The organism is Aeromonas sp. FDAARGOS 1419 (assembly GCF_019047045.1).
In the GTDB taxonomy this organism is placed as follows: Bacteria; Pseudomonadota; Gammaproteobacteria; order Enterobacterales; family Aeromonadaceae; genus Aeromonas; species Aeromonas veronii.
Genome location: NZ_CP077209.1, coordinates 2,821,042 through 2,876,989, shown reverse-complemented (window position 1 = coordinate 2,876,989; position 55,948 = coordinate 2,821,042). Strand labels below are relative to the sequence as shown.

59 protein-coding genes (1 of these 59 cut by a window edge) are annotated in these 55,948 nt (G+C 56.6%); 42 read left to right on the top strand and 17 right to left on the bottom strand.

The features are described from left to right. Positions 1-530: the start of an NO-inducible flavohemoprotein gene (gene hmpA / locus I6L49_RS12945; RefSeq protein ID WP_216949689.1), read on the bottom strand. It extends 664 nt beyond the left edge of the window; only the first 530 of its 1,194 coding nucleotides appear in the window; the start codon lies at positions 528-530; its stop codon lies off the left edge, out of view. Between the two features lie 111 nt (positions 531-641). Here hmpA and I6L49_RS12940 point away from each other — a divergent pair, with 111 nt between their 5' ends. Beyond that, on the top strand, positions 642-1,112 hold the full coding sequence (locus I6L49_RS12940; protein ID WP_005340388.1) for an Rrf2 family transcriptional regulator: 471 nt from the start codon (positions 642-644) through the stop codon (positions 1,110-1,112). Positions 1,113-1,152: 40 nt separating this feature from the next. Here the strand turns inward: I6L49_RS12940 and I6L49_RS12935 are convergent, their stop codons facing one another. Continuing rightward, positions 1,153-2,433: an HlyC/CorC family transporter gene (locus I6L49_RS12935; protein WP_216949688.1), complete on the bottom strand. Its 1,281-nt coding sequence runs from the start codon at positions 2,431-2,433 to the stop codon at positions 1,153-1,155. Positions 2,434-2,475: 42 nt separating this feature from the next. Beyond that, a complete protein-coding gene (ccsA, locus tag I6L49_RS12930; RefSeq protein WP_216949687.1) occupies positions 2,476-3,264 on the bottom strand; it encodes an inner membrane protein YpjD in 789 nt (262 codons plus the stop codon). A gap of 202 nt (positions 3,265-3,466) precedes the next feature. Here ccsA and ffh point away from each other — a divergent pair, with 202 nt between their 5' ends. The 5 genes from ffh to rplS all read left to right on the top strand — a co-directional run bounded on the left by ffh (position 3,467) and on the right by rplS (position 6,979). Then, positions 3,467-4,843, top strand: a complete 1,377-nt coding sequence (gene ffh, locus I6L49_RS12925; RefSeq protein ID WP_005357987.1) for a signal recognition particle protein — start codon at positions 3,467-3,469, stop codon at positions 4,841-4,843. A gap of 177 nt (positions 4,844-5,020) precedes the next feature. Further along, the gene (gene rpsP / locus I6L49_RS12920; protein WP_005340392.1) at positions 5,021-5,269 is read left to right on the top strand and encodes a 30S ribosomal protein S16; all 249 of its coding nucleotides are present in this window, start codon (positions 5,021-5,023) and stop codon (positions 5,267-5,269) included. A gap of 24 nt (positions 5,270-5,293) precedes the next feature. Beyond that, positions 5,294-5,815 (top strand): ribosome maturation factor RimM, encoded by a 522-nt coding sequence (gene rimM, locus I6L49_RS12915; RefSeq protein WP_005340394.1) that lies wholly within the window; start codon positions 5,294-5,296, stop codon positions 5,813-5,815. Between the two features lie 34 nt (positions 5,816-5,849). Next, positions 5,850-6,599 (top strand): tRNA (guanosine(37)-N1)-methyltransferase TrmD, encoded by a 750-nt coding sequence (gene trmD / locus I6L49_RS12910; protein WP_005340400.1) that lies wholly within the window; start codon positions 5,850-5,852, stop codon positions 6,597-6,599. Between the two features lie 32 nt (positions 6,600-6,631). Continuing rightward, a complete protein-coding gene (rplS, locus tag I6L49_RS12905) occupies positions 6,632-6,979 on the top strand; it encodes a 50S ribosomal protein L19 (RefSeq protein WP_005313505.1) in 348 nt (115 codons plus the stop codon). A gap of 108 nt (positions 6,980-7,087) precedes the next feature. Here rplS and I6L49_RS12900 read toward each other — a convergent pair whose 3' ends face one another. Both I6L49_RS12900 and mutH read right to left on the bottom strand, forming a co-directional pair. Further along, the gene (locus I6L49_RS12900; protein WP_005348910.1) at positions 7,088-7,411 is read right to left on the bottom strand and encodes an isoamylase early set domain-containing protein; all 324 of its coding nucleotides are present in this window, start codon (positions 7,409-7,411) and stop codon (positions 7,088-7,090) included. 80 nt (positions 7,412-7,491) lie between these two features. Next, on the bottom strand, positions 7,492-8,166 hold the full coding sequence (mutH, locus tag I6L49_RS12895; RefSeq protein WP_216949686.1) for a DNA mismatch repair endonuclease MutH: 675 nt from the start codon (positions 8,164-8,166) through the stop codon (positions 7,492-7,494). A gap of 733 nt (positions 8,167-8,899) precedes the next feature. Here mutH and rppH point away from each other — a divergent pair. The 8 genes from rppH (at position 8,900) to I6L49_RS12855 (ending at position 16,498) form a co-directional block, all read left to right on the top strand. Beyond that, entirely contained in the window at positions 8,900-9,427 is a 528-nt protein-coding gene (rppH, locus tag I6L49_RS12890; RefSeq protein WP_005340421.1) for an RNA pyrophosphohydrolase, read from the top strand. A 14-nt stretch (positions 9,428-9,441) separates the two neighbouring features. Beyond that, a complete protein-coding gene (ptsP, locus tag I6L49_RS12885) occupies positions 9,442-11,721 on the top strand; it encodes a phosphoenolpyruvate--protein phosphotransferase (RefSeq protein WP_179903131.1) in 2,280 nt (759 codons plus the stop codon). A gap of 67 nt (positions 11,722-11,788) precedes the next feature. After that, positions 11,789-12,613, top strand: coding sequence for a prolipoprotein diacylglyceryl transferase (lgt, locus tag I6L49_RS12880; RefSeq protein ID WP_031227775.1), 825 nt, complete (start codon positions 11,789-11,791; stop codon positions 12,611-12,613). Next, the gene (gene thyA / locus I6L49_RS12875) at positions 12,613-13,407 is read left to right on the top strand and encodes a thymidylate synthase (protein ID WP_005340427.1); all 795 of its coding nucleotides are present in this window, start codon (positions 12,613-12,615) and stop codon (positions 13,405-13,407) included. Before lgt ends, thyA begins: the two co-directional genes overlap by 1 nt. Positions 13,408-13,630: 223 nt before the next feature. Continuing rightward, positions 13,631-14,821: a Na+/H+ antiporter NhaA gene (gene nhaA / locus I6L49_RS12870; RefSeq protein ID WP_005358003.1), complete on the top strand. Its 1,191-nt coding sequence runs from the start codon at positions 13,631-13,633 to the stop codon at positions 14,819-14,821. Next, positions 14,818-15,225, top strand: a complete 408-nt coding sequence (locus I6L49_RS12865; RefSeq protein ID WP_021230961.1) for a hypothetical protein — start codon at positions 14,818-14,820, stop codon at positions 15,223-15,225. The genes nhaA and I6L49_RS12865 overlap by 4 nt, the downstream gene beginning before the upstream one ends. Continuing rightward, positions 15,212-16,144, top strand: a complete 933-nt coding sequence (gene nhaR / locus I6L49_RS12860) for a transcriptional activator NhaR (RefSeq protein ID WP_005340434.1) — start codon at positions 15,212-15,214, stop codon at positions 16,142-16,144. Before I6L49_RS12865 ends, nhaR begins: the two co-directional genes overlap by 14 nt. A gap of 51 nt (positions 16,145-16,195) precedes the next feature. Beyond that, positions 16,196-16,498, top strand: coding sequence for a metalloregulator ArsR/SmtB family transcription factor (locus I6L49_RS12855; protein ID WP_216949685.1), 303 nt, complete (start codon positions 16,196-16,198; stop codon positions 16,496-16,498). A gap of 49 nt (positions 16,499-16,547) precedes the next feature. Here the strand turns inward: I6L49_RS12855 and rpsT are convergent, their stop codons facing one another. Then, on the bottom strand, positions 16,548-16,811 hold the full coding sequence (rpsT, locus tag I6L49_RS12850) for a 30S ribosomal protein S20 (RefSeq protein WP_005308808.1): 264 nt from the start codon (positions 16,809-16,811) through the stop codon (positions 16,548-16,550). Positions 16,812-17,002: 191 nt separating this feature from the next. Between rpsT and murJ the strand changes: the two genes are divergently transcribed. The 12 genes from murJ to tapY2 all read left to right on the top strand — a co-directional run bounded on the left by murJ (position 17,003) and on the right by tapY2 (position 30,919). Continuing rightward, a complete protein-coding gene (gene murJ / locus I6L49_RS12845) occupies positions 17,003-18,565 on the top strand; it encodes a murein biosynthesis integral membrane protein MurJ (protein WP_216949684.1) in 1,563 nt (520 codons plus the stop codon). Positions 18,566-18,720: 155 nt separating this feature from the next. Further along, on the top strand, positions 18,721-19,695 hold the full coding sequence (ribF, locus tag I6L49_RS12840) for a bifunctional riboflavin kinase/FAD synthetase (protein ID WP_019445579.1): 975 nt from the start codon (positions 18,721-18,723) through the stop codon (positions 19,693-19,695). Further along, positions 19,695-22,556, top strand: a complete 2,862-nt coding sequence (gene ileS / locus I6L49_RS12835) for an isoleucine--tRNA ligase (protein WP_216949683.1) — start codon at positions 19,695-19,697, stop codon at positions 22,554-22,556. Before ribF ends, ileS begins: the two co-directional genes overlap by 1 nt. Beyond that, the gene (gene lspA / locus I6L49_RS12830) at positions 22,556-23,053 is read left to right on the top strand and encodes a signal peptidase II (RefSeq protein WP_005340447.1); all 498 of its coding nucleotides are present in this window, start codon (positions 22,556-22,558) and stop codon (positions 23,051-23,053) included. Before ileS ends, lspA begins: the two co-directional genes overlap by 1 nt. Beyond that, on the top strand, positions 23,050-23,502 hold the full coding sequence (gene fkpB, locus I6L49_RS12825) for an FKBP-type peptidyl-prolyl cis-trans isomerase (protein WP_216949682.1): 453 nt from the start codon (positions 23,050-23,052) through the stop codon (positions 23,500-23,502). Before lspA ends, fkpB begins: the two co-directional genes overlap by 4 nt. Continuing rightward, complete coding sequence (ispH, locus tag I6L49_RS12820; protein ID WP_216949681.1) at positions 23,502-24,437, top strand: 4-hydroxy-3-methylbut-2-enyl diphosphate reductase; 936 nt, start codon at positions 23,502-23,504, stop codon at positions 24,435-24,437. The genes fkpB and ispH overlap by 1 nt, the downstream gene beginning before the upstream one ends. Positions 24,438-24,547: 110 nt before the next feature. Next, positions 24,548-24,952, top strand: a complete 405-nt coding sequence (locus tag I6L49_RS12815) for a type IV pilin protein (RefSeq protein WP_216949680.1) — start codon at positions 24,548-24,550, stop codon at positions 24,950-24,952. A 2-nt stretch (positions 24,953-24,954) separates the two neighbouring features. Then, positions 24,955-25,524, top strand: coding sequence for a type IV pilus modification protein PilV (gene pilV, locus I6L49_RS12810; protein WP_216949679.1), 570 nt, complete (start codon positions 24,955-24,957; stop codon positions 25,522-25,524). Then, on the top strand, positions 25,521-26,516 hold the full coding sequence (locus I6L49_RS12805) for a PilW family protein (RefSeq protein WP_216949678.1): 996 nt from the start codon (positions 25,521-25,523) through the stop codon (positions 26,514-26,516). The genes pilV and I6L49_RS12805 overlap by 4 nt, the downstream gene beginning before the upstream one ends. Beyond that, the gene (gene tppD, locus I6L49_RS12800) at positions 26,513-26,950 is read left to right on the top strand and encodes a type IVa pilus pseudopilin TppD (protein WP_139408484.1); all 438 of its coding nucleotides are present in this window, start codon (positions 26,513-26,515) and stop codon (positions 26,948-26,950) included. The genes I6L49_RS12805 and tppD overlap by 4 nt, the downstream gene beginning before the upstream one ends. Before the next feature lie 10 nt (positions 26,951-26,960). Then, positions 26,961-30,641: a pilus assembly protein gene (locus tag I6L49_RS12795; protein WP_216949677.1), complete on the top strand. Its 3,681-nt coding sequence runs from the start codon at positions 26,961-26,963 to the stop codon at positions 30,639-30,641. Then, positions 30,638-30,919: a type IVa secretion system protein TapY2 gene (gene tapY2 / locus I6L49_RS12790; protein ID WP_043826141.1), complete on the top strand. Its 282-nt coding sequence runs from the start codon at positions 30,638-30,640 to the stop codon at positions 30,917-30,919. Before I6L49_RS12795 ends, tapY2 begins: the two co-directional genes overlap by 4 nt. Positions 30,920-31,086: 167 nt before the next feature. Here tapY2 and I6L49_RS12785 read toward each other — a convergent pair. The 3 genes from I6L49_RS12785 to I6L49_RS12775 all read right to left on the bottom strand — a co-directional run bounded on the left by I6L49_RS12785 (position 31,087) and on the right by I6L49_RS12775 (position 32,970). Next, positions 31,087-31,889, bottom strand: a protein-coding gene (locus tag I6L49_RS12785) for an IS5 family transposase (RefSeq protein WP_216949514.1) whose coding sequence is annotated in 2 segments (ribosomal slippage) — positions 31,087-31,562 and positions 31,562-31,889 — 804 coding nt in all. Because the reading frame shifts where the segments join, the coding sequence is not laid out codon by codon here. 5 nt (positions 31,890-31,894) lie between these two features. Continuing rightward, the gene (locus tag I6L49_RS12780) at positions 31,895-32,341 is read right to left on the bottom strand and encodes a prepilin-type N-terminal cleavage/methylation domain-containing protein (protein WP_254127474.1); all 447 of its coding nucleotides are present in this window, start codon (positions 32,339-32,341) and stop codon (positions 31,895-31,897) included. A 98-nt stretch (positions 32,342-32,439) separates the two neighbouring features. Then, the gene (locus I6L49_RS12775; RefSeq protein WP_139462216.1) at positions 32,440-32,970 is read right to left on the bottom strand and encodes a GspH/FimT family pseudopilin; all 531 of its coding nucleotides are present in this window, start codon (positions 32,968-32,970) and stop codon (positions 32,440-32,442) included. Positions 32,971-33,116: 146 nt separating this feature from the next. Between I6L49_RS12775 and I6L49_RS12770 the strand changes: the two genes are divergently transcribed. From I6L49_RS12770 to I6L49_RS21140, 5 genes are all read left to right on the top strand, one after another. Continuing rightward, positions 33,117-34,739 (top strand): NAD+ synthase, encoded by a 1,623-nt coding sequence (locus tag I6L49_RS12770; RefSeq protein WP_216949676.1) that lies wholly within the window; start codon positions 33,117-33,119, stop codon positions 34,737-34,739. A gap of 9 nt (positions 34,740-34,748) precedes the next feature. Further along, positions 34,749-35,087, top strand: coding sequence for a nitrogen regulatory protein P-II (glnB, locus tag I6L49_RS12765; protein WP_005308848.1), 339 nt, complete (start codon positions 34,749-34,751; stop codon positions 35,085-35,087). Positions 35,088-35,146: 59 nt separating this feature from the next. Further along, positions 35,147-35,740, top strand: a complete 594-nt coding sequence (locus I6L49_RS12760) for a hypothetical protein (RefSeq protein WP_272502552.1) — start codon at positions 35,147-35,149, stop codon at positions 35,738-35,740. 18 nt (positions 35,741-35,758) lie between these two features. Then, the gene (gene luxS / locus I6L49_RS12755; protein ID WP_005340462.1) at positions 35,759-36,268 is read left to right on the top strand and encodes an S-ribosylhomocysteine lyase; all 510 of its coding nucleotides are present in this window, start codon (positions 35,759-35,761) and stop codon (positions 36,266-36,268) included. Between the two features lie 177 nt (positions 36,269-36,445). Next, positions 36,446-36,625 (top strand): DUF5363 family protein, encoded by a 180-nt coding sequence (locus I6L49_RS21140; RefSeq protein ID WP_216951649.1) that lies wholly within the window; start codon positions 36,446-36,448, stop codon positions 36,623-36,625. Here I6L49_RS21140 and I6L49_RS12745 read toward each other — a convergent pair. Then, complete coding sequence (locus I6L49_RS12745; protein ID WP_069529592.1) at positions 36,594-37,220, bottom strand: type II secretion system protein; 627 nt, start codon at positions 37,218-37,220, stop codon at positions 36,594-36,596. The two genes, I6L49_RS21140 and I6L49_RS12745, sit on opposite strands and share 32 nt — an antisense overlap. A 41-nt stretch (positions 37,221-37,261) precedes the next feature. Here I6L49_RS12745 and I6L49_RS12740 point away from each other — a divergent pair, with 41 nt between their 5' ends. The 7 genes from I6L49_RS12740 to deoD all read left to right on the top strand — a co-directional run bounded on the left by I6L49_RS12740 (position 37,262) and on the right by deoD (position 44,484). Then, positions 37,262-38,035, top strand: a complete 774-nt coding sequence (locus I6L49_RS12740) for a TatD family hydrolase (RefSeq protein ID WP_216949675.1) — start codon at positions 37,262-37,264, stop codon at positions 38,033-38,035. A gap of 222 nt (positions 38,036-38,257) precedes the next feature. Next, a complete protein-coding gene (locus tag I6L49_RS12735) occupies positions 38,258-39,532 on the top strand; it encodes a NupC/NupG family nucleoside CNT transporter (RefSeq protein WP_005340466.1) in 1,275 nt (424 codons plus the stop codon). 125 nt (positions 39,533-39,657) lie between these two features. Further along, on the top strand, positions 39,658-39,828 hold the full coding sequence (locus I6L49_RS12730) for a XapX domain-containing protein (RefSeq protein ID WP_005340467.1): 171 nt from the start codon (positions 39,658-39,660) through the stop codon (positions 39,826-39,828). Positions 39,829-40,252: 424 nt separating this feature from the next. Then, positions 40,253-41,026 (top strand): deoxyribose-phosphate aldolase, encoded by a 774-nt coding sequence (deoC, locus tag I6L49_RS12725; RefSeq protein ID WP_216949674.1) that lies wholly within the window; start codon positions 40,253-40,255, stop codon positions 41,024-41,026. A gap of 109 nt (positions 41,027-41,135) precedes the next feature. Next, on the top strand, positions 41,136-42,467 hold the full coding sequence (deoA, locus tag I6L49_RS12720; RefSeq protein ID WP_005340469.1) for a thymidine phosphorylase: 1,332 nt from the start codon (positions 41,136-41,138) through the stop codon (positions 42,465-42,467). Positions 42,468-42,481: 14 nt separating this feature from the next. Next, positions 42,482-43,690, top strand: coding sequence for a phosphopentomutase (locus I6L49_RS12715; RefSeq protein WP_216949673.1), 1,209 nt, complete (start codon positions 42,482-42,484; stop codon positions 43,688-43,690). A 77-nt stretch (positions 43,691-43,767) separates the two neighbouring features. Further along, a complete protein-coding gene (gene deoD / locus I6L49_RS12710; protein WP_005340471.1) occupies positions 43,768-44,484 on the top strand; it encodes a purine-nucleoside phosphorylase in 717 nt (238 codons plus the stop codon). A gap of 67 nt (positions 44,485-44,551) precedes the next feature. On the opposite strand, the gene I6L49_RS12705 is transcribed toward deoD, so the two are convergent. After that, positions 44,552-45,172, bottom strand: coding sequence for a YtjB family periplasmic protein (locus I6L49_RS12705; protein ID WP_005348965.1), 621 nt, complete (start codon positions 45,170-45,172; stop codon positions 44,552-44,554). A gap of 120 nt (positions 45,173-45,292) precedes the next feature. Here I6L49_RS12705 and serB point away from each other — a divergent pair, with 120 nt between their 5' ends. Next, complete coding sequence (gene serB, locus I6L49_RS12700; RefSeq protein WP_159143013.1) at positions 45,293-46,303, top strand: phosphoserine phosphatase SerB; 1,011 nt, start codon at positions 45,293-45,295, stop codon at positions 46,301-46,303. A 28-nt stretch (positions 46,304-46,331) separates the two neighbouring features. Continuing rightward, positions 46,332-47,237: an alpha/beta fold hydrolase gene (locus I6L49_RS12695; protein WP_159143014.1), complete on the top strand. Its 906-nt coding sequence runs from the start codon at positions 46,332-46,334 to the stop codon at positions 47,235-47,237. A 54-nt stretch (positions 47,238-47,291) separates the two neighbouring features. On the opposite strand, the gene I6L49_RS12690 is transcribed toward I6L49_RS12695, so the two are convergent. Next, a complete protein-coding gene (locus tag I6L49_RS12690; protein ID WP_216949672.1) occupies positions 47,292-49,670 on the bottom strand; it encodes a PilZ domain-containing protein in 2,379 nt (792 codons plus the stop codon). 100 nt (positions 49,671-49,770) lie between these two features. Here I6L49_RS12690 and radA point away from each other — a divergent pair, with 100 nt between their 5' ends. Further along, positions 49,771-51,138 carry a DNA repair protein RadA gene (radA, locus tag I6L49_RS12685; RefSeq protein ID WP_005340481.1) on the top strand — a complete coding sequence of 456 codons (1,368 nt, stop codon included), beginning with the start codon at positions 49,771-49,773 and terminating at the stop codon, positions 51,136-51,138. A gap of 81 nt (positions 51,139-51,219) precedes the next feature. Here the strand turns inward: radA and I6L49_RS12680 are convergent, their stop codons facing one another. Continuing rightward, entirely contained in the window at positions 51,220-51,600 is a 381-nt protein-coding gene (locus tag I6L49_RS12680; RefSeq protein ID WP_216949671.1) for a PilZ domain-containing protein, read from the bottom strand. 100 nt (positions 51,601-51,700) lie between these two features. Next, positions 51,701-52,183: an Rsd/AlgQ family anti-sigma factor gene (locus I6L49_RS12675; RefSeq protein ID WP_005348975.1), complete on the bottom strand. Its 483-nt coding sequence runs from the start codon at positions 52,181-52,183 to the stop codon at positions 51,701-51,703. Positions 52,184-52,520: 337 nt separating this feature from the next. On the opposite strand from I6L49_RS12675, the gene hupA reads away from it, so the two are divergent. Further along, positions 52,521-52,793, top strand: coding sequence for a nucleoid-associated protein HU-alpha (hupA, locus tag I6L49_RS12670; protein ID WP_005340484.1), 273 nt, complete (start codon positions 52,521-52,523; stop codon positions 52,791-52,793). A gap of 144 nt (positions 52,794-52,937) precedes the next feature. Here the strand turns inward: hupA and I6L49_RS12665 are convergent, their stop codons facing one another. From I6L49_RS12665 to I6L49_RS12655, 3 genes are all read right to left on the bottom strand, one after another. Then, complete coding sequence (locus I6L49_RS12665) at positions 52,938-53,381, bottom strand: PACE efflux transporter (RefSeq protein WP_064337327.1); 444 nt, start codon at positions 53,379-53,381, stop codon at positions 52,938-52,940. Between the two features lie 163 nt (positions 53,382-53,544). Beyond that, entirely contained in the window at positions 53,545-54,402 is an 858-nt protein-coding gene (locus I6L49_RS12660; protein WP_216949670.1) for a hypothetical protein, read from the bottom strand. 111 nt (positions 54,403-54,513) lie between these two features. Continuing rightward, on the bottom strand, positions 54,514-55,737 hold the full coding sequence (locus I6L49_RS12655; protein WP_005358049.1) for an Nramp family divalent metal transporter: 1,224 nt from the start codon (positions 55,735-55,737) through the stop codon (positions 54,514-54,516). Positions 55,738-55,948: the final 211 nt, after the last annotated feature.

Below are 55,948 nucleotides of genomic sequence, written 5' to 3'. Positions count from 1 at the left end.
TCCGGCGCCAGCAGGAAGGAGGTGATGAGGTCGCTCTCGGCCCGCTTCTCCTTGATGATGAAGGTGCGGGTACCTTGCCAGCCGCCATCCTGATTGGCCTTCTCCTGATAGATCTCTCGCTCGCGGCCGATGAAGATGTCTGCCAGCACGCCATACGCCTTGCCCCATGCCTCCAGCACCTCGTCGGTGACCGCACTTCCGCCCAATTCTTTGAGCGTGGCCAAGAGATGACTACCTACAATGTGATATTGTTCCGGCTGGATCAGGAATCCGGTATGTTTGTGCGCAATCCGCTCGACCGCACCGGCGAGTGCCCCCAGATTGTCAATATTCTTGGCATACGCGGCGACTGCATTGAACAGGGCCAGCGGCTGGCCGCCACTGCGTTGATGGGCCAGGTTGAAGATATCTTTCAGCTCCGGGTTATGGCTGAACATCCGCTGGTAGAAGTGCTGGGTGAGGGCAGGGCCTGCCGATTCGAGCAGCGGAATAGTGCTTTTGATGACGGCAACGGTGGTTTGATCTAGCATAGGGGCCTCGTTCTAATTGAACATATAAAATGTCATTTAATAAGTGGCATCCTAGATGTTTATTTGATTTGAATCAATACTCCACTTTTCGCATCGCGCTAATCAGGTTTTATGAGACTAACCAGTTATACAGATTTTGGATTGAGAGCCCTGCTCTATCTTGCCACCCTGCCGGAAGGGGAGTTGTCGAGCGTTGCCAAGGTATCGGCCCTGTATGGTGTTTCCCGCAACCACATGGTGAAGGTGGTCAATCAGCTGGTGAAGCTGGGCTATCTGCAATCCCAGCGTGGCAAGAATGGCGGTATTCGCATGGCTTGCGATCCCGCCACCATCAATATCGGGCAGGTGATCAGGGCGCTGGAAGGCAATCTGGACGGCATTGACTGCGGCTCGCCCGCTTGCCACATCGTCTCGGTCTGTCTGCTCAAGAGTGCGCTGAAAGAGGCGATGGATGCGTTTCTGGCGGTGATGGACAGCTATACGCTGCAAGACCTGCTGGCCAACCGTGACGAGCTACAGAGGGTGTTTGGCGAGTTGATCCCGACGCTGGTGCTGGAGCCGGATGATGAAGATGAACAGTGACGATGAGCAATAGAAAAGGGCTGCCACTGGCAGCCCTTTTTCAATCTTGCGGATCCGACTCCGCCCGGTACGATGCCGGCATGATCCGCGCCATCTTCACCATGTTGTTCTCCACATCGAGGATCTCGATAGGATAACCAGCCAGCCGGATCCCGATGTTGGGCTGGGGTATCTCCTCCAGATATTCGAGGATCAGACCGTTGAGGGTACGCGGGCCGTCGATGGGCAGGTGCCAGTTCATCTCCTTGTTCAGCTCACGAATATTGGCTGAGCCTTCGACCAGATAAGAACCATCTGACTGGGGATGGATCTCGTCGCTCGGTGCAGGCGTCATGGAGGTGGTAAAGTCGCCCACGATCTCTTCCAGAATGTCGTCCAGAGTGATTAGCCCCTGAATGTCGCCGTATTCGTCGACGATCAGGCCAATTCGCTCCTTGTTGCGCTGGAATTTGGCCAGCTGCACGTTGAGCGGCGTTCCTTCCGGAATGAAATAGATCTCGTCCACTTCCCGCAACAGGCTCGATTTGTTGAACTGATCCCTGGCTACCAGCCGCAGGGCATCGCGCGCGTGCAAAAATCCGACAACGTCGTCGATATTGTCGCGATAGAGCAGGATCTTGGTGTGAGCGCAGTGGGCCAGCTGACGCTGGATGCTCTTCCAGTCATCGTTGATGTCGATGGCGTAGATATCGCTGCGCGGCACCATGATGTCCTCGACCAGCATCTTGTCGAGATCCAGAATGCTCAGCAGCATCTCCTGATGACGCTGGGGGATCAGGTTACCCGCCTCATTGACGATGGTGCGCAGCTCCTCGGTGTTGAGGGAGTCATCCTTGTTGGGATTGATCTTCAGCATCTTGAGCAGGCCGCTGGTGATGCCGTTGATCAGCCAGACCAGCGGCGAGAGCGGCACCATCAGCCCCTTGAGGATCCAGGAGGCGGGATAGGCGATCTTCTCCGGAAACATGGCGGCCAGGGTCTTTGGCGTCACTTCACCGAATACCAGCACCACCAGAGTCAGGCCGAAGGTGGCGATGGCGACCCCGAGATCACCAAACAGCCGGATACAGACGATGGTGGCGATGGCAGAGGCGAGGATATTGACCAGATTGTTGCCGATCAGGATCAGCCCCAGCAGGCGATCGGGGCGGGCGAGCAGTTGCTCGACGCGACGTGCGGCTTTGTGTTTGGTCTGTGCCAGATGCCGCAGTTTGTAGCGGTTGATGGACATCAGGCCGGTTTCGGAACTGGAGAAAAAGGCGGAAAGAAGGATCAAGATAACGAGAACAATCAGTAATGTACTCGTTGAGATGCTGTCCAAAAAGGGCTCCTGTTGGATGGTATGGCTAAAAGAGTATAGGTTTCAGCTCAACAGCACTTCTTTGACGAAGCGGCTGCCAAAGTAGGCAAGAGTCAGGATGAAGCTGCCAATCAGACTGAGCGTGATGACTTTGCGGCCGCGCCAACCATAGGTGTGATGACCCCACAGCAGCAACACGTAAACACACCATGCCAGGATGGAGAGCACGGCCTTGTGAGACTTGCCCTGGGCGAACATATCTTCGAGGAAGAAGAGGCCGGAGGCGATGGAGAGTGTCAGTAGCAACACTCCTGCAGAGATCAACTGAAACAGCCGTTTTTCCACTGTCATCAGTGGCGGCATGGCTGGCAGGTTGCTGATTTTTCTCGATTTAAGCTGCTTGTCCAGACAGGCGAGCTGCAGCGCAAACAGACAGGCGATCATCAATACCGAGTAGGCCATCAGGGCGAGGCCGATGTGCAGCAACAGCTGGGGATGGGCCTCCAGATGGGTGATATAGCGACCCGGGATCAAGGCGCTGGCAGCCAGCAACAGGGCCGAGAAGCTGTAGACCACCGGCAGCAGGATCCAGCCGTTGAGGCGGCGGGTCACGCAGGTCATGAAGCAACTGATGATGAGGCTGACCAGTGAGGCAACGTTGAGCATGCTCAGGTTCTGGCCGTAACTCTGCAATACCTCTGAACCGAGGGCGCTGGCGTGGGCGATCAGAGCCAATCCGATACAGGCAAACAGGGAGCGCTGTCCCACCGGCTTGGCGCTCAGTAACAGATGCAGGGAGGCGATGATGGCCAGCAGATAAAACGCCAGGGCCAGAACAGAGATTACGATCATAACCAGGTCGTTGTTGCACAAGCTTTTGAGGGTAAGAGGGGCAGTATACCTTGCACGAGAAGTGCTCGCCAGTTGTGCAACGGCCGATCTGCCCATATATAGGGAGAAGCTCCCTGCTGCTGCGGTGCGGTGAATAATCGTCCTCGCGCCCGCTCTGGGTTATAATGCCCCCAATTTATTACGCCAAGAACCGGAATCCGTCATGTTTGAGAATTTGACTGAACGACTCTCGCGCACCTTGCGCAATGTCAGTGGCCGTGGTCGCCTGACCGAAGACAATATCAAGGAAACCCTGCGCGAAGTCCGCATGGCGCTGCTCGAGGCGGATGTCGCCCTGCCGGTCGTGCGTGATTTCGTCGCGCGTGTCAAAGAGCGCGCAGTCGGGCAGGAAGTGGCCAAATCCCTGAGCCCGGGCCAGGCATTCATCAAGATTGTGCACGGTGAACTGGTCACCGTAATGGGTGAGGCCAACGAACAGCTCAACCTGGCTGCCCAGCCGCCCGCCATCATCCTGATGGCCGGTCTGCAGGGGGCCGGTAAGACCACCACAGTTGGCAAACTGGCCAAGCTGCTCAAAGAGCGCAGCAAGAAGAAGGTGCTGGTAGTCAGTGCCGACGTCTATCGTCCGGCGGCGATCAAACAGCTGGAAACCCTGGCCAATGACATCGGTGTCGACTTCTTCCCGAGCGATGCCAGCCAGAAGCCGGTCGATATCGCCACCGCCGCCATCGATCAGGCGCGCAAGAAATTCTATGACGTGGTGATCGTCGATACTGCCGGTCGTCTGCACGTTGATAGCGAGATGATGGCCGAGATCCAGGATCTGCATGCCACCATCAAGCCGGTCGAGACCCTGTTCGTGGTCGATGCCATGACCGGTCAGGATGCCGCCAACACCGCCAAGGCGTTCAACGAAGCGCTGCCGCTTACCGGTGTCATCCTCACCAAGGCGGATGGCGACGCCCGTGGTGGTGCTGCACTGTCGGTGCGTCACATCACCGGCAAGCCGGTCAAGTTTATCGGTATGGGTGAAAAGACCGATGCGCTGGAGCCGTTCCACCCGGATCGTCTCGCCTCCCGCATCCTCGGTATGGGCGATGTGCTCTCTCTTATCGAAGAGGTCGAGCGCAACGTCGATAAAGAGAAAGCGGCCAAGCTGGCCAGCAAGGTCAAGAGTGGTAAAGGCTTCGATCTCGAGGACTTCCGCGAGCAGTTGGCCCAGATGCGCAACATGGGCGGCATGATGGGGATGCTCGACAAGCTGCCCGGCATGTCCGGGCTGCCGGATAACGTGAAAGATCAGATGGATGACAAGCTCACCGTGCGGATGGAGGCCATCATCAGCTCCATGACGCCGAAAGAGCGCGCTCATCCTGATCTCATCAAGGGTTCCCGCAAACGCCGTATCGCCGCAGGCTCCGGCATGCAGGTGCAGGACGTGAACAAGCTGCTCAAGCAGTTCACCGAGATGCAGCGCATGATGAAGAAAATGTCCGGCAAGGGCGGCATGCGCAAGATGATGAGCCAGATGAAGAACATGATGCCCCCCGGTTTCGGTGGCGGTCGCGGCCCGTTCTGATCCGGCCTGCGTGTTGATGGGGGTCTGCAGTTGCAGGCCCCTTTTCATTGCCGCTCTGCGCAAAAAATGGCTGGCTTGGTTGCAATTATTACGAATCCAAGTAGAATTACGCGGCTTATTTTAAGCTAGGGTCCGCGTGTTTGCGGGCCTTGTTCATTAGATGTTAATGAGGACGATATGGTAACCATTCGTTTACAACGTGGTGGCGCGAAAAAGCGTCCGTTCTACCAGGTAGTAGTTTCTGACAGCCGTTGCGCCCGTGACGGTCGCTTCATCGAGCGCGTTGGTTTCTTCAACCCGGTTGCTGCTGGTCAAGCTGAAAAGCTGAACCTGGACCTGGCTCGTATCGAGCATTGGGTTGCTACTGGTGCCGCTGTTTCTGACCGCGTTGCCAAGCTGATCAAAGACGCTAAAAAAGCTGCTTAATCAGCCCAACGGTAAGGAGTTAAGGTGGAAAAACCTGTAGTTCTGGGCACCCTGGGTACCGTTTATGGCATCAAGGGCTGGCTTAAAGTGAACTCCTTCACCGATGTTGCCGAAGCGATTTTCGATTACAACCCCTGGCTGATTAATCAGAACGGGGCGTGGCGTGAAATTCGGGTTTCATCCTGGAAACGTCACAACAAGGGTCTGATTTGCAAACTCGATGGTATCGATGTGCGCGAAGATGCCCTGGCATTGACCAATGTCGAGATTGGCGTACCCGCCGATCTGTTGCCTGCGTTGCCTGAAGGTGAGTTCTATTGGCGTGACCTGATTGGTTGCTCCGTGGTGACCACCAAGGGATACGACCTGGGCAAGGTGACCGAATTGATGGAAACCGGCTCCAACGATGTGTTGGTGGTTGAGGCCAATGTAAAAGATGCCTTTGGTGCAAAGGAGCGGTTGATTCCGTTCCTGGAAGAGCAGGTGATCAAGAATATTGATCTGACTGCTCGAACAATCGAAGTTGATTGGGATCCTGGTTTCTAGTTTCCCGCGCTAACACGGGTGCCGGAGGTTTCTTATGTGGATTGGGGTCATTAGCCTCTTCCCTGAAATGTTCCGAGCCATTACCGAGCACGGGGTAACGGGTCGGGCCGTCAAGAGTGGCCTGCTGCAGATTGAGTGCTGGAACCCCCGGGAGTTTACCCACGATAAACACCGTACGGTCGATGATCGTCCTTATGGTGGTGGGCCCGGCATGTTAATGATGGTTCAGCCGCTGCGTGACGCGATTCATGCAGCCAAGCAAGCGGCGGGAGACGGGGCGAAAGTCATCTATCTCTCTCCTCAGGGACGCAAGCTGACTCAAGCGGGCGTAACCGAGTTGGCGACGAATCAGAAACTGATTCTGGTAGCCGGTCGATACGAAGGTATCGATGAACGCGTGATACAAACCGAAGTCGACGAAGAGTGGTCTATCGGGGATTACGTGTTAAGTGGTGGCGAGTTGCCTGCCATGACCCTGATCGATGCGGTTTCGCGTCTGGTCCCCGGGGTTTTGGGCGATCAGGCCAGTGCCGAGCAAGACTCCTTTACGGATGGCTTGCTGGATCATCCCCACTATACTCGGCCGGAGGTGTTGGATGGATTGGCGGTGCCCGAGGCGCTGACAAGCGGCAATCACGAAGTGATTCGACGCTGGCGTCTCAAGCAGTCGCTCGGACGAACCTGGCAAAGAAGGCCGGAACTTATTAACAACCTAGCTCTGACTGACGAGCAAGAATCACTTCTTGCCGAGTATGTCCGCGAAGTGCGTGACAGCGTTAAGTAGAGTTTTCAGTTTATCCTAGGTAAGGAAAGACAATGAGCAAGATTATTCAGCAGCTTGAACAAGAGCAACTGCGTACCGACATCCCGGCTTTTGCCCAGGGCGACACTGTACGTGTTCAAGTTCGTGTTAAAGAAGGTGGTAAAGAGCGTCTGCAGGCTTTCGAAGGCATCGTTATTGCCAAGCGTAACCGCGGTCTGCACTCTGCTTTCACCGTTCGCAAGATCTCCAACGGCGAAGGTGTTGAGCGTGTATTCCAGACTCACTCTCCGCTGATCCACAGTGTAGAACTGAAGCGTCGTGGTGATGTTCGCCGCGCCAAACTGTACTACCTGCGCAACCTGTCCGGCAAAGCTGCTCGTATCAAAGAGAAGCTCAACTAATTCGATTCGAATTGGTGTCGGTATGTCGGCGAAACGCTCGACAGGTAGTGAAAAGGCTCGCCAATGGCGAGCCTTTTTTGTATCCGTCTATTGGCTATCTGGGGGCCGTTACTGGATGACCCGAACTACCGAGTTGTCGCGTCCGAAGGGGCCTGGCACATAGTCGTCGGCTGCCCAGTCATTCTCGTAGAGGGTTTCCCCTGCCGGTGTGATGAGCTGGTAGCAATATTCGAAGTACCCCGGGCCGTCGGTCGGCAGATTGAGGGTGGCTTTGAACTCGCCGCTCTTCATTCGTTTCAGCTCGACCGGTTGCCACTGGGTGAACTCGCCGATCAGCATCACCTGTTCCGCCCCTGCAGCCGCCTCTTTCTCTACGGCAAAGGTCACCTTGACCTCGGGCTTGGACTTCAAAAACTGTTTGATCAGTGGCATGACGCCTCCTTGTCTGTGAGTTAAAAATGGCTCCTGTCTATTTTTATATCACCATATGACAAAGATGTTGATAAGGCAGATCAAGTCGGCAAGGCAAAATAGCGTTGCAGTAGACTGTGGGTGAAGTCGATCTTGAGATAGAAGCCGCGCGGCAGGGTCATGATGGGTTGACCATCGCGGCCGATGGCGCGAGTCAGCGCCTTGTTGTTGGCCGCCTTGGGCCGCAGTTGCATCACCTGGCCGTGGCGTGCGCTGATCTGCTCCACTTCTCCCAGCACTATCATGTCCATCAGCTCCTCCCAGTCCTGACGCAGTAGCCGATCTTCCTCTTCATTCGGGCTCCACATCAGCGGCATGCCGACTCGCCGTTCGCCAACCGGGATCTCGCGACTGCCTTCCACCGGGATCCAGAGCACCCGGGATAGCTTGTTGCGCACGTTGGACTCCTCCCAGCGCTGGCCGTTGACACCGATCAGCGGGGCGACGCAGACGAAGGTGGTCTCCAGCGGTTTGCCTTGAGGATCCACGGGGATCGTCTTGAGTTCGATCCCCAGCTCCGGGAAGTCCTGTTCCGGCTTGCTCCCTGCGCTGGCCCCGAGTTGCAGCTCGATCAACTGACCGACCCACCCCTTGTCACGGCGCAGGTCTTTGGGCACCGCGACGCCAGCCTCGGCGGCCAGCTGCGCCAGCGTGAAGCCAGCCATGGCATAGGCGCGGCTCAATAACTCCTGCTCGGATTGGGGATTGCTTGGCATGTTTGGCTCCATCTTGCTCGCCATATTCTAACAGGGGAGGATCCCGAGAAGGATCGCTGTTTTTATAACCGATCCTGAGTGGATAAGATCAAATGCAGAGAATTTGGGGGCTATCAGCTCATCATTATGATTTTAAAGGGTTTTATCTGTTTTATCGAGCAGTAATCCAGGTCTGGTTTGACCTCGAAATAGTTGTCCAAGGGTTTGTGCATGATGTTACACACAGTTATCCACAGAAATCTTGGATAAGTGGATGAAAGTGGTTGGAGTCGCTGATATGTTACAAAAAATTGTGAATGCCACCCCATTTTTACAGGGTAAACGGGGTAGATATTGTGCCACTCCTGTGGATAATTTCGCCGCGGTGGATCTTTGAGCAGTTGAACTTGTTCACAATCCGGATCATGGATCTGACTCTTGGGGTAACATGGATCTAGATCCAGTTATTTTATCCCAAGCTTATAAAAAATAATGATTTTTTATATTTTATGTCGCGTGATGAGACGGAGAGGCACTTTTCGCGTACAGTTAAAAAGTACTGTATATACCCGTTTGCTAACAGCTTTATGCACAGACTGGGTGGGCAACTTGGGGGCGCGGATCCTTGGATTTGTTTATAAGTATGTTTGAAATCGAAAGTTATTCATGAAACAGGGGATTCACTCCTTGTTTGCTGCCACGGAGTGAATGTGGAACAATCTCCTTATAGATTCAGCCTTTATAAGGTGATCACGTGATTGATGGCGACGGATTTCGTCCCAATGTCGGTATCGTGATCTGTAACCGTGAAGGACAAGTGTTGTGGGCTAAACGCTATGGGCAGCACTCCTGGCAGTTTCCGCAGGGGGGGGTTGATGATGGTGAAACGCCAGAGCAGGCCATGTATCGAGAGCTGTATGAGGAGATTGGCCTCAAGCCCGAAGATGTGACCATCATGGCCACCAGTCGTAACTGGCTAAAGTACCGTTTACCCAAACGTCTTGTCCGCTGGGACAGTTCACCGGTCTGTATTGGCCAAAAACAAAAATGGTTCCTGTTACAGCTGAATTCGGGCAAGGAGTCGCGGATCCAGTTTGGCTGTCATGGCCATCCCGAATTTGACGACTGGCGTTGGGTCAGCTTCTGGTATCCGGTGCGTCAGGTCGTTTCGTTCAAGCGGGAGGTTTACCGCCGGGTCATGAAAGAGTTTGCCCCGCTGGCGATGCCAGTGCCGGCAGTGCAGGTCAACAAGAAGGATGGGCGGCGCAACCGCGCCCGTTAAGGAGCACAGATTAGTTGTTAACGGAACTGAGACGTATCGTCGAGAGCATGGCCGAGGCCAATACCCTCGAGCAGGCCTTGCAAGCATTGGTGAGCCAGACCCGGCACGCCATGGCAGTGGACTGCTGCTCCGTCTATGTCTCGGAACCCGAGGTGCGCCGCTATCGCCTGGCGGCTACCGACGGCTTGGCCCCGTCCGCAGTCGGCAAGGTGACCCTGCCCTACGAGCAGGGCATCGTCGGTCTGGTGGGTCAGCGAGAAGAACTGATCAACCTGGCTGATGCCCCCACGCATCCCAGTTTCAAATTCCTGCCCGATGTTGCCGAAGAGGCGTTCCGCTCCTTCCTCGGCGCTCCCATCATGCATCAGCGTCAGGTGGTCGGCATTCTGGTGGTGCAGCAGAAGGAGAGCCGCCGCTTCGATGAGGGGGAAGAGTCCTTCATGGTCACCCTGGCGGCCCAGCTGGCGGCGCGGATCGCTCAGGCGCAAGCCAAGGGGTGGTTGCAGAAGACCGACTGGAGCAAGCCGCTGCGCGGTATTGCCGGTGCCAGCGGCATCGCCATGGCCAAGGCCTGGGTGTGGCGGCCCCGCAAGGCGCTCTCGTCCATTACCCCGCGCAAGGATGAAGACCATGCCAGCCAGCTGGCGCGGCTGGAGCTGGCGGTTGAGGAGGTGCGCCACGATCTGGAGAGTCTGGCGCTGCGTTTTCGCGAGAGCTACAGCCAGGATTCGGTGGCGATTTTCGATATCTACCTCCATCTGCTGAACGATCCAGGCTATATCAAGCCTATTCGCAACAAGGTGAGCAAGGAGCATTGGACTGCGGTATCTGCGGTCAAGCTGATCAGCGATCGCTTGATCGAGCAGTTCAAGGGGATGAAGGATCCCTACCTGCAGGAGCGTTCCACCGACGTGAAGGATATTGCCCAGCGGCTGATCAGCCGACTGGTGCAGAATGAACCTGAACATATCTCCATCGGTGAGCCGGTGGTGCTGGTTGCCGACGAGGTGACCGCCACCATTCTGGCGGAAGTGCCCCGCGAGTATCTGACCGGGGTGGTCTCGCTCAAGGGGGGAACCAACTCCCACGCGGCCATTCTGGCCCGCGCCATGGGGGTCGCCGCCATCATGGGGGTCGATCTGCCCCTTGGTGACATCGGTGGTCGCATGCTGGTCGTCGATGGCTACAGCGGCGATCTCTTCATCGAGCCCAATCAGGTGATCCTGACCGAGTATCGTCAGCTGCTGAGCGAAGAGCGGGCGCTCGATACCCTGGTGCGCAGCGTCGACAACCTGCCATCCGAGACGGCCGACGGCACCAAGGTCTCCCTGTTGCTCAACGCCGGTCTCAGCGCCGATACCGAGATCTCCCTCAACCAGCTGGCGGACGGGGTGGGCCTCTATCGCACCGAGATCCCCTTTATGCTGCAGGAGAGCTTCCCCTCGGAGTGGGAGCAGACTGCCCGCTATCGCGGCATTCTGGAGACCTACCGCAACCGGCCGGTCTGCATGCGGACGCTGGATGTGGGCGGCGACAAGCCGTTACCCTATTTCCCCATCGTCGAGGAAAATCCCTTCCTTGGCTGGCGGGGGATCCGGATCACCCTGGATCACCCCGAACTGTTTCTGGTGCAGCTCAAGGCGATGCTGCGGGCCAGTGAAGGGCTGGACAATCTGGCCATCATGCTGCCGATGATCAGCAGCGTCAGCGAAATCAAAGCCTCCCGTCGTCTGCTGGATCAGGCGTGGCGGGAAGTGTCGGAAGAGGCGGCGAGCCGCGATGCGGTGATCCGCTACCCCAGCCTCGGGGTGATGATCGAGGTGCCCTCAGCCCTCTTTATCTTGCCGGAGATGGCGCCGCTCATCGATTTCTGGTCGGTGGGCAGCAATGACCTTACCCAGTACCTGCTGGCGGTAGATCGCAACAATTCCCGGGTTGCCAACATCTATGATGCCTTCCATCCTGCGGTGATCCGCGCCCTGCAACAGCTGGTTGATGCTTCCCACCGTTACCAGAAGCCGGTGTCGGTGTGTGGCGAGCTGGCCGGTGATCCGGTCGGTGTATTGCTGCTGCTGGCCATGGGCTATCGCCGCTTCAGTATGAACACCCACAACATCGCCCGGATCAAGTACGTGCTGCGTCAATCCACCCTGAGCGAGTTGACCGAACTGATGGCTGATGGCCTCAAACATGACAACCCCCATGTACTGCGCGGCCTGTTTGCCCGCTATCTGGAGGAGCATGGTTTGGGCGGTTTGCTGCGAGCTGGTCATAAATCGAAACAGAGTGATTGATAATCATGCCTTGTCCCTGCTGACGAATGATCGGAAAATGCGGCTTTTATTTTGACTGGGGCCGCATATGCAGCACGATGGATATTGGGTTTTCTCGCAGATTGATCCCGTAGCATTCAGTTTGGGACCACTATCGGTACGCTGGTATGGTCTCATGTACCTGTTCGGTTTCGCGTTTGCCATGTGGCTTGCCGGCCGTCGCGCCGATGCACCGAACAGCGGCTGGACCCGCAACGAGGTATCGGATCTGCTGTTCTACGGTTTCCTCGGGGTGATCCTCGGTGGCCGTGTCGGTTACGTGCTGTTCTACAACTTCGATCTCTTCCTCGCGGATCCCACCTATCTGTTCAAGATCTGGACCGGCGGTATGTCGTTCCACGGTGGGTTGATCGGGGTGATCACCGCGATGATCTGGTTTGCCCACAAGACCAAGCGCCACTTCTTCACCGTGGCCGACTTTGTGGCACCGCTCATTCCGTTCGGTCTCGGCGTTGGCCGGATCGGCAACTTCCTCAACGGCGAGCTGTGGGGCCGGGTCACCGATGTGCCCTGGGCCATCATCTTCCCGGAGGCCGGCCCCGAGCCGCGTCATCCCTCCCAGCTCTACCAGTTCGCACTGGAAGGGGTGGTGCTGTTCATCATCCTCAACCTGTTCTGGCGCAAGAATCCGCCGCGCGGTGCCATCTCCGGCATGTTCCTGCTGTTCTACGGCCTGTTCCGCTTCCTGGTGGAGTTTGTGCGCCAACCGGACAGCCAGCTCGGTCTCTACTTTCAGGAGATCAGCATGGGCCAGATCCTCTCCACCCCGATGATTATCGCCGGAGCCCTGATGATCTGGGCCGCCTACAAGCGTCCGCAGTTGTTCGGTAATGCCGTGAAGGAGGCCAAATAATGCGAGCTTATCTCGACCTGATGCAGAAAATCCTCGATGAGGGGACCGTCAAGTCAGACCGTACCGGCACCGGTACTGTCTCCCTGTTCGGCCATCAGATGCGCTTCAATCTGGCGGAAGGTTTCCCGCTGGTCACCACCAAGAAGTGCCACCTGCGCTCCATCATTCACGAGCTGCTCTGGTTCCTCAATGGCGATACCAATACCGCCTATCTGAAGGAAAACGGCGTCAGCATCTGGGATGAGTGGGCCGACGAGAATGGCGATCTGGGGCCGGTTTACGGCGCTCAGTGGCGCTCCTGGCCTGCGGCCGACGGGTCTGTCATCGACCAGATCCAGAAGGCGGTGGATGACATCAAGCACAACCCTGATTCGCGCCGCATCATCGTATCTGCCTGGAACGTGGGCGAGCTGGACAAGATGGCGCTGGCTCCCTGCCACGCCTTCTTCCAGTTCTATGTGGCGGACGGCAAGCTCTCCTGCCAGCTCTACCAGCGCAGTTGTGATGTGTTCCTCGGCTTGCCGTTCAACATCGCCAGCTACGCCCTGCTGACCCACATGATGGCCCAGCAGTGCAATCTGGAAGTGGGTGACTTCGTCTGGACTGGCGGTGATGTGCACCTCTACTCCAACCACATGGAGCAGACAGCTCTGCAGCTCTCCCGCGAGCCGCGCCCGCTGCCGACCCTGGTGATCAAGCGCAAACCTGACTCCATCTTCGACTACAAGTTCGAGGATTTCGAGATCGAGGGTTATGACCCCCACCCCGGCATCAAGGCGCCCGTCGCCATCTGACAGAAAGGCGCCATGAGGCGCCTTTTTTTATATATAAAAACATTTAAAAATCTCATTATTGGCTAACTTAGTTGTGAATATGACGCAGGCAAAATCTGTTCTAGGTAGGCCAGTTCTATTTTGCTTTCGATTTTTCCGAGGTTTTTGGCTGCAAGAAACGATTTTCCATTGGTTGTTGCAGGCTATAGACTTAAATTCAAGTAATTTTGTGGAAAAATTAACCATGAGTGACGTAATCAAAAAGTTCCTGAAGCTGGAGGCCGCCTCCGGAATTATTCTGATCATGGCTGCCATGCTGGCAATGATTTTAGCCAATACCGCGCTGGCTGGCGGGTATCAGGCGTTTCTCGACACGCCGGTGCAGGTGCGCATCGCGGCCCTCGACATCAACAAGCCACTGCTGCTCTGGATCAACGATGGCTTTATGGCGATCTTCTTCCTGCTGGTTGGTCTGGAAGTGAAGCGTGAAATGCTGGAGGGGGCGCTCTCCTCTCGGGTGCAAGCGACTTTTCCGGCTATTGCGGCGGTGGGCGGCATGCTGGCTCCGGCATTGATCTATGCCTTTTTCAACTACTCGGACGAAGTGGCGCGCGCTGGCTGGGCGATCCCGGCTGCGACCGACATTGCCTTTGCCCTCGGGGTGATGGCGCTGCTCGGCAAGCGGGTGCCGGTGAGCCTCAAGGTATTCCTGTTGGCGCTGGCCATCATGGATGACCTGGGCGTCATCATCATCATCGCGCTCTTCTATACCCAGCAGTTGTCGCTGGAGGCGCTGGCCATCGGTATTCTGGCAACCCTCACTCTGCTTTGGATGAATCGCCGTGGTGAGGACAGGATCAGCCTCTACATGCTGGTCGGTCTGGTGCTCTGGGTTGCGGTGCTGAAGTCTGGCGTCCATGCGACCTTGGCGGGCGTGGTAGTGGGCTTTATGGTTCCGCTTAACGGCAAGCGTTACGCCTCGCCGCTCAAGTATCTGGAGCATAAGCTGCACCCCTGGAGTGCCTATCTGATCCTGCCGCTGTTTGCCTTTGCCAACGCCGGGGTATCGCTGGAGGGGATTGGTCTCTCCTCCCTGCTGAGTCCGGTGCCTATGGGGATCATGCTGGGGCTGTTTATCGGCAAGCCGCTCGGGGTGTTCACCATCAGCTGGCTGTCGGTCAAGCTGGGCATCGCCCAGTTGCCGCCCGGGGTCAACTTCAAGCAGATTTTTGCGGTCAGCATCCTCTGTGGCATCGGGTTCACCATGTCGATGTTTATCGCGTCGCTCGCCTTCGAGCACGGTGGGCTGGATTACGGCAGCTACTCTCGCCTCGGGATCCTGGTGGGCTCCACCATGGCGGCGGTAGTCGGCTATCTGGCCTTGCGCATGGCCCTTCCCAAGGGTGAAGGGGAACAGAGTACGGAGGGACTATGAAGCTGCATACAGGGTTGTTGATGCTGTTGTTGAGCCCCGCGGCATGGGCTGGCGGGCTGGAGGATTGCAAGCAGGACGCCGCTTCGGCGAACTGTTCTGCCTATCTGAACGGAGTGGTAGACAGTGCCCTGCTGCTGGGGGACAAGCAGGCCAAGGCGCGCTTTGGCGAAACCTTCTCCGAGCGGGCGCTAAGCAGCCGGGCTGGCGAGATGGTCAAGCGCTCCAACAAGCGTTATTGCGCTGACCGGATGCCGGACAAGGCACGCCTCAAGGCCACTCTGATGGAGCAGTTTGGCGCGAACAAGGTTGACTCGGTCAGCGACATGTATGACATTCTGGCGGTTGAACTCAGCTGCTACCGGAGTCCGCGTCAAGCGGGAACCCCATCGGATGTCACACCTTAACTACAACCATCTCTACTATTTCTGGATGACTCAGAAGAAGGGCTCCGTTACCCAGGCAGCGGAAGCCCTTTTTTTGACCCCGCAAACCGTCACCGGTCAGATCAAGCTGCTGGAGCAGCGCCTCGGGGGCAAGCTACTCAAACGCAAGGGGCGCTCCCTTGAGGCGACCGAACTGGGCCAGCTGGTGTTTCGCTATGCCGACAAGATGTTCAGCCTCTCCTACGAGATGCTCGATATCGTCAACTACCGCAAGGAGAGCCAGATCCTGTTCGACGTCGGCATCGCCGATGCCCTCTCCAAGCGCCTTGCCAGCCGCGTGCTGCTCTCTGTCATCCCCAATGATGGTTCCATCCATCTGCGCTGTTTCGAATCGACCCACGAACTGCTGCTGGAGCAGCTGAGCGAGCACAAGCTCGATATGATCCTCTCCGACTGTCCGGTGGACTCCAGCCAGCATGCGGGGCTGCTCTCCAAACGGCTGGGCGGCTGTGGCGTCAGCTTCTTCTGCAAGGCGCCGCTGCCTGAAAAGCCCTTTCCCGCCTGTCTGGAGGAGCGCAAGCTGCTGATCCCCGGTCGCCGTACCGCCATGGGGCGTCAGCTGACCCAGTGGTTCGAGCAGCAGGGTGTCTCCCCCAGCATTCTTGGCGAGTTTGATGATGCCGCCTTGATGAAGGCGTTTGGCTTCTTCAATCAGGGCATCTTCATGGCGCCGACCATCTATCGGGAGGAGATCCTCGAGGGGGAGGGGGTGATGCTGATCGGGGAAACCCAGGATCTGATGGAGGAGTATTACGTCATCTTCGCCGAGCGGATGATCCAGCATCCGGCGGTGAAGCGGGTCTGCGAGAGCGATTTTACCTTTCTCTTTTCCGGCCAGGAGAACTTCTCCGCCATCCAGCCAGCCACCCTGTCGTTTTAAAACAGCCCGTCACCACGTATCATCGGCGATCAGTGGTAGAGGAGAGATGTGATGCAACTTGAAGAGATGGAAGCCAATGCGAGTAAAGCGGTGGCCTTGCTCAAGGCGCTAGCCAACGAACGGCGACTGTTTATTCTGTGCCAGTTGCTGGAGCGAGAACTGTCAGTGGGGGAGCTCAACGAGCGATTGAGATTGAGTCAGTCGGCCTTGTCACAGCATCTGGCGCTGCTGCGGCGGGATGAGCTGGTGACGACGCGCAAAGAGGCCCAGACGGTCTACTATTCGCTGCGCAGCCATGAAGTGCGTGAAATGATCAGCTTGCTGCATCGACTTTATTGCAGCGCAGATAAATAAAAAACCGGCACTAAGGCCGGTTTTTTCAGCTTTGATCAGCAGAAGCTGATTAAGCCATAGCTTTGATCTGGGCAGACAGGCGGCTCTTGTGACGAGCAGCTTTGTTCTTGTGGATCAGGCCTTTGGTCGCCATACGATCCATGATCGGCTGAGCAACAGCGAAAGCGGCAGTCGCAGCAGCTTTGTCGCCAGAGGCGATAGCAGCAATGACTTTCTTCAGGTAGGTACGGGTCATGGAACGACGGCTGGCGTTGTGCTGACGGCGTTTTTCTGACTGAAGAGCGCGCTTCTTAGCAGATTTGATGTTAGCCAAGGTAAAACTCCTAAAACTGTCTTAGCGAGTGTATTGAAAAGGCCCGAAAATATGCCCTTCCAACCACATATTGTCAAATGATTTGTGCAAATAAACACCGCCTCCCGGTGGTGTGTCAGTAGGGAGACGGTTAAACTGTCGGCCGATTCTAGCAGCATTCTTTTCATTCTGACAGTTCCAGAGGCCTCGTCTTGAGTAAGAAATTGATCAAATCCGGCATGATAGTGTCCGGAATGACGCTGGCATCCCGAGTAATGGGCTTGGTTCGCGATGTGGTCATCGCAAATCTGCTCGGTGCCGGGGTGGCCGCCGACGTCTTCTTTTTTGCCAATCGCATTCCCAACTTTCTGCGTCGTCTGTTCGCCGAAGGTGCCTTCAACCAGGCCTTTGTTCCCGTGATGACGGAGTACAAGAAAAATGGCGACGAGGGGGAGGTGCGTGAATTGCTGGCGGCGGTGGCGGGCACGCTGGGGGGGATAGTGACTGTGGTCACCCTGCTTGGTGTGCTCGGTTCGGGTGTGCTGACCGCGCTGTTTGGCTGGGGCTGGTTCTGGGACTGGCTGCATGGCGGCCCTGCGGCCGAGAAGTTCGAGCTCGCCAGTCTGATGCTCAAAATCACCTTCCCCTACCTCTGGTTCATCACCTTTACCGCCATGGCGGGGGCCATTCTCAACACCTTCGGCCGCTTTGCGGTCTCGTCGTTTACGCCGGTGTTTCTCAACATCACCATGATTGCGGCGGCCTGGTGGATTGCGCCACTGATGGACAAACCGGAGATCTCGCTGGCGATTGGTGTCTTTTTGGGCGGTTTGGTGCAGTTTTTGTTCCAGTACCCCTTTTTGCGCCAAATCAACATGCTGGTATGGCCCAAATGGGGATGGAATCACCCTGGGGTGGTGAAGATCCGCACACTGATGATCCCTGCCCTGTTCGGGGTCTCGGTCAGCCAGATCAACCTGCTGGTCAACACCATGCTGGCTTCTTTCCTCGCGACCGGTGCCATCAGTTACCTCTACTACTCTGATCGCCTGCTGGAGTTCCCCCTCGGGCTGTTTGCAGTGGCCATCAGTACCGTGATCCTGCCTGCGCTGGCGAAGAAGCATGTGGATGCCGATCCGGCCGACTTCTCCCGCACCATGGATTGGGGGGTGCGGATGGTGATGCTGCTCGGCATGCCCGCGATGATAGGCATTGCGGTCATGCGTGAGCCCATTTTGCGAGTGCTGTTCATGCGCGGCGAATTTGGCCTGCATGAAGTGAGCATGTCGAGCGCCAGCTTGCTGGCCTCCACTACCGGTCTGCTCTCCCTGATGCTGATCAAGGTACTGGCACCCGGTTACTACGCCCGTCAGGACACCAAGACGCCGGTGCGGATCGGGGTGATGTCGATGATTGCCAACATGGTCTGCAACCTCATCTTCATCTACCCGCTCGGTTACGTGGGGCTGGCGCTCTCGACCGCCTGCTCGGGTACCCTGAATGCGGCCTTGCTGTTCAAGGGGTTGTACCAGCAGAGCGTCTATCGTCCCTCTCGCCATACCGGCGTGTTCTGCCTCAAGCTGCTGGTCGCCAGCGTGCTGATGGGGGGCGTGCTCGCCTATCTGTCGCCAGACTTGGCCCAGTGGGGGGCATGGAACATGGGTAAGGCCAGTTTGCAGCTGACCATGCTGCTGTCGCTGGGGGCTGCGGTCTATGCCGTGGTGTTGCTACTGCTGGGCATTCGGCCGCGTCACCTTAAATCGGGGCAGCAGTAGTCGTGATCCTGCGGTGCCATGGGGATAGTGCCTCATGGCGCCGCAGATGGGCGGGCTTGGGCCCGGATAGTTGAAATCAGGCTATGAGGGCTGACCCTGCCTGCTGCCTGATATATAATCCGCCGATTTCCATGGCAGCAACGCACAAGGCACTGATGGAGCTTATTCGCGGCATTCACAATCTCAAGCCCCGTCACCGGGGATGTGTATTAACCATTGGCAACTTTGATGGGGTTCATCAGGGTCACCATGCGGTATTGGCACGTCTCAAGGAGAAAGCGGCCCAGCTGGGATTGCCCGCCTGCGTCATGCTGTTTGAGCCGCAGCCGCTGGAGCTGTTTGCCGGCACAGCTGCGCCCGCCCGGCTGAGCCGGTTGCGGGAGAAGTATGAAGCGCTGCAGGGGCTGCATATCGACCGCATGCTCTGTGTGCGCTTCAGCCACCGCTTTGCCGAGCAGGCGGCCTCGACCTTCATCGAGCAGTTGCTGGTAGAGAAGCTCGGGGTGCGCTATCTGGTGGTTGGCGATGATTTTCGCTTCGGCAAGGGGCGGGAAGGGGATTTCCACCTGCTGGAGGAGGCGGGTCATCGCTTCGGCTTCGAGGTGATCAGTACCCAGAGCTTCCAGCTCGAACGGCAGCGGGTCAGCAGCACCCTAGTGCGCGAAGCACTCAAGGCGGGCCGGATGGCGGAGGTGGAGCTGATGCTTGGCCGTCCCTATACCATCAGCGGCCGGGTGGCCCACGGCGACAAGTTGGGGCGCACCATAGGTTTTCCCACCGCCAATCTGGCCCTCAAGCGCCAGGTGATCCCGGTCGGTGGCGTGTTTGCGGTGGAAGTGATATGTTCCGGCAAGACCTTCCCCGGTGTAGCCAATGTGGGTGTACGGCCGACCTTGAGCGGTACACAAGCCAGATTGGAAGTACATCTATTTGATTTTTCTGGTGATCTATATGGTCAGCAGGTCAAGGTGCTGCTTCGCCACAAGCTGCGCGAAGAGCAGAAGTTTGCCTCTTTCACTGCCTTGAAAGAGCAGATCGAACGAGATGCCCTGGCGGCCCGAGCCTGGTTCGGGCTGCCACAATTCAATTTACCCAGCACTCTTTTAGAAAAGAAGGGAACCCAGGACTGATGAGCGACTATAAACACACCCTGAATCTTCCGGAAACCGAGTTTCCGATGCGTGGCGATCTGGCCAAACGCGAACCCAACATGCTGAAACGTTGGTACGATCAGGATCTCTACGGCGCTATTCGCCGCGCCAAAGCGGGCAAGCCTTCTTTCATTCTGCATGATGGCCCCCCCTATGCGAACGGCAACATTCACATCGGTCACTCGGTCAACAAGATCCTCAAAGACATCATCATCAAGTCCAAGGGCCTCTCCGGTTTCGATTCCCCCTATGTGCCGGGTTGGGATTGCCACGGTCTGCCTATCGAACTGAAAGTGGAAGGCATGGTCGGCAAGCCGGGCGAGAAGGTTTCCGCTGCCGAATTCCGCGCCGAGTGCCGCAAATACGCCAAGACCCAGATCGAAGCGCAGAAGACCGACTTCATCCGTCTGGGTGTGCTGGGCGACTGGGAACACCCCTACCTGACTATGGATTTTGGCACCGAAGCCAACATCATCCGCTCCATGGCCAAGATCGTTGAAAACGGCCACCTGCACAAAGGCTCCAAGCCGGTGCACTGGTGTACCGATTGTGGCTCTGCGCTGGCTGAAGCCGAGGTTGAGTACTACGACAAGAACTCCCCCTCCATCGACGTGCGCTTCAAGGCTGTCGACGAGGCGGGCGTTGCCGCCAAGTTTGACTGCGCCGAAGGCCACACCGGCAAGGGCCCGCTCTCTGCGGTGATCTGGACCACTACCCCGTGGACCCTGCCAGCCAACCGCGCCATCGCCATGCACGCCGATCTGGATTACGCACTGGTGCAGGTTGAAGGGGAGCACCCCGAACGTCTGATCCTGGCCGCCGAGCTGGTCAAGGATGTGATGGATCGCGCCGGTATCGAGAAGTTCCACAATCTGGGCTACGCCAAGGGCGCCGCGCTCGAGCTGCTGCGCTTCAACCACCCCTTCTACAGCTTCGACGTGCCTGTGGTACTGGGTGACCACGTCACCCTGGATGCCGGTACCGGTGCCGTTCACACCGCCCCTGGCCACGGTCAGGAAGACTTCGTGGTCGGCCAGAAGTACGGTTTGGAAGTGGCCAACCCGGTTGGCAGCAACGGTGTTTACCTGCCGGATACCGAACTGTTTGCCGGCCAGCATGTGTTCAAGGCCAATGCCTCCGTGATCGAAGTGCTGACCGAGCGCGGCGCCCTGCTGCACCACAAGGTGTTCAACCACTCCTATCCGCACTGCTGGCGTCACAAGACCCCGATCATCTTCCGTGCCACCCCGCAGTGGTTCATCAGCATGGAGCAGAAGGGTCTGCGCAAGCGCGCACTGGAGGAAATCGAGCGCATCGAGAAGGACGGTATTGCCCAGCAAGGCCAGAGCGGCTGGGTACCGGCTTGGGGTAAAAACCGCATTCAGGCGATGGTCGAGAACCGTCCTGACTGGTGTATCTCCCGTCAGCGCACCTGGGGTGTGCCTATCTCCCTGTTCGTCCACAAAGAGACCCAGGAACTGCACCCGGAATCTGTGCGCCTGATGCATGAAGTAGCCAAGCGTGTCGAGCAGTCCGGCATTCAGGCATGGTGGGATCTGGACAAGGCCGAGCTGCTGGGTGACGATGCCGACATGTATGACAAGGTGCCTGACACTCTGGACGTCTGGTTCGATTCCGGTTCTACCCACGCTTCCGTGGTTGATGCCCGTCCCGAGTTCAATGGCAAGCCGGCCGACATGTATCTGGAAGGTTCTGACCAGCACCGCGGCTGGTTCATGTCCTCCCTGATGATCGGCGTGGCCATGAAAGACAAGGCTCCGTACAACCAAGTGCTGACTCACGGCTTCACCGTGGATGGTCAGGGTCGCAAGATGTCCAAGTCCATCGGCAACGTGGTGAGCCCGCAGGACGTGATGAACAAGCTGGGTGCCGACATCCTGCGTCTGTGGGTAGCGAGCACTGACTACACCGGCGAGATGACTGTCTCCGACGAGATCCTCAAGCGCTCTGCCGATGCTTATCGTCGTATTCGCAACACTGCCCGCTTCCTGCTGGCCAACCTGAACGGCTTCAATCCGGCGACCGACATGGTGGCACCTGCCGACATGGTAGTGGTGGATCGTTGGGCTGTGGGTCGTGCCAAAGCGGTACAGGCCGAGATCATGGCGGCATTCGACGAGTACAACTTCCACGGCGTGACCCAGAAGCTGATGCAGTTCTGCTCCATCGAGATGGGCTCCTTCTATCTGGATGTGATCAAGGATCGTCAGTACACCGCCAAGGCTGACAGCCTGGCCCGTCGCTCCTGCCAGACCGCCCTGTATCACATTGCAGAAGCCATGGTGCGCTGGATGGCGCCGATCATGAGCTTCACCGCCGACGAGATCTGGGCTCTGCTGCCGGGCGAGCGCGGCGAGTTCGTCTTCACCGAGGAGTGGTACGACGGCCTGTTCGGTCTGGAAGCGGGTGAATCTCTCAACGACGATTTCTGGGCCGAGATCCTCACCGTGCGTGGTGAAGTGAACAAGGCGCTGGAAGTGGCCCGTGGCGAGAAGCGTATCGGCGGTTCCCTACAGGCCGAACTGACCCTGTTCGCCAAGCCGGAGCTGGCTGCACGCCTGAACGCCCTGGCTGATGAGCTGCGCTTCGTGCTGCTCACCTCCAAGGCCAAGGTGGTCGTGGCTGACTCTGCGCCGGAAGGCTCTGTGGCGACCGAGCGTGATGACCTGTGGCTGAGCGTGGCCCAGTCTGCCGCCGCCAAGTGCGACCGCTGCTGGCACCATGTAGAAGATGTGGGCACTATCGCGGGTCACGAAGAGATCTGTGGTCGCTGTGTGACCAACGTTGAGGGTGACGGCGAAACGCGTCAATTTGCCTGATGAACATGACTCAACATAAAAGCGGCCTGCGTTGGCTGTGGCTGGCAGTGCTGGCCTTTGTACTGGACCAGGCGAGCAAGCTCGCCGTGGTCAAGTTGCTGCCATTTGGTTACCCGGGGGTGGAGATCACCCCCTTCTTCAACCTGGTTCATGTCTACAACAAGGGCGCCGCATTCAGCTTTCTGGCTGATCAGGGGGGTTGGCAGCGCTGGTTCTTCGCGGTGCTAGCTTTTGCCATCTGTGGATTGCTGATCCACTGGCTGCGCAAGCAGTCGGTGACCCAGCGTTGGAGCGGTATCGCCTATTCACTCATCATCGGCGGCGCCCTCGGCAACGTCTTTGATCGACTGGTGCTGGGCCATGTGGTCGATTTCCTCGACTTCTACTGGCAGCGTGCGCACTGGCCGGCATTCAATCTGGCCGACAGCTTTATCTTTATCGGGGCCGCCATGATTGTGCTGGACGGTTTCCGTGGTGAGAAAAAGGAGCAGGCATGAGCCAGCAGATCACCGCTAACAGCAGCGTGCTGTTCCACTTCTCCATCAAGCTGGAAGATGGCTCGGTTGCCGACAGCACGGCGCTGCACGGCAAACCTGCCCGCCTGCGGATGGGCGATGGCAGCCTGCCCCCCACCTTCGAGCAGTGTCTGCTGGGCCTGTGCGAAGGGGAGAGCAAGAGTTTTACTCTGGCGCCGGAAGAGGCCTTTGGTCTCTCCAATCCCGACAACATCTACCATCTCGACCGTGCCAAATTTGGCGCCGATGTGGAGCCAAAAGTCGGCACCATCATCCTGTTCGATCAGCCCAATGGCAGCGAGCTGCCGGGCATCATCCGGGCGGTAGCCGGGATGTCGGTCACGGTCGATTTCAACCACCCGCTGGCCGGTCATTCCGTCACCTTCGAGGTGGAGATCCTGGGCGTTGATGATGAGGAGAAGGTGCATTAATGGATATTCTGCTCGCTAACCCTCGTGGTTTTTGCGCCGGTGTCGATCGCGCCATCAGCATTGTCGAGAGCGCGCTGGAGAAGTTCGGTGCCCCCATCTATGTCCGCCACGAAGTGGTGCATAACCGTTATGTGGTGAACAAGCTGAAAGAGGCTGGAGCAGTCTTCGTCGAGGAGCTGGACGAGGTGCCGGACGACAGCATCGTCATCTTTTCTGCTCACGGTGTGGCCAAGACAGTGCGCGAGATGGCCAAGTCCCGCACCCTCAAAGTATTCGATGCCACCTGCCCGCTGGTGACCAAGGTGCATATGGAGGTGCATCGTGCCAGCCGCAAGGGCTCAGAAGCCGTGCTCATCGGCCACGCCGGTCACCCCGAGGTGATCGGGACCATGGGGCAGTACGAGAATCGCGAAGGCGGCATGTATCTGGTGGAGACGCCTGAAGATGTGGCCAAGCTCAAGGTGAAGAACCCGGATGACCTCTGCTTTGTCACCCAGACCACCCTGAGCGTGGATGAGACCTCTGACGTCATCGATGCGTTGCGCAAGCACTTCCCCAAGATCCAGGGGCCGCGCAAGGACGATATCTGCTACGCCACCCAGAACCGTCAGGATGCGGTGCGGGAGATGGCAGGGCTGGTGGACGCCATGTTGGTGGTGGGGTCTCGCAACTCCTCCAACTCCAACCGTCTGCGCGAGCTGGCCGAGAAGGTGGGCGCCAGAGCCTATCTTATCGACGATGCGTCGATGATCGAGGCGAGCTGGCTGGAGGGCGTGAAGGCGATCGGCGTCACTGCTGGCGCATCCGCCCCCGAGGTGCTGGTGCAAAACGTGATTGCTCGCCTGCGGGAGCTGGGTGGCAAGGTGGTTGCCGAGCATCCTGGCCGTGAAGAGAACGTAGTCTTTGAGGTTCCTCCCGAACTTAGAATAATTTGAGTGCAGCCAGGAAGGCTTAAGAATAAAGTGTGTTGATAATGACGCCGGGTTTGTTCATGGGACAGGCTCGGCGTTAAACTTATGAAGCTGTCTGTCACCAAGGATGGGATATGATTGGATACTTTCGTGGCTTTTCTCTTATTGAGTTGATGATTGTCATCGCCATCGTGGCGATTCTTGGCACTATCGCTTATCCCGCCTATCAGCAATATGTGCTGACCAGTCATCGTGTCGAAGCCAAGAGCATGCTGTTGAATGCGGCCAATCGGCAAGAAACCTATTTTATGGATTTCAATCAGTATGCATCCTCTGCTGCTGCTCTTGGTATCAGTAGTGCATCTGAGAATGGCCTGTATCAATTATCCATTGCCGTATCAGGCAACACCTATACCTTGTCAGCCAGTGCTGGCGCGACGACAGCCCAAGCCAACGATACCGATTGCACAGTGTTTTCCATTAATCAGTTGGGCGTCAAAAGTGCTTCTGGTGCAGCTAGCAATAGCTGTTGGGAATAGCCATGGCCATTCATGTTTCATCACATGAGAGAGGATTCAGCCTGCTGGAGGTGATGATCACCGCAGTCATCCTGTCGTTGGGGATGCTTGGTCTGGTTGCTTTGCAAACCCATTCCAAATTTGCCAGTTATGAAGCTCGCCAGCGTACTATCGCCAGCTGGTTGGCAAACGATATGGTTGAGCGGGTACGGATAAATCGCGATAGTTGGGCCGCATCCGGTGCAGTGACTGTCAATCTTGCCGCCAACTTGCCACGTCCGACATGCGCCGCCGCAGATGGCACGATCAGCGCGTGCAGTGCTGCAGATTTACGTAATGCCGACCTTCACTACTGGCAACAAGCTTTGCTTGGGGCCAGTGTTTCGGGTGCTGCATCCTCCCTGAATTCACCGATAGGCTGTGTGGTGCGGCGGGCCAATAATGTATTGGCTGTTGGGATATTCTGGGCTGGCAAACAAGAGATATCTGATGGGGGGGCTGCCGCTGCCGCGTCAACTCTGATCAATGAGTGTCAACTCTCGACCGCAAATAATCTTTCGAGGCGCCAGTTTATTCTGACGACGACTTTATGAATTCTCGCGGTTTCACGCTGGTAGAGTGGCTGGTCGCTATGCTGCTCGGTTTATTTTTGTTGGCGGGGGTATTCACAGTTTTTGTGATGTCTCGCTCCAGCTCTGAAGATGCCTTTGATCAAAGTGAATTACAGGAAAATGGTCGATTGGCCATTCGACTGATTAGCCAGGATATCAAATGGGCTGGTTTTTTTGGAGCTTATACCGGCCAGTCAACACAAGTTGGCTCCTCACTGTCGCTGAGCACTGGCAGTACCATTTTATCAGCCAGTGATTGCCTGGATGAGCGCTCTGTCGGTAGTTTGCCATCACCTCTTGGGCCAATTCGCGGGCTTTGGGTTTCACGGGTTTCCGCAAGCAAGGGATTGAGTGGTTTTACTTGTATTGATGCCAACGACCGAGTGGCAAACTCCGATGTAATCAGTATCAAGCGACTGGTAGGGCGTCCTATACCAGCATCAGAGGGATTGGATACAAACCGCTTTTATATGGCAGCCAATAGTCAGGAGGCGAGAGTCATCAAGGGAAGCGAAACCAGACCACTCTTTGGTGCCAATAATGAGAGCCAGATCTGGGAATACCAGCACTACATTTATTACCTATCACAAGAAGATGGTATTCCTGTTTTACGCAAGCGCTATTTGACCGTCAATGGTGGTTCTGCTCTGATTGGTGGCGCTATGGCTGAGGGCGTTGAACATATGGTTCTGATGTATGGTGTTGACGATTCTTTGGTCCCTGATGGACGCATAGACAGATATATGTCAACGGACCAAATGACAACACAGCGCTGGAATGAGGGGCGGGTATTGGGTGCTCGGCTTTTCTTGCTGATTAGAGCCGCTCGGGAATCAAGTCGCTATAAGAATAACAATAGCTATCAACTCGGTAATATTACGGTTAATGGTGGTGGTGATGGTTATCGCCGTCTGCTCTTGGAAAGCAGTATTGCATTACGCAATCAACAAATAACCACCCGAGGTGGAACATGAGATTGGTTAAAAAAAACCAGGGGGTAGCATTGATTGTTGCACTGGCTATTCTGGTTCCCTTGACTCTGATTGCAGTAGTCGTCATGCAATCCAGTGGTATGAGTTTAAAAATGGCCGGTTCGAGCGCCAGTTTGCAACGAGCAGAACACGAAGTGGAAGGCATCTTGGAGTCTGCATTGGGCGATACGTCTCTCTCTACGCAAATTGCAACGCAGGCAATTGGTACTTCGGCGGCAATAGGCACTACCACTCCTGCTACTACCCTGACAGTCAATACAGAAAGTGTATGCAAACGAAAATTTGAAGCCAGTAGCCAGAATGTAACGCCAGCTTGTCGTTATGCTGAAGCCACCACATCAAGTGCTTATGGCAAGGTGAATAGCCAAATGACCTTTACTGCCGGGGTAGAACAACCCTTGCTCAGTGCCAATTAGGGAGCCCGTAATGAACATAAGGAACTGTTTGTTTACAAGCTTGCTAGTATTGTGTTGCGGAGTATCAGGGGCATCTTTGGCGGTAGGTACTGGTTATTCCGACGATACCGAGTTGTTTATTTATGACTTTGCCAAAGCCGGGGATTTTCGGCCAAAGGTTCTATTTATATTCGATAACTCAGGCAGTATGGGCGAAACAACTTTGCTAGGAAAGGAAGAGTATGACCCTGAATTTCCTTATCCAAGATTGGCATATGATGATGGGAGTAACAGTTTTCTCTATTACTCAACAAATGGAACTCCCCCTCAAACGTTAGATAGTAACAATACCAGACGGTTCTCAACGAGTAAAAATGCTTGTGCCACATCTCGGGAGCCTCTTAACCAAATTGGACTATTCTCATCTGTCTATTGGAATTATGAGGTGTCTGGCACTGGAGCTAAAAGGAAAGGGGAGTGGAAGCCATTAAAGAACTATGCGTCCAACACAACCAATATAGTGGATTGTCAACAGGACATTTCAGCAAGAAACAATGATAATAGTGGTTTTACCGGCTCATATCAGTCTGTCTCAGGAACTACTAAAGGTTACCCTGTAAATAGATCAAACAACACTAATATTAATATGCCATGGGTTGATAGTGCTACTCCTGTCGTTCCGAATACGGGTGGGACAGAAGTGCTGACCATATATACTGCAAACTATTTACGTTGGTATTATGCACCTTCCACCATTACCACATCGAGACTAAATGTAGCTAAACAGGCGTTGAGGGAGTTGGTTCGATCTACGCCAGCGGTAGATTTTGGCCTTGCGGTGTTTAACCAAAATGATGGCAACAGCAGTACCAATAAAAATGGTGGTCGTATCATTAGGCACATCATGGGTAATGACGCCATTTTGGCTGGCGGTAAAACCGGCGCTCAGGATCTTATTGACAAGTCAAATAGCCTTTCGGCGGAGACATGGACGCCTTTGTGCGAAACAATGTATGAAGCCTATCGCTATTTTGGTGGGCTTGACATCTACTTTGGCGATGATGATGTGAGTCGCAATCCTCAGCGAGACCCTAATGCCGAAATTCTCACCGCTAATAAGTATAAATCGCCATACGATAAGTGTTCCGATAATGGCTATGTCATTTATATGACTGATGGTGCCCCAACGTATGATGCTGCCGCGGATAGTTTGGTGGCAGGATTGCTCAACAGCTCAACTGATCCTAATAAGCCTAGTTATAGTGGCACGGTCGGTTATGGGACAGGCAAAGATAAAAGTTACCTTGCTGCACTTGCTGGCTATATGAAAAACAATGATGTCAATACGTCAGTTAAAAATAAGCAAACCGTCACTACCTTTACCGTCGGGTTTGGTGATGATGCAATTAAGGGGGCGGGCGTTCTATTGGCTGAAACAGCACGTCGTGGTGGCGGTAAATATTACCCCGCTACCGATGCAACCCAACTTAACGAAGCGTTAAAGTCATCATTGCTGGCTATCTTGAAGATGAATGCCTCGCTGGTCTCTCCTGCCATAGCCACTAATAACTTTGACCGAACTCGCAGCCTTAATAATATCTACTACGCTATGTTTGAACCCGGAGCAGGCCCGAGATGGAAGGGTAACCTGAAGAAACTGGTTCTTGCGCCGGAGAAAGGTTACGTGGTTGATCAAACAGGCTTGCCTGCTATCGCTGGTGATGGAACCATCCTCAAGTCAGCTAAAACCTATTGGTCATCCACTAGTGATGGTAATAACGTTGCCGAGGGTGGGGTACAAGAGATGCTGGCAGCTAAAACCAATCGCAATCTTTATGTTATTCCCCCTTCCACTAATACATTAACTCCCTTTAGCAAGTCTGCTCTTGAGGGCATGGCAGGCGGGGCGACGCAGCTACGCACTGTCATGAAGCTTGATAGTGCTGATAGCATGGATGACCTGCTTAATTGGACCAAGGGGATTGATGCGTTTGATGAGAATCAGGATGGTGATAGAACAGATAATCGGGAGCATATTCTTGGTGACCCGTTGCATTCACGGCCATTAGTGATCAACTACGGTTGTACAACGTCGACAGGACAGACTACATGTACACCTGACTTGCGCATTGTGATGGGGAGTAATGCCGGCTTCTTGCATATGTTTAAAGACAGCGGCGCCACGGTTGATGAAAGCTGGGCCGTTATGCCTTATCAATTTATCGCGAATCAGAAAGCGCTGCGAGAGAACCTGGACTCATCAGAGCATCTCTATGGTGTGGATGCATCGCCTACAGTGCTGGTCAATGAGCAAGTAAAAGATGGTCATATCAAGTCGTCACAAGGTGACAAGGTGTGGTTATTTACCGGGCTGCGGGGTGGTGGCAAGGCTTATTATGCGTTGAATATATCCAATCCGGACTCCCCTTCGCTTATGTGGCGGTTGGATAAAAACAGCGCCGGTTTCAGCAAACTGGGCGAGACCTGGTCGATCCCCGAGGTTGCGTTCATTCCTGGTTATTACACAGAAACCAATGGTAAAAAAACCTATAAGCCAGTCCTGATATTCTCTGGAGGTTATGATCAGGCCAAGAGCTATTTGGGCCAAGGGGCTGAAGACAGTGAAGGGTTGGGTATTTATATCGTGGATGCTGAGGCCGGCACGCTGTTGTTAAGCTTTACCCCAGATGTGGCCAGTGCAACCAACAAACAGGTTGCAGGCATGGTTTATAGCATGCCAGGCGCTGTTTCTGTGCTGGACAGCGATGGAGATGGTGTATCTGACCGGGTTTATGCGGGTGATACCGGCGGTCAGATCTGGCGCATCGACATGAAGGGGACAGAAAAATCCAAATGGACGGCCATCAAGTTTGCCAGTTTGGGAAATGCACATTTAAGTGGAACTGCCAAGAAGCTGGAAGATGATCGCCGTTTCTTTACCCAGCCCGTATTGGTGCGCACCATCAATAAAGGTTGGAAGTATGATGGGACAAATTATCTTTACAGCGAGCGTCCGTTTGATGCCGTATTGATAGGCAGTGGTGATAGAAACCGCCCCTCCTCGGAGGCGACAACCCAAAATGTGTATGTGATGCTACGTGACTACAATGTTAATCCAACCTTGTTTGGGGCAACGTCTGAACCAGCGGTGCCATCAAGTATCACACTGAACGATCTCTACGATGTGACCAGCGATCCCTTTACGGGTTTGAATGAAGAGCAGATTGTAAACACCACCAAGGCGTTGACCAGCAAGTTGGGATGGAAATTCTGGCTCAATGAAAGCGGTGAAAAATCAATGGGGGCTGGTTTGGTGTTGCAAGGCAAGCTCTATTTCACCTCCTTCTTGCCTCAGGTACAGGACTTCCAACAATGTACGATTCAATCGATCGGTGCCATGCGCCAATATATGATTGATATGCACTATGGCACTTCTTTCAAATATGTACTGGATAGCAACAATCAGGAAGTTATTCAGCGTTACGTAGAGGTGCAAAATAAGGTTGCTGATGATCTGGTTATTCATGGTGGGGATGATGGCCGGATCAGGATTATAGGTGGTGCTCCGGGCAAGGAGGTTATCCTCAAAGATGATGGGAAGGGAGAGCCTGAGCGCTGTACCGGTGAAGGAGAATGCTCACAAGGTGCGGAAGAGGCAAAAATGGATATGTCTCCCAAGAAAATCTATCTCTATGAAGGAGAAGAGGGATGAAACGCATGCTGCTCTGGTGTGTGGGCTTGCCCTTGTTGGTTCATGCCCAAACGGAAGACATAAAATGTTATGTCACTCTGGAAGGTGGCGTGCAGATGGTGTTGCAGCAACCGGTAACTGATACGAGCAAGGCAAATCTGGTCAGGGTGTTTAAACAGAAAGGTTATGAGATTGATGGGGTGGTGCATCTTGTCACAGAGGTAATCGAGTGCGTTCCTTTGGCGGCCACCTTTTCGCTGGCTGATGCAAAAAAACAAGATGAAATCCAACCCAGATAACGTTGGTTATTGAGTAGGGTAAAGGGGCTAAGAACAACTCAGCCCCTTTTTTTCGCTTCTGCTTCTGCCGGATGGGGAAACGATGATATCGACTCGGGGGGCCTGGTCGATACAAAACCGGAGTGTCATGTTGGTGCCAATCGCAGTGCCATCTGGACTAAGAGCCGCTAACAAAACCGTTCAACAAAGCGTAGGCAGATAACGGCGCAAGCCAGCGTCAACAAGGCGAGATGGATATCCAACCGTCGCTCGAAACGTATTCGTAGCTTCCCAAAGCCTGCTAGCCAACCATGAGTGCGTTCTACAACCCAGCGATGACAACCCAATCGCTCATTGCTATCGATGCCTCGCCGGGCAATACGAACCTTGATACCCCGTCGCCTCAGATAATCTCGACAACGGCGAAAATCATACCCTTTGTCTGCGTGTAGCTTGTCAGGTCGACATCGTGGTCGCCCTCTCTTACCTGCTAACGCCGGAAGTGCATCCAACAAGGGCTCAAACATTATCGAGTCATGGCGATTGGCGCCTGATACAAGCACTGCGAGCGGTATGCCCTGACGGTCCACCACTATGTGTCGTTTACTGCCCAGCTTGCCTCTGTCTGTCGGGTTACGTCCTGTTTCCTGGCCCCCCGGGGGCTGGCTACGCTCGCGCCATCGAGGCTTGTTCTACTCCAGTCGATGTGGCCAGCTTGATGTAGCTGGCTCAGGAGCGCCACGTGAAGTCGCTGCCAGATGCCTTGAGCTTGCCAATCACGTAGGCGACGCCAGCACGTCATTCCGCTGCCAAAACCCAAAGACTGGGGTAAGTCCTCCCACGGGATCCCGGTAGTAAGGACAAACAGAATACCGTTGAGAACGGCATAGTCATCGAGGCGTGGACGGCCACCCCGTGGCGAAGGCTGGTGAGGTGGCAGAAGTGGCTGCAAGGACTTCCATAGCTGGTTACTGATGATTTTTCGTGTCATGCCGGCTATGTGGGGACTGGTATCGTTCGAATCAACTTAGTTTTGTTAGCGGCTATAAATCGCACAAATTGTCGATTGGCCGTAACGGTATGTTTTTCAAGAAAGGGTTCTGTTGCTGATAACAAGATATCGCCACTTGCAATATCGAATTGGCGATCCTGATTGGTGTCGATAAAGACAAGCATGCGCTGGGCGCCGGTTTGATTTGCGAGTACACAGCCTTCTTTTGTGGAGTTTCTGACAGGCATGGCAAGACATGCTGTAACGGGTTGCTGCTGTGTGATGGCTTGCCGTTGGCCGAAGATCAGGTGGTCCTGCAGGTTTCTTGTGTAGATGTCGCTGTCGGTAGATGTCAGCAGATTTGCCAATGACGGCAGTCCCAAGGTCAGCAGGATGGTTGTCAGGCTTGCAGATATTAAAAACTCAAGCAGGGTAAATCCATTTCGTGCCATAGCGTATGAGTCCTTGTTCAAAAGAGACTCTAAGCATAGCTATTGGATTGAAATGGATCCTTTTGTGCTCGTGTGTGTTTCGCGGTAGTTAACGCAGGTCATGGACATACAGCGCCACTTGCCTGGCTATGGGCACGCCCGGCAGGCATAACTGCAATCTCAATGCCCTTTTCACCGCTTACACAGAGTGAAAAGATGACCTCGCTGTCAGACGTAATGGTGCCATCAGGGGTGAAGCGCAGCGCCTGTGCATCTGCAGAAATGGCCATTTCTGCAGGAAACTCTGGACTGGCAGCAATAGTTGCTTCGTTACCATTAAGCTTCAGGTCGCCATTACTATCGATAAAGGCGAGTAGCCGGTTAGTTCCACGCTGATTGGCTGGGATGCAACCTTCTACTGCAATGTTATTACTCAGTGTCACGGTGGTCAGGCAGAGAGTAACCGTTTGCTGGTTAGAGATAGCCTGTTGTCTGGCATAGTTTAAGTGGTTGAGAAGACTTTTTTCCTGGGTCGCCAAATTATTGCTGCCAAGCAGGTTAGAGAGGGAAGGAATACCAATCCCCAAGAGAATGACGCCCAGCGCAATGGCTATCATCAACTCCATCAGGGTAAATCCGGCGTTTTTCATATCTGCGAAGGCCTGTCGTTCCGTGACTATCTACAGCTTATCCTTCCCGCAGGTTGCTGTCACACGGTTACGCCTGTCTTGAACTGGCAGATTGCCCCCCTTTTCTTTATCATTCCCCATCATTTTCGAATTCAAGATGCATCGCCATGGCAAAAGCCCTCTCTCTGATGCTTGCCCAGTTGAATCTGACGGTAGGCGCCATCGAAGATAACACTGACAAAGTGCTCGCTGCGGCGGCTCAGGCCGAACAGCAAGGCGCTGATCTGCTGGTCTGTTCCGAGCTGGCCCTGACCGGCTATCCACCGGAAGATCTGCTGCTGCGTGCCGATCTGATGATCCGGGTTGAGGCCGCGCTGGCTCGTGTTGCCGAATGGCAGGGCAACTGTGCCATTTTGGTGGGGCATCCCTGGCGTAAAGGAGAGGCGCTCTACAACGCGGCCTCACTCTATGAGCAGGGCAAGCTGATTGCCCGTTACTTCAAGCAGGACTTGCCCAACTACGGCGTGTTTGATGAGAAGCGCTACTTCACCGCTGCAAGCGAGACCTGCGTGGTGCCGTTCCGTGGTCACCAGCTGGGGCTGCTCATATGTGAAGATCTGTGGCAGCCGGGTCCGGCGCTGGCCGCCAAGGCGGCAGGGGCCGAACTGCTGCTCACCATCAACGCCTCGCCCTATGATCAGGAGAAACCCTGGATCCGCCGCGAGCTGATGGCCGAACGCTGCGATCAGACCGGTCTGCCGCTGGTCTACCTCAATCAGGTCTGCGGTCAGGACGAGCTGATTTTCGACGGCTGCTCCAAGGTGTTCAGCAGCCAGGGCGAGCTGACGCACAAGCTGGCCCCGTTTGCCGAAGAGCTGGCGCTGGTACGTTTTGCTGATGGCCAGCCGGTGAAGGAGCGGGAACCCGCTGCGCCGCTGGAGCCGTTGGCCGAGACCTATCAGGCGCTGGTGCTGGCAGTGCGCGACTACGTTACCAAGAACGGTTTCCACGGCGCTGTGCTGGGTCTCTCCGGTGGCATCGACTCGGCGCTGACGTTGGCCATCGCGGCAGATGCCATCGGGGCCGACAAGGTGCAGGCGGTGATGATGCCGTTCCGCTACACAGCACAGATGAGTGTGGAAGATGCCAAGGAGCAGGCCGAGCGGATGGGGGTTGAGTTCAACATCATCTCCATCGAGCCGATGTTCGAAGGATTTATGACCCAGCTGGCGCCGTTGTTTGAAGGTACCGCCCGCGATACCACCGAAGAGAACCTGCAGGCCCGCTGCCGCGGTGTGTTGCTGATGGCGCTCTCCAACAAACGTCGTCGTATCGTGCTGACTACCGGCAACAAGAGCGAAATGGCGGTCGGTTATGCCACGCTGTACGGTGACATGGCGGGCGGTTTCGACGTACTGAAAGATGTGCCCAAGACGCTGGTCTTCAAGCTGTGCGAATATCGCAACTCGGTGGACTACGTGATCCCGCAGCGGGTTATCGACCGTCCTCCTTCAGCGGAGCTGGCGCCGGATCAGGTGGATCAGGACAGCCTGCCGCCATACGAAATCCTCGATGCCATCCTCAAGCGTTATGTGGAAGAGGATGCGTCCGTGGCCGACATGGTGGCAGAAGGGTTCGAGGAAGCGGTAGTGCGCAAGGTGATCCGGCTGGTGGATCTCAATGAATACAAGCGCCGTCAGGCGGCGGTCGGGCCCCGCATCACGGCTCGCAACTTTGGTAAGGATCGCCGTTACCCCATTACATCCGGGTTCGGCAAACAGAACTGGTAAGGAGTCACCATGAAGAAGATTGAAGCCATCATCAAACCGTTCAAGCTGGACGATGTGCGCGAGGCCTTGGCCGAGATCGGCATCAACGGCATGACCGTATCTGAAGTCAAAGGCTTCGGCCGCCAGAAGGGCCATACCGAGCTCTATCGCGGCGCCGAATATATGGTCGACTTCCTGCCGAAAGTGAAGGTGGAGCTGGTGGTGCAGGACGAGGATCTCGATGCCTGTCTGGAAGCGATCCAGAACACCGCCCGTACCGGCAAGATTGGTGATGGCAAGATCTTCGTCTGCGAGGTGGAGCGTGTCATTCGTATCCGTACCGGCGAAGAGAACGAAGACGCGATCTGACCTTGGCTATCTCTTTACCTGACCAGAGGCGTGAAGTGTGGCCTCATTTGATGGGGTGGATGCGCTTCGTGGTGGTCGCCAGCCTGTTGGCGGGCCTGACTGCTTGCAGTACCCGTCCACCGGCCCAGCCGGAGAATCTGTGCCAGATCTTTCGCGAGAAGCCTGACTGGCACAAGGCCGCGCTCAAGATGAACGAAAAGTGGGGGACGCCGATCCATGTGGTGATGGCCATGATGTATCAGGAGTCCTCTTACGTACATGATGCCCAGCCGCCGATGCAGTATTTCCTCTTCATCCCGACCGGGCGGGCCAGTTCGGCTTATGGTTATGCTCAGGTCAAAGATGAAACCTGGGCCGATTACCAGCGAGAAACCGGCAACAGCTGGAGTGACCGCGATGATTTTGCCGACGCCATCGATTTTATGGGTTGGTACACTAACAAAGCCCAGCGGCTAAATGGCACCTCCAAGTGGGATGCCTATGGCCAGTACCTCAACTATCACGAAGGGTGGGGTGGCTACCGGCGTGGCAGCTATCGCAGCAAGGGGTGGTTGATGAAGACCTCTCGCAAGGTGGAAGCTCGCGCCCAGCGCTACGGCGCCCAGTACCGTCAATGCAAGGATCAGCTCTCCCGCGGGGGCTGGTTCTGGTAACCAAATCAGGAGTCAGAAATGCCGTTATTGGACAGTTTTACCGTTGACCACACCCGTATGGAAGCGCCAGCGGTGCGTGTGGCCAAGACCATGCAGACCCCGAACAAGGACACTATTACCGTGTTCGACCTGCGTTTCTGTGTGCCTAACCAGGAGATCCTCTCCGAGCGCGGTATCCATACGCTGGAGCACCTGTTCGCTGGATTTATGCGTGATCACCTGAACGGCAACGGCGTGGAGATCATCGACATCTCCCCCATGGGTTGCCGTACCGGCTTCTACATGAGCCTGATCGGCGCGCCGGACGAAGCCCGTGTTGGCGCAGCTTGGCAGGCAGCCATGAGCGACGTGCTGACCGTGCAGGATCAGGCCAAGATCCCCGAGCTGAACGAGTATCAGTGCGGCACCTACAGCATGCACTCGCTGGAAGAGGCGCACGCCATCGCCCGTCATGTGCTGGAGCGCGGTATCGGCGTTAACCACAACGACGAGCTGGCCCTGCCGGAAGAGAAGCTGAAGAGTCTGTGAGGCGGATGAGCTGTTGCTCATCGGATAACCTCTTCAGGGAATGTTAAAAGAGCCGGTCAGCCATGCTGACCGGCGCTTTTTTATTCCGCCCGATCGCGGTTATGGGGATGACTTGCTCCCCTTGCCGACTCTGATTAGGATGGTTTTTGACCTGAACCTGATGGAGGCGGTGTGACGATGAAGGGGATATTGCTGCGTTGGCTGGCCCGTTATGACGCGTGGTGCGAGGAGTGGGGCCTCACCCAGGAGAACCGGCGCTGCTGTACGCCGGTTCGTTATGATGATGATTCAAGCAAAGAGCGAGCTTGCGCAGAAGAGGCTGAGCTCAATCAAAATTGCGGGTCACAGCGCCGGTAACGCTGTTGTACTCGAAGCCGAGGCCGTTGGGGTGAGCCGGGAAGCGGCCGATAGAATCGCGAAGAATATAGGTGCAATTCCTATGGGTTTGACCATGCTCGTCGGTTTTGTAATTGCTGCTGACTGTTGATATGTAGTCTGCTTTGTCGATCAGAGCTTGGTTTTCATTGCTGGCTGCAACTGTGTATTCAGTTTCGAGTAACTCCTTGAAGACAAGCTTGCAGTCATCATTTCCAGAAATAGAAATGTAGTCTGATGGCAGTTTGCTCAAATCATACGTCTCGTTTATGCCTTTTCCGCTGCCCTCTTCAGAGCCCACCGGCCAGCCATAGAGATTGATGTCCATATTCTTGGCGCCAAAGCTTCCCAGATTATATAGAGCGAGTGCCTGTCCTTGTGTGGCTACCGCCCAGCCTGCATGAGCCAGCTGAACTGCGCTGGCAAAGCTGCCTGCGGTCGCCGAGACCGTGCTTTTCAGGGCATCATCCTTGATATTGATAAAGCGGGGTAGGGCGGTGACAGCCAGGATCCCTAGCACTATGATCACCAGCACCAGTTCAATCAGGGTAAAGCCGTTGTTTCTGTTGTTCATCATGTTCAATGACCCATTAAATACCGCAAACAGGTGTGAGTGATATGCAGCTGATAGATACCCATTGCCATCTCGACTTTCCGGTGTTTGACCAGGGCAGGGAGGCACTGCTGGCCCGTTGTCGGGCATTGGGGGTGACGGAGTATATCATTCCTGCCATCGCAGAAGATAATTGGACTCGTGTGATGGCACTGGCAGAGCAACATGACGGCCTCTTTTATGGTCTGGGCGTTCATCCCTGGTATGCCGGTAAGCAGCGGGAGGGGGTGATGGAGCGGTTGCGAACGCTGGTGATGAGCCAGCCTGCTGGGCTGGTGGCCATTGGCGAGTGTGGGCTGGACCTCCGTTCACACGTGCCTCAGGAGGGGCAGCTTGCGCTGTTTGAGGCTCAGATCCGGCTGGCTGCCGATGTCGGGCTTCCCCTGATGATCCACTCGGTGCGTGCCAATGACACTGTGGCCAAGCTGTTGCGCCGTTTCAAGCCGCCTCGTGGCGGGGTGATCCATGCTTTCAGCGGTTCGTTGCAGCAGGCGGAGGCTTTCTGGCAACTGGGCTTTCGACTCGGGGTGGGCGGGGTGATCAGTTTTGAACGGGCGAACAAGACGCGAGAGGTATTTCGGGCCATGCCGCTCGAGGCTCTGGTGCTGGAAACCGATTCGCCCGATATGCCCTTACAAGGTGAGCAAGGCACCCGGAATACCCCGGAAGCGCTGCCGAAAATAGCGGAAATATTGATGACATTGCGGGATGAACCATCGGCAGATGTTGCCAAGGTGTTATTTGAAACTGCCCGGCATATTTTCCATCACGACCAATAGCCATGAAACAAATTCGCAACACCTGATTTAGTTGTCAGGAAAAAAAATGAGCGTAAAAATCGTTTGCTGTCTAATTTTGTGACACTTGGACATTTTGATAACGATAAAATGTGACCAGCATTCTATTTTATCGGACTTTAATTAGTATAATGCGCTCCCCTTGATTAGTTGGGTTTAATAACAACTCGCTAACAAGCCAGGTGCTACTAGAGGAAGATAATAATGAATTTGTTCATGGGTCTGGTAGGGATGGCGACGCTCGTCCTTATCGCGGTGCTGTTCTCCAGCAATCGCAAGGCAATCAACGTCCGTACCGTTGTCGGTGCGTTCGCAATTCAAGCCGGTCTGGGGGCTTTTGTTCTCTATGTTCCGGTTGGTCGCGATATCCTGGTCGGCGTGTCCGACGCGGTATCCAGCGTGATCAGCTACGGCCAGAACGGGATCGACTTCCTGTTTGGCGGTCTGGTCAGCAACAAGATGTTTGAAGTGTTCGGTGGCGGCGGCTTTGTCTTTGCCTTCCGTGTTCTGCCGGTCATCATCTTCTTCTCTTCCCTGATTGCAGTGCTCTACTACCTGGGCATCATGCAGATGGTCATCAAGTTGCTGGGCGGCGGTCTGCAGAAAGTACTGGGTACTTCCCGCACCGAATCCCTCTCTGCAACTGCCAACATCTTCGTAGGTCAGACCGAAGCGCCACTGGTGGTTCGTCCTTACATCGCCAAGATGACTGACTCCGAGCTGTTCGCCGTCATGTGTGGTGGTCTGGCTTCCGTTGCCGGTTCCGTACTGGCCGGTTACGCCTCCATGGGCGTGAAGATGGAGTACCTGATTGCTGCCTCCTTCATGGCTGCACCGGGTGGTCTGCTGTTCGCCAAGCTGCTGGTTCCCGAGACCGAGACCCCGAACTACGACGAAAGCTCTGCCGATGCCGAGCTGGATGACAAGCCTGCCAACGTCATTGACGCTGCTGCAGCTGGCGCTTCTGCCGGTATGCAACTGGCCCTGAACGTCGGCGCCATGCTGCTGGCCTTCATCGGTCTGATCGCCATGATCAACGGCATCTTCTCCGGTGTGGGTGGCTGGTTCGGTTATCCGCAACTCTCTCTGGAGCTGCTGCTGGGCTGGATCTTCTCCCCGCTGGCCTTCCTGATCGGTGTGCCCTGGAATGAAGCAGTGGTTGCCGGTTCCTTCATCGGTCAGAAGCTGGTAGTGAACGAGTTCGTGGCTTACCTGAACTTCGCTCCGTACCTGAAAGACGAAGTGCTGATCAACGGTGTGGCCATGTCCGATCACACCAAGGCGATCATCTCCTTCGCGCTGTGTGGTTTTGCCAACCTCTCCTCTGTTGCCATCCTGCTGGGTGGTCTGGGGTCCATGGCGCCGAACCGCCGCGGCACCATTGCACGCTTTGGTCTGAAAGCCGTACTGGCTGGCTCTCTGTCCAACCTGATGTCTGCCACTATCGCAGGCTTCTTCCTGGCACTGTCCGGCATGTAATCGCCGTCTGACTGACAGGGTATAAACACGAACGCCACGGCATCTGCCGTGGCGTTCGCGTATGGAGCGGTGACAACCGTTTTCCTATCTAAACTAATAATAAAATGAGTCAAATCGGAGGTTATATGAATGAAGTGCTACTGGCGATGGTGGCCGGCTTTATAGTTGGTTTGTTGTTTTCTTTCCTCAAATTGCCGATCCCGGCGCCTCCCGTTTTATCCGGGGTAATGGGGATCGTCGGGGTCTATCTGGGGGGATTGGCCTACTCCTGGATCCTGACCCGTTTCTTTTCGTAAGGCTTTTTTAGACCTGGATTTGCCAGATGTGAGGTACCTCTGAAATTGGCAAATCCGGCTTGCAAACAGGGGGTATCTCGGCTGAAATAGGCGTTGCCAGCAGGGTGCTGGCAATGACTAATACTCGATGAAATCGGGTGTTGGCGGTCAAATGGAATTGATTGGGAAGTCGGGTCAGATGCTGTCGGCCTTTCTCAAGTCTTCATGGAACCAAGTCCGCACTTTTGTAAGAAAGTGACAGGGCTCTTGCCTTATTTACAGTCGCAGTGCCTGCAGGGTGTTTTGAATAACATCCCGATAGTGCCGGTGCCTTCGCACTGTAATTCCATTCCCGTATAGCTGGGGATTACTGCCTGTGCATCCATCGCTGGATGGTATGGTGGTGCCCGGTTATCTGGATTAAATCGAGACTTTGGAGAACAGAATGACTGATCTGAAAGTGGCCGCTCAGCGCGCCCTGAACCTGATGGACCTGACCACCCTGAACGATGACGACACCGATCAGAAGGTGATCGACCTGTGCCACAAGGCCAAGTCACCGGCTGGCCTGACCGCCGCCGTCTGCATCTACCCCCGTTTTATCCCTATCGCTCGCAAAACCCTGCGTGAGATCGGCGCAGCCGACGTACGTATTGCGACCGTGACCAACTTCCCGCACGGCAACGACGACATCGAGATCGCCGTGGCCGAGACCCGTGCCGCTGTCGCCTACGGTGCTGGCGAAGTGGACGTGGTGTTCCCGTATCGCGCCTTCATGGCTGGCAATGAACAGATCGGTTTTGATCTGGTCAAAGCCTGTAAAGAGGCCTGCGGTGCCAACGTGCTGCTGAAAGTGATCATCGAGACCGGCGAGCTGAAAGAAGAGGCGCTGATCCGTCGCGCTTCCGAAATCTGTATCGATGCCGGTGCCGACTTCATCAAGACCTCCACCGGCAAGGTGCCGGTCAATGCGACCCCAGAAGCGGCCCGCATCATGATGGAAGTGATCAAGGCCAAGAATCCGAAAGTCGGCTTCAAGCCTGCCGGTGGCGTGAAAGATGCCGCCGTTGCCGGTCAGTACCTGGCCATGGCCGAAGAGATCCTCGGCAACGACTGGGTATCCGCCCGTACCTTCCGCTTTGGTGCATCCAGCCTGCTGGCCAGTCTGCTGGCCACTCTGGGGCATGGCGACAAGCCGGCCAACACCAGCGGTTACTAATAGGTTGATGAGAGGGCGGACAGCAGTCCGCCCTGTTAGCCCCCACCATGCGGTGTGCGGGCAAGGATTCAGGCTTGTGTAACGCCAGCAATGGCGGAGGGAATGAAAGATGTTTTTGCCTCAAGAAATTATTCGCAAGAAGCGCAACGGTGAAGCGCTCAGTACCCAAGAAATTCAATTCTTCGTTCAGGGCATTACCAACAACACCATCGGCGAAGGGCAGATCGCCGCGCTGGCGATGGCGGTTTACTTCAAAGACATGACCATGGATGAGCGGGTCGCCCTGACCTGCGCCATGCGCGACTCCGGCATGGTGCTGACCTGGGATCACCTCAATCTGGGTGGCCCGATTGTCGACAAGCACTCCACCGGCGGTGTGGGTGACGTTGTATCCCTGATGCTTGGCCCGATGGTCGCTGCGTGTGGCGGTTTCGTGCCGATGATCTCCGGTCGTGGCCTGGGCCACACTGGCGGCACCCTCGACAAGCTGGATGCCATTCCCGGCTACCAGACCTCGGTCGACAACGACCGTTTCCTGAAAGTGGTGAAAGAGGCGGGTGTCGCCATCATCGGCCAGACCGGCGATCTTGCCCCCGCTGACAAGCGTATCTATGCAGTACGGGACATCACCGCCACCGTCGAATCTGTCGCCATGATCACCGGCTCCATCCTCTCCAAGAAGCTCGCCTCCGGGCTCGAAGCGCTGGTGATGGATGTGAAAGTGGGCTCCGGCGCCTTTATGCCGACCTTCGAAGCGTCTGAAGAGCTAGCCAAGAGCATTGTGGCCGTGGCCAACGGTGCCGGTTGCCGTACCTCTGCGCTCTTGACCGATATGAACCAGGTGCTGGCCTCCAGCGCCGGTAACGCGGTGGAAGTGCGTGAAGCGGTGCGCTACCTGACCGGTGAATATCGCAACCCGCGGATCCACGAAGTGACCATGGCGCTGTGCGCCGAGATGCTGATCTCTGCAGGCTTGGCCAGCGACGAGCGCGATGCCCGCGCCAAGCTGCAGGCGGTGCTGGATAACGGCAAGGCGGCCGAGATCTTCGGTCGCATGGTGACAGGTCTCGGTGGCCCGGCTGATTTTATGGAGCGTTACGACGCTTACCTGCCCAAAGCCGCCATCGTACGTCCGGTATTCGCGGCCAACAGTGGCTTCGTGACCGCCATGGATACCCGCGAGCTGGGTCTGGCCGTGGTGGCGATGGGCGGTGGTCGCCGTGCTGCCGGTGACAAACTTGATTATGCGGTCGGTCTGACCGACTTTATCCGCTTGGGTCAAAGCGTCGATGCTGACAAGCCGATCGCGATGATCCACGCTCAGACTGAAGAGCAATATGCTCAGGCTGCCAGCATGGTGCAGGCGGCTGTCCGGATTGGTGGCGAGCGGCCGGAAGCACTGCCTGAAGTGTACCGCCGTATCACCCTGGCCGATTTGTAACAAGGGGAAGACCCATGAAACGAACCTTTATTCTGATGATGGACTCTTTCGGTATTGGCGCAGCTGCCGACGCCGACAAGTTCGGAGATGTGGGCGCCAACACCCTTGGCCATATCGCCAAGGCGTGTGCGGCAGGTGAAATTGAAGGCCGTGGCGCCCTCAATCTGCCGAACCTCAACAAGCTGGGTCTGGGCCACGCCTGCGAGCAGGCCTCCGGCTACTTCCCGGAAGGGCTGAAGAAAGATATCGAGGTGGTCGGTGCCTACGGCTTTGCGCAGGAGCTCTCCTCCGGCAAGGACACCCCGTCCGGTCACTGGGAGATCGCTGGTGTGCCCGTGCTGTTCGAGTGGGGCTACTTCAAGGATCACCACAACAGCTTCCCGCAGGAGCTGCTGGACGCCATCGTCGAGAAGGCTGGTCTGCCTGGCTATCTGGGCAACTGCCACGCCTCCGGTACCCAAGTGCTGGACGATCTGGGCGAAGAGCATATGCGGACCGGCAAGCCGATCCTCTACACCTCTGCCGACTCCGTATTCCAGATTGCCTGCCACGAAGAGACCTATGGCCTCGAGAAGCTCTATGAGCTGTGCCACATCGTGCGCGAGTTGCTGGAGCCCTACAATATCGGCCGCGTGATTGCGCGTCCGTTCGTGGGTACTGGCAAGGGCAACTTCAAGCGTACCGGCAACCGTCACGACTACTCAGTGCTGCCGCCGGCGCCGACCGTGCTGGATTACATGAAAGATGCGGGTGGTCAGGTGGTCTCCATCGGCAAGATCGCCGACATCTATGCCCAGCAGGGCATCACCAAGCAGGTGAAAGGGACCGGTCTGACCGAGCTGTGGGATCGCACGCTGGAAGAGGTGAAAGCTGCCGGTGACAACACCATCGTCTTCACCAACTTTGTGGACTTCGACTCCTCCTACGGCCACCGCCGTGATGTTGCCGGTTATGCCGGTGCACTGGAGTATTTCGATTCCCGCCTGCCGGAGCTGTTTGAGCTGCTGCAAGATGGCGACGTGGTGGTGCTGACTGCCGACCACGGCTGCGACCCGACCTGGGGTGGCACCGACCACACCCGCGAGTACATCCCGGTACTGTTCTACGGCAAGCCGGTCAAGGCCGGCTCCGTCGGTCGTCGCGAGACCTTTGCCGATATCGGCCAGAGCATCGCGGCTTACCACGGTCTGCCGAAACTGGCGTACGGTACCAGCTTCCTGTAATTTACCCGCCCGCCACTTCGGCGGCGGGCAATTTATAAAACAATAAAACTCAACCCAAGTGTGAAGGAATCAAGAGAATGGCAACACCTCATATCAATGCGAAAGATGGCGCCTTTGCTGATACCGTGCTGATGCCGGGCGACCCCCTGCGCGCCAAGTACATCGCTGAAACTTTCCTGGAGAACGTCGAGCAGATCTGCGACGTGCGCAACATGTTCGGCTTTACCGGTACCTACAAGGGCCGTCGTATCTCCGTCATGGGTCACGGCATGGGTATCCCGTCCTGCTCCATCTACGCAAAAGAGCTGATCACCGATTACGGTGTGAAGACCCTGATCCGTGTGGGCTCCTGTGGCGCTGTGCGTGAAGACGTGAAACTGCGTGACGTGGTGATCGGTATGGGTGCCTGCACCGATTCCAAAGTAAACCGTCTGCGCTTCAAGGATCACGACTTCGCTGCCATCGCCGACTTCGACCTGGTTGCCAATGCGGTACAGGCCGCCAAAAACAAGGGCGTTGCCGTGCGCGTGGGTAACATCTTCTCCGCCGACCTGTTCTACACTCCGGACCCCTCCATGTTCGACGTCATGGAAAAATACGGCATCCTGGGTGTCGAGATGGAAGCCGCCGGTATCTACGGCGTGGCCGCAGAATACGGTGCCAAGGCGCTGACTATCTGCACCGTCTCCGACCATATCCGTACCGGTGAGCAGACCACCTCTGAAGAGCGTCAGCTGACCTTCAACGACATGATCGAGATCGCACTGGATTCCGTCCTGCTGGGCGACAAGTAATTCCCTTGCGAATAAGAAACGGCGGCCTTCTGGCCGCCGTTTTTGTATCTGCTCACTGGTTGCGCCATCAGTTTTCCGGTGGCGGCGCGGGGGGCGTACTCTTTTTCTTGTGCTTGCGCACCCGCATGTAGTTGCGGCGCACGCCGTAGGAGATGAGCACCCCGGCCAGCAGGGCGACCAGCAGCATCAGGCGCTGTTTCTCCTGCACCACCTTGAGCCGGGTGTCCTTGTCTGCCAGCATCTGCTGTTCTTCCAGGGTGATGCGCAGGAAGCCGATGGTCTGCTCGCCATCTCGGATCTCCTGCACGAACTGGATCCGCCCCTTGCCCTGCTCCGGCAGCGACTTGTTATCGCTGCCGATGGGCAGCAGGCTCTCCAGCGGCACCGCCTGCTCAGATTGGGCGAGGGGAATGCCGCGTCCGTCGTAGAGGGTGGCATCGAGGATCTCCGGCTCGGCTGCCAGATCCCGCGCCAGCCGCTCCAGCTCGCTGCTCTTCTCCTCCTTGATCCAGCGTTTCATGTCTCGGGCAGCATAGGCGACCAGCGCCTGCGCCCGGTTGCGCGCTTCGCTGTGCAGTGAGGCCTGGCTTTCACCCTGCATATGAATGAGCACACCAAGCACCCAGCATCCGAGCAGGATACCGGCACCCAGGCTGAGAACACGTTTGATGGGAAGATGACGCTGCAAGCGTGAGACCTCATGGTAACAAGGAGTGGCGGGATCTTGGCGCTTGCCTGTACAAAAAGCAATACGCTACTCTGGGCCAGCATTGTTAACCCCCTGATCACCAAGGAAGGCGTATCCCTTATGTTGTTCTCCCGGCTCCCCCCTCTGTTATCCGATTGGCCCGCGTTGTTGTCTGGCTCACCCTGTTGGCAGCTCAGCGCAGATGCGTTGCAACCGACAGAGACTCCGCAGGCTGGCGGCTGGCTGGTGCTGTTTGGCAAGGGACTGGGTGCCTCCCATCTGGCGCGTCTGTCGCCACTGTTGGCTGCGCAGGAGTTGGCGGCCACCCTCTATCCTCCCACCGAGGTGGCAGGCGTGCCGTTGCTGCTGCTTGGCTGCGATCGCTTCTCTTCCGAGTTGGTGGCCGAGCTCAAGAGCGGTGAGTGGGAGATCGATCTCTGCCATCTGCCCGCGCTACCGACCCTGAACGAGCCCGGCCTGCTGGTGATGGACATGGACTCCACCGCGATCCGCATCGAGTGTATAGACGAGATTGCCCGCCTTGCCGGGGTTGGCGATCAGGTGGCGGCAGTGACGGCCGCGGCGATGCAGGGCAAGCTGGAGTTTTCCGACAGCCTGCGTAATCGGGTGGCCTTGCTGGCAGGGGCGCCGGTCACCATTCTCGACGAGGTGGCCGCCAACATGCCGTGGATGCCCGGCTTGCAACTGATGGTCGATACCCTCAAAGAGGCTGGCTGGAAGGTGGCCATCGCCTCCGGCGGTTTTACCCGTTTTGCTGGCCAGTTGCAGCGCGAGCTGGGGCTTGATGCCATCTTCGCCAACGAACTGGCGGTGGAAGGGGGTCAGCTGACCGGCAAGGTGAGCGGGCGCATCGTCGACGCCAGCGTCAAGGCCGAGGTGTTGCAGCAGCTTGCTCAGGAGTACGGCATTGCTGCCGCCCAGACCGTGGCCATCGGCGATGGTGCCAACGATCTCAAAATGATGGGGGTCGCGGGTCTTGGCATCGCCATTCACGCCAAGCCGCTGGTGCGGGCGCAGGCGGCGGCCACCCTCAATCATCACGATCTGGAGGGGGTGATCTGCCTGCTGGCGGCGCGGGCCTGCAGCGAGCAACGCTGGGACAAGCGCTGACAGTGTTTCAAGGAGGAAACCAATAAAAATGGAATTGTTGCAGCAGTCTCTGTTTATCCCCTGTGGTGGCCATCAATTACATGTGCGCCACATCAAACCCCAGGTCGCCGTGCATGGCGAGCCGATCCTGATGGTGCATGGCGCCATCGAGAATGGGCGGATCTTCTACACCGAATCGGGCAAGGGGTTGGCCTGCTTTCTGGCCCGCCATGGCTATCAGGTCTATGTGGCTGATTTGCGGGGGCGGGGGCTCAGCACTCCAGCTATCGCCGAGCAGGCGGAGCACGGTCAGCATGAGCTGATCACCGAGGATCTGCCCGCCCTGCACCGCTGGATCGCCGAGCGCCATCATGGCTTCAAGGTGCACTGGGTGGCCCACTCTTGGGGCGGTGTCATCATGGCCTCGACCCTGGTGCGCTTCCCCGAGCTGGCGGATCAGGTGGCCAGCCTGCTGTTTTTTGGCACCAAGCGCGGTGTATCGGTGCACAATCCCGAGCGCTGGTTGAAGGTGGATCTGATCTGGAATCGGCTGGCCCCCTGGCTGGCTCGCCGCCGTGGTTTTCTGGCGGCTCGCACTCTGAAGATCGGTGCTGACGACGAGCCGCTGCGCTATCTGCAGGAGACTATCCCCTGGGTCAAGTGCGGCCCCTGGCAGGATCCTCACGACGGTTTTGCCTATGACGAGGCGGCGGCACGGGTCAACTGGCCACCGCTCTGGATGATTTCGGCCAAAGCGGACAAGGTGCTGGGTCACCCGACCGATGTGCGCCGTTTCAGCGACGAGATGGGTTCGGCAACTCGTCACACCCGATTGGGGCGGGACAACGGCAACCGCCTCGATTATGACCACATCAATATGCTGACCGCCCCGCAGGCGCAGGAGGATCACTTCCCCCAGATCCTCGACTGGCTGCTCAACCCGCAGGCAGCATGACAAAAAACAGGGCGCATTGAGCGCCCTGTTTCATTTCTGTATGTTCCGGGATCTTCAGTTCAGCGGCGGCGTGATGCCAAAGCGGAACAGGGTGGCCTGGGTGGTATCGGTCAGTTCGCCCACCCCCACCACGCTCCACAGCTCTTCTTCCAGCTTGCGCGCCTTGTGGATGGCGAACTTGGCGATGTAGTCCAACTCGTTGGCGATGAAGTTGGTGTCGGGCCGTCCGGTACGGGAGATGCCGACCAGCACCGAGTAGAACTCCCCCTGTTGCTGTGCTAGCTCGATGAACTGACGCTTCTCTTTGACGTTGGCAAAGCTGCTGGCCAGTCGGCTGCTGAAGATGGGCAGGCCGGCCTTGGTCTGGATGCTGGCGATATAGACCTCGTCCTCTCTCGGTTTGTCCTCCCGCTCGATGGCGCGCAGCGGGTTCATCAGCAGCTCCTTGAGCAGCTCCCCCTGGAACAGCGGATAGAGGTTCTCCTGCTCCGGCAGCTCGGCACAGGCTTGCAGCAACCGCTGCAGACTGCGCGGTTGCAGGGATTTGCCGATGGAGGCCGGTTTGGGGGCGCCTTTCAGCTTGTTGACGTAGACCGGTGAGTTGAACAGGTGGTGGGTATAGATGTTGCGCAGTGCCCGCGCCAGCCCACGATAGCGACGCTGCTCCTGCGCCGCCTTGAGCTTGTTCTGGTTGCTCTCGATCAGCAGGCTGAAGAACTGGCGGCCGGTATGGCGATCCGAATCCCCTTCGATGCAGAGGTGCAGCACGGTGCGGGTCATGTTGAGGCTGACCAGCCGGTAGGAGAGGCGCTGCAGATCCATGCTCTTGGAAAGCTCCTGCAAGCGGGGCAGGGCGATGGTCACCACATCGTTCTTCTCGCCGATAAAGGCATCTTCCAGCTCGATTTGCAGGCCGTGAGTCGAGATGTCGCGGGTCCAGCCGATCCAGGATTTGCCGTTGTGATGGATGGCGACCGCGGTCTTGTGGATGTAGCGCGACTCCTTGCGCAGCTGAACATAGTGCAGGGTCTCGATCTCGAAGGGGGCAACTCCCTGTTCGTGACCAAAGCGTTGCAGCTCGTTGGCGTTGTTGCTGACCCCCTCCTGATGGAACTCTTCCCGCTGGGACTCCAGGCCGATCTCCTGCAGCAGGCCGCAATAGCCGATCTGCTTGAGCCGCTCGAGCAGCAGGATGTCTTGTAACTGCGGGTTGTCCTGCCCCTGCAGTTGCCCCATATCCGCCTCGACCAGATCGCATGCCTCCAGCGTGAACTTGTAGACTCGCCAGCTGGGGCGGCGGGAGCCTACCTGGAAGAAGAGGGCGGTGAGGCCACTCTGACGCAGCTCCTCGGCGGTGGCGGAGAAGAAGTAGATGTGGCTGCGCACCGTGTGGGTAAAGCAGTAGATGATGGTCTCGGTGGTGGTGCCGGGGGCCGGGCAGAGCCGTTTCATCCGTTCTGCGCTGAAAAGTCCCGCGAGGGCATCGCGGTTTTTCTCATCGCGCCAATACTCCAGCAGGTGCTGGTTGTTTTCCGTACGCAGGGCTATCTCGAGATTGGGGCTGTCGCCGGTGCCGAAGAAGAGCGGCATGCCGGTCATCCGTGGCAGATAGAACTGCTCATACCCCTTGATGATGGCGGCGGAGAGCAGATAGTCGACACTGACCCGATAGCGGATCTTGTTGGCATCGATAAAGTCGCTGAGGAAGGCATCAAAGGCTGGCTGTTCGCCGGAGCGCACCAGCCGCAGCCAGTATTTCCCCTCTTTGCTCTCTTCGCCAAGGATCTGATAGCCGACCGGCTGGTGCAGCACCGGATTGGGGGTGTCCCGCTCCAGTCCGGTAAAGAAGACCTCCACTTGGGCGCCGGTGTGATAATTCGGCAGATAGGGAACCGAGACCCGCATGCCACCCAGCGAGAGATCGGAACTCTTGGCGAACAGCTTCTCACCATCCTGAAACTTGATCAGCACCGGCGAGCTGAAGTGCATCCGCTCCTGACGGCGGCCGTAGTAACTGGCAAAGGCAATGGTGTTGACATCATATTGCCGGAAGGGGCTGGCCGGCGGCGACAGCTGACCATCCACGCGGGCGTTGTGGTGCTGTTTTTGCCACTGTTGCAGCGCCTCGTAGACACCGAGGGTATAGATATCGCGGTAGAGATAGCACTGGGACTGGAACAGGGCAATTGCATCGGCGGGCATGAAGTGAGTGATGCCGTCGAACTCATGCACCAGGCACTCATCCTCCAGCTCATCGCGCATGTCGATGACCCTGCGGCAGGGGGAGCACTTGCGTTTGAGCTCCATCTTAATCAGAAAACGGCTGTTGCTGTTTTCCTCCTGGGTCATGCGGTTGAAGATCTCCTCGAAATCTTTCTCCCGCAGCAAGGGGACGAGTTGTTCAATCAGATGTTGCTGGTGTTCTGAATCCATTTGTTCCTGCCACGGAAAGTCACTTTTCCGATTCTGGGTTTGATCTGTCGGTCGCAAACAAGTATATCAAGCAGGAATTCATCCTGTCCCCGAGTTATCAATGGCCAAAAATAAAACTGCTTATGTTTGTTCCGAATGTGGTGCCGACTTCACACGCTGGCAAGGTCAATGCAGCGAGTGCAAGGAGTGGAATACCATCACCGAGGTGCGCCTCGGTTCGGTGAGCCCCGCTGGCAAGAGTGCCCGTTACACCGGTTATGCCGGCGCGGTCGGCAGTCAGGTACAGACACTGGCAGAGATCGCCACCACCGAAATTCCCCGTTTTACCTCAGGTTTCAAGGAGCTGGATCGGGTGCTTGGTGGCGGTGTGGTGCCAGGCTCGGCCATTCTGATTGGCGGCAACCCGGGGGCGGGCAAGTCGACCTTGCTGCTGCAGACCATGTGTGGTCTCGCAGAGCGGATGAAAACCCTCTATGTCACCGGCGAGGAGTCGCTGCAGCAGGTGGCGATGCGGGCCAACCGCCTTGGGCTGCCCACCGACAAGCTGCGGATGCTCTCCGAGACCAGCGTCGAGCAGATCTGCCTGATTGCCCAGCAGGAGCAGCCGCAGATCATGGTGATTGACTCCATTCAGGTGATGCATGTGGCGGATGTGCAATCGTCCCCCGGTTCTGTCTCTCAGGTGCGTGAAGCGGCGGCGCTGCTGACCCGCTACGCCAAACAGAATCATGTAGCCATCTTTATGGTGGGTCATGTGACCAAGGATGGTAGTCTGGCGGGTCCCAAGGTGCTGGAGCACTGCATCGACTGCTCTGTGCTGCTCGATGGCGGTCATGATTCCCGTTTTCGGACTCTGCGCTCCCACAAGAACCGCTTCGGTGCGGTCAACGAGCTGGGGGTCTTTGCCATGACCGAACAGGGGATGCGCGAGGTGAGCAACCCCTCCGCCATCTTCCTCAGCCGGGGGCAGGAGCAGGCGCCCGGTTCCATCGTCATGGTGATCTGGGAGGGCACCCGACCGCTGCTGGTGGAGTTGCAGGCGCTGGTGGATTACTCCCAGCTCTCCAACCCGCGCCGGGTAGCGGTGGGGATGGATCACAACCGGCTCGCCATGTTGCTGGCGGTGCTGCACCGTCATGGCGGCCTTCAGATGGCGGATCAGGATGTCTTCATCAACGTGGTCGGCGGGGTCAAGGTCGAGGAGACCAGTGCGGATCTGGCGCTGCTGCTGGCGATGGTCTCCAGCTTCCGGGATCAGGCGCTGCCCAAGGATCTGGTGGTGTTTGGCGAAGTGGGTCTTTCTGGTGAAATTCGCCCGGTGCCGTCCGGCCAGGAGCGGTTGCAGGAGGCGGCCAAACACGGTTTTCGTCGTGCAATCGTGCCGCACGCCAATGCCCCCAAGCATCCCATCGAAGGGATGGAAGTGGTGCCGGTCAAGAAGCTGTCTGAGGCACTCGAGGCGCTGTAATCCCTCAGCATTGCAATCGATACAACGGCACAACGGAAAAAGAGCGCCTCGGCGCTCTTTTTTATGGGCTGGAACCTGCCATCAGGGCTGGCTGTGTTCCAGATGCTCGCTCAGCAGTTGTTCCAGCTCGCGGTGGAGCAGCTCTTCGTCGCCGACGTTAAGCTCGATCATCCGCTTGAGATGGGTGGCACTGTCGATATCGATATGGTGGCAGTAGAAACCCAGCTTTTTGCTGGCTTCGTGGGTCAGCTCGACCTGCATTTTGATCTCGATATCGCTACCGCTCAGGATAAAGCTGAGCTGGTACTCCTTGTTGTCACGGCTCTCCCAGCCGTCGGGGCGGATCAGCAGGGCCCCCTGCAAGGAGACGTCGACAAGCTGGGTCTGCCACTTCTGTTCCCCCTGGGTGAGTTCTGCCATGGTCAAGTAGAGGATCCGTGCAAAACGGCGGCGCTCAGACATGCTCATCTCCTGTATGCAATAAGTGTGGACGCTAGGGTCATTGCTCTGAGTGTAATCCACCTTGGTTGCCAGTATCTTGAACTTGCTCCGAAAATGGTATTCAGGCTTGCTGGGTACTCAAGGATTCCACTACATGAAGCGCCTTGACCAGGCGATCTTCCTGTTTGAACCGCTCTTCCAGAACCGGACCCAACTCATTGAGATCATCATCCAGTAGCAGCAATTGGGCCTCGTCGGCATCACTGTATTTGTCGTTGAACTCGAGGGCGAATTCAGTGCTGTTACGAATATGGGGATAGATGCGCTTGGCCAGCTCCAGTGTTTCGCCGCTGGCTTGCTCGAAGGCGGTGACGACGTGGTGGTAGATCTCGAAATGGCCTGCACTGACATAGTCGACCAGCCGGTCGCAAAACTGATGCAGCTCTTCTGTTTTGGGCAGGCTGCGTTGCTTGGTCCGCGCCGGAGTAAGGCCTGCCAGCTGCATGTATCCGACCAGCAACGCTTGCCTTGCATCCAGCCAGTCGTCGATAGCCTTATGCTTGCCTGCCAGCGCCTGCTTGGTCTGTTCCAGTTTCGTCAACATAATCCCTATCCCTCCGTGGGGCAAAGGCTGGCCGATTGTTCGGTATTCCGAGCCGTTTGAGCAGTGACACAACCTATAACTAGGGAAAATCTGGGCAAGCGTCAATAGCCATGGGGGGATAATGTTAAGTGGCGAAGAAATAGTCAGCGGATCGTGTCTGCGTGCTAGCAGGTTTCAGGCCTGCTCACGGTTTTTCGCGTGTGGAATGTGACTATTTCCGCAGATCTTGATGAAAACCCCAGCGTTTGACGCGTTCGGCTCGATAAAGGCTTTGCCTGTGAGTTTTTTTTTGCATAGAGTGACCCAGCGCTAAATGCCCGATCATAAAGGAAATGTTATGAACAAAGCTCAACTTGTCGATGCGATTGCCGCCAAAGCAGATCTGAGCAAAGCTCAGGCCAAAGTGGCTCTGGAAGAGATCATCAATGGTATTACCCAGAGCTTGAAAGAAGGCGATGCTGTGCAACTGGTCGGTTTTGGCACCTTCAAGGTCACCCACCGCGCAGGCCGCACCGGTCGTAACCCGCAAACTGGTAAAGAGATCCAGATTGCTGCTGCCAACGTGCCTTCATTCGTGGCTGGCAAGGCTCTGAAAGACGCCGTCAAGTAAGTCCGAAAGTCTGTTTTGTCCAATGCCAGTCAGCTCGCTGACTGGCATTGTTTTTATGGGGCTTTCCCATCCTTCCGGTTTTAGTGCTCCCTGGCTTTTCCTGCCTTTTTGGTTTCTTCTGTCGGCCTCATTGCGGCTGAGGCCTTATGCCGTTTGCGGAGTGGATGGCAGCGGCCAGATCCGCTCATAGGCCCAGGTAAAGACCATGATGTAGACGAGGTAGAAGGCGACGAAGCCGAGATCCAGCATCAGGGCGTCCCACACTCCCAAATCGAGCCAGAACATGACGCAGGGGAGGGAGAGCATCATAAAGCTCGCCTCATAGCCAAACGCGTGCAGGAAGCGGTCCAGTGGTCGCTTGTTGGTACGCCCGCACAGTTTGAGCAACCCCTTGTCGAACAACAGGTTCCAGCCGTAGGTCCAGGCGGTGGCGACGATGGAGAAGAAGATGGCCAGCGAACCGACCTCGGCGACGCCCTGACCGAACAGCTGGCTGATCAGCGGTGCGACCAGTGCCAGCCCGATGCCTTCGTAGAGAACCAGATAACGAAGTCGATCCGGGGTGGTGCGTAGTTGGGTACTACTCATGGGTGATGTGCCTCCTGTGGGAGGCGCATTCTAATCAGGGAGTGGTTAAAAGAGAAGCATCGGCCCGTCATGACTGGCGTTGAGGGGCATGATGATGCGCCCTCTTTGCGATACTTCTCTATTGCCAATTTGGGCGTTAGCCCTGAGTGGTCAAGTCTGCGACTCAGGCGTCGGTTGGCGTGACCCGGGTCAGCATGGCAAAGCCCTCTTCCACTTGTGTGAGCTCTACCTTGACCTCCCCCAACTCGGTGAGCGAGGCAACATGAGTGCCACCACAGGGAATGGTCACCTCCTGGCCTTCCAGCATGCAGTGCCAGTAACGGGAATCGATGATCGCCTCGCCAGCGCGGCTACGGCGGATCTCGCCTCCGGCTGCGATCCAGTCGGCCAGTTGCTGGTTGACCTTCTCTTCAATCAACGCCAGATCTGCCAGCAGCGCCTCGCTGTTGACCCCCTTCTTGCGCAGGCTCTTGCCGATGCGGTACTGCTCCCGTGATCCGCAAGGCTCGACCCGCGAGCTTTGAATAGCCAGGCGGTCGAAGTCGGGCTGGCCCAGTGCATCACGCTCGCTTACCTCCTTGCGCCAGTAGGGGGTGAGTACTCGATTGAGCGCCAGCGCGGCCAGATGGCAGCCGCTATGGCCCAGACTCAGGGCATGGCGGGCGGCGCTATCTACTTGCAATTCGACCTGGCTGCCAACGGCTAGCGCGTGGTCTCCGGTCAGCGGGTGGACCACCACGAAACGCCACCCCTCTGCACCCCGCTTGACCGGAATGGCAGTATCGACGAACAGCTCGCCATCCTGGCTGATGGCCCCCATTCGGCAAGGGCCAATGGCGGCTTCGCCCCCTTCCCAGCGAACATGGCCCACATCCCCCGGCTGATCGGGCCAGAGGTGGCTCTGGGGATGAAAGGGGGTGAGGTCGGTGACCAGCAGCGTGGTGTCACCGCGCTGGCAGCAGACCACGCTGGCCTGCTCCTGATGATGGCCCAGTACGAAGCTGGCTCGGGTATGTTCCATGGCAAGGCTCCCGCAACGATAAATGAGAAGAGAAAGCGGCAGCATACGCCAAAGTACGAAAGGGCTCATTAACCAGTGTTAATGAGCCCCTCTTCTCGGTTTTACGGTTCGCTAGATCATGGCGACCAGCAGATAGGCGTTGAGGCCAATCACCAGTGCAACGATAAGGCGGCCGATGGCTTGTGTGACCGGATGGTTGCGATGTTGCCCCATCAGCGCCCGATCGCCGGTCAGCATCAACAGCGGGATCAGGGCCAGCGCGATGCCAAAGCTCAGGATCACCTGACTCAACACCAGAATTTCGGTGGTGTTGAGACCCATGGCGATCACCACGAAGGCGGGAGCCATGGTGATGGCGCGACGCAGCCAGAGCGGGATGGTAAAGCGGACAAAGCCCTGCATCACCACTTGCCCGGCCAGGGTGCCCACCACGGTAGAGCTGATGCCGGAGGCGACCAGCGAGAGGCCAAACAGGGTGGCTGCAGCCTGACCCAGCAGCGGAGTGAGGGTCTGGTAGGCGGATTCCAGCTCCGCTACCTGCTGGTGGCCCGAGCTGTGGAACGCGGCGGCCGCCATCGCCATCATCGCCAGATTGACGAAGCCGGCGATGGTCATGGCAATCGCCACATCGACCCGGGTGGTGTGCAGCCGCTGGCTGACCGAGCCCTGATCCTGCGTGTGCTGGGTCAGTGCCGAGTGCAGATAGATGACGTGGGGCATCACGGTGGCACCGAGCACACCGGCGGCCAGATAGACGGCATCGCTATTGGGCAGACCGGGGAAGAGGGCGCCCTCCAGCAGGCTGGGCAGATGGGGGCGGGAGAAGATCAGCTCGACGATGTAGGCCGCCGCGACAAACAGCAACAGGCCACCGACCACAAACTCCAGCGGTTTTTGACCACGGGATTGCAACATCAGGATCCCCCAGGTCACCACGGCGGTGATGCAGGCCCCTTCAAGCAAGGTCACGCCAAGCAGCAGCTTGAAGCCGACTGCGGCGCCGATAAATTCGGCGAGATCGGTGGCCATGGCGATGATCTCTGCCTGCACCCAGTAGGCCCAGACCGCCGGTTTTGGCAGTCGGTCGCGGATGTGCTCCGCCAGATTCTTGCCGGTGACGATACCGAGTTTGGCCGAGAGGGTTTGCACCAGCATGGCCATCAGGTTGGCCCATACCACTACCCAGAGCAACTGGTAGCCAAAGGTAGAGCCCGCCTGAATATTGGTGGCGAAGTTGCCCGGGTCGATATAGCCGATGGCGGCGATAAAGGCTGGCCCGAGCAGGGTCAGTTTGAATTTGCGGGCTGGAATCGTAGTCGTCAGTGCGGGTTGCATTGCATCACCCTCCATAAGGATATGGAGAGAGAATAGATCTAAATGATAATTATTATCAATTGTTGTTTCTGATGATTTCCATCGGGAAAAACATTTAAGGCGGTCAGTTGCAGTGAGGGATGTGATTTCGTACAATACGCCGCCCTAGAAAAGCAGCGACTAAACACCTTTATGTTCCTTGCCTCCGAGGTCTGGCTGCACCTGGGCGGAG

Bases quoted from the DNA above. Each gene is read 5' to 3' on its own strand.
- I6L49_RS12775 (WP_139462216.1), bottom strand. From the start codon at position 32,970: ATGAAAAACGCCGGATTTACCCTGATGGAGTTGATGATAGCCATTGCG.
- lspA (WP_005340447.1), top strand. From the start codon at position 22,556: ATGAACATGACTCAACATAAAAGCGGCCTGCGTTGGCTGTGGCTGGCA.
- serB (WP_159143013.1), top strand. From the start codon at position 45,293: ATGTTGTTCTCCCGGCTCCCCCCTCTGTTATCCGATTGGCCCGCGTTG.
- I6L49_RS12900 (WP_005348910.1), bottom strand. From the start codon at position 7,411: ATGCCACTGATCAAACAGTTTTTGAAGTCCAAGCCCGAGGTCAAGGTG.
- I6L49_RS12760 (WP_272502552.1), top strand. From the start codon at position 35,147: ATGCGCTTCGTGGTGGTCGCCAGCCTGTTGGCGGGCCTGACTGCTTGC.
- I6L49_RS12865 (WP_021230961.1), top strand. From the start codon at position 14,818: ATGAAGCTGCATACAGGGTTGTTGATGCTGTTGTTGAGCCCCGCGGCA.
- rplS (WP_005313505.1), top strand. From the start codon at position 6,632: ATGAGCAAGATTATTCAGCAGCTTGAACAAGAGCAACTGCGTACCGAC.
- I6L49_RS12740 (WP_216949675.1), top strand. From the start codon at position 37,262: ATGCAGCTGATAGATACCCATTGCCATCTCGACTTTCCGGTGTTTGAC.
- I6L49_RS12690 (WP_216949672.1), bottom strand. From the start codon at position 49,670: ATGGATTCAGAACACCAGCAACATCTGATTGAACAACTCGTCCCCTTG.
- ffh (WP_005357987.1), top strand. From the start codon at position 3,467: ATGTTTGAGAATTTGACTGAACGACTCTCGCGCACCTTGCGCAATGTC.
- I6L49_RS12780 (WP_254127474.1), bottom strand. From the start codon at position 32,341: ATGGCACGAAATGGATTTACCCTGCTTGAGTTTTTAATATCTGCAAGC.
- I6L49_RS12745 (WP_069529592.1), bottom strand. From the start codon at position 37,220: ATGATGAACAACAGAAACAACGGCTTTACCCTGATTGAACTGGTGCTG.
- mutH (WP_216949686.1), bottom strand. From the start codon at position 8,166: ATGCCAAGCAATCCCCAATCCGAGCAGGAGTTATTGAGCCGCGCCTAT.
- I6L49_RS12730 (WP_005340467.1), top strand. From the start codon at position 39,658: ATGAATGAAGTGCTACTGGCGATGGTGGCCGGCTTTATAGTTGGTTTG.
- pilV (WP_216949679.1), top strand. From the start codon at position 24,955: ATGGCCATTCATGTTTCATCACATGAGAGAGGATTCAGCCTGCTGGAG.
- I6L49_RS21140 (WP_216951649.1), top strand. From the start codon at position 36,446: ATGAAGGGGATATTGCTGCGTTGGCTGGCCCGTTATGACGCGTGGTGC.
- glnB (WP_005308848.1), top strand. From the start codon at position 34,749: ATGAAGAAGATTGAAGCCATCATCAAACCGTTCAAGCTGGACGATGTG.
- I6L49_RS12795 (WP_216949677.1), top strand. From the start codon at position 26,961: ATGAACATAAGGAACTGTTTGTTTACAAGCTTGCTAGTATTGTGTTGC.
- deoD (WP_005340471.1), top strand. From the start codon at position 43,768: ATGGCAACACCTCATATCAATGCGAAAGATGGCGCCTTTGCTGATACC.
- I6L49_RS12660 (WP_216949670.1), bottom strand. From the start codon at position 54,402: ATGGAACATACCCGAGCCAGCTTCGTACTGGGCCATCATCAGGAGCAG.
- thyA (WP_005340427.1), top strand. From the start codon at position 12,613: ATGCGAGCTTATCTCGACCTGATGCAGAAAATCCTCGATGAGGGGACC.
- I6L49_RS12680 (WP_216949671.1), bottom strand. From the start codon at position 51,600: ATGTCTGAGCGCCGCCGTTTTGCACGGATCCTCTACTTGACCATGGCA.
- deoA (WP_005340469.1), top strand. From the start codon at position 41,136: ATGTTTTTGCCTCAAGAAATTATTCGCAAGAAGCGCAACGGTGAAGCG.
- fkpB (WP_216949682.1), top strand. From the start codon at position 23,050: ATGAGCCAGCAGATCACCGCTAACAGCAGCGTGCTGTTCCACTTCTCC.
- I6L49_RS12735 (WP_005340466.1), top strand. From the start codon at position 38,258: ATGAATTTGTTCATGGGTCTGGTAGGGATGGCGACGCTCGTCCTTATC.
- lgt (WP_031227775.1), top strand. From the start codon at position 11,789: ATGCAGCACGATGGATATTGGGTTTTCTCGCAGATTGATCCCGTAGCA.
- I6L49_RS12695 (WP_159143014.1), top strand. From the start codon at position 46,332: ATGGAATTGTTGCAGCAGTCTCTGTTTATCCCCTGTGGTGGCCATCAA.
- ccsA (WP_216949687.1), bottom strand. From the start codon at position 3,264: ATGATCGTAATCTCTGTTCTGGCCCTGGCGTTTTATCTGCTGGCCATC.
- hupA (WP_005340484.1), top strand. From the start codon at position 52,521: ATGAACAAAGCTCAACTTGTCGATGCGATTGCCGCCAAAGCAGATCTG.
- I6L49_RS12815 (WP_216949680.1), top strand. From the start codon at position 24,548: ATGATTGGATACTTTCGTGGCTTTTCTCTTATTGAGTTGATGATTGTC.
- I6L49_RS12805 (WP_216949678.1), top strand. From the start codon at position 25,521: ATGAATTCTCGCGGTTTCACGCTGGTAGAGTGGCTGGTCGCTATGCTG.
- I6L49_RS12665 (WP_064337327.1), bottom strand. From the start codon at position 53,381: ATGAGTAGTACCCAACTACGCACCACCCCGGATCGACTTCGTTATCTG.
- I6L49_RS12655 (WP_005358049.1), bottom strand. From the start codon at position 55,737: ATGCAACCCGCACTGACGACTACGATTCCAGCCCGCAAATTCAAACTG.
- I6L49_RS12855 (WP_216949685.1), top strand. From the start codon at position 16,196: ATGCAACTTGAAGAGATGGAAGCCAATGCGAGTAAAGCGGTGGCCTTG.
- luxS (WP_005340462.1), top strand. From the start codon at position 35,759: ATGCCGTTATTGGACAGTTTTACCGTTGACCACACCCGTATGGAAGCG.
- I6L49_RS12675 (WP_005348975.1), bottom strand. From the start codon at position 52,183: ATGTTGACGAAACTGGAACAGACCAAGCAGGCGCTGGCAGGCAAGCAT.
- tapY2 (WP_043826141.1), top strand. From the start codon at position 30,638: ATGAAACGCATGCTGCTCTGGTGTGTGGGCTTGCCCTTGTTGGTTCAT.
- I6L49_RS12940 (WP_005340388.1), top strand. From the start codon at position 642: ATGAGACTAACCAGTTATACAGATTTTGGATTGAGAGCCCTGCTCTAT.
- I6L49_RS12770 (WP_216949676.1), top strand. From the start codon at position 33,117: ATGGCAAAAGCCCTCTCTCTGATGCTTGCCCAGTTGAATCTGACGGTA.
- tppD (WP_139408484.1), top strand. From the start codon at position 26,513: ATGAGATTGGTTAAAAAAAACCAGGGGGTAGCATTGATTGTTGCACTG.
- ribF (WP_019445579.1), top strand. From the start codon at position 18,721: ATGGAGCTTATTCGCGGCATTCACAATCTCAAGCCCCGTCACCGGGGA.
- nhaA (WP_005358003.1), top strand. From the start codon at position 13,631: ATGAGTGACGTAATCAAAAAGTTCCTGAAGCTGGAGGCCGCCTCCGGA.
- deoC (WP_216949674.1), top strand. From the start codon at position 40,253: ATGACTGATCTGAAAGTGGCCGCTCAGCGCGCCCTGAACCTGATGGAC.
- radA (WP_005340481.1), top strand. From the start codon at position 49,771: ATGGCCAAAAATAAAACTGCTTATGTTTGTTCCGAATGTGGTGCCGAC.
- rpsP (WP_005340392.1), top strand. From the start codon at position 5,021: ATGGTAACCATTCGTTTACAACGTGGTGGCGCGAAAAAGCGTCCGTTC.
- I6L49_RS12715 (WP_216949673.1), top strand. From the start codon at position 42,482: ATGAAACGAACCTTTATTCTGATGATGGACTCTTTCGGTATTGGCGCA.
- nhaR (WP_005340434.1), top strand. From the start codon at position 15,212: ATGTCACACCTTAACTACAACCATCTCTACTATTTCTGGATGACTCAG.
- ispH (WP_216949681.1), top strand. From the start codon at position 23,502: ATGGATATTCTGCTCGCTAACCCTCGTGGTTTTTGCGCCGGTGTCGAT.
- trmD (WP_005340400.1), top strand. From the start codon at position 5,850: ATGTGGATTGGGGTCATTAGCCTCTTCCCTGAAATGTTCCGAGCCATT.
- ileS (WP_216949683.1), top strand. From the start codon at position 19,695: ATGAGCGACTATAAACACACCCTGAATCTTCCGGAAACCGAGTTTCCG.